This is a genomic window from Kitasatospora aureofaciens (assembly GCF_001188955.3).
Taxonomy (GTDB): domain Bacteria; phylum Actinomycetota; class Actinomycetes; order Streptomycetales; family Streptomycetaceae; genus Kitasatospora; species Kitasatospora aureofaciens.
Genome location: NZ_JPRF03000065.1, coordinates 113,296 through 169,360, shown reverse-complemented (window position 1 = coordinate 169,360; position 56,065 = coordinate 113,296). Strand labels below are relative to the sequence as shown.

The 56,065-nt window shown below is 72.5% G+C and carries 52 protein-coding genes, 4 tRNA genes and 3 pseudogenes (2 of these 59 running past the window's edge); 33 read left to right on the top strand and 26 right to left on the bottom strand.

The features are described 5' to 3' along the window. From HS99_RS33875 to HS99_RS33855, 5 genes are all read left to right on the top strand, one after another. Positions 1 to 125, top strand: partial view of a thiopeptide-type bacteriocin biosynthesis protein gene (locus HS99_RS33875; RefSeq protein ID WP_030288761.1) — the end only. It extends 718 nt beyond the left edge of the window; only the last 125 of its 843 coding nucleotides appear in the window; its start codon lies off the left edge, out of view; it ends in the stop codon at positions 123 to 125. A 170-nt stretch (positions 126 to 295) separates the two neighbouring features. After that, positions 296 to 1,306: an ABC transporter ATP-binding protein gene (locus tag HS99_RS33870; protein ID WP_046385635.1), complete on the top strand. Its 1,011-nt coding sequence runs from the start codon at positions 296 to 298 to the stop codon at positions 1,304 to 1,306. Then, a complete protein-coding gene (locus HS99_RS33865; RefSeq protein WP_197697997.1) occupies positions 1,303 to 2,067 on the top strand; it encodes an ABC transporter permease in 765 nt (254 codons plus the stop codon). Before HS99_RS33870 ends, HS99_RS33865 begins: the two co-directional genes overlap by 4 nt. Before the next feature lie 40 nt (positions 2,068 to 2,107). Beyond that, the gene (locus HS99_RS33860; protein WP_030288764.1) at positions 2,108 to 2,572 is read left to right on the top strand and encodes a hypothetical protein; all 465 of its coding nucleotides are present in this window, start codon (positions 2,108 to 2,110) and stop codon (positions 2,570 to 2,572) included. Continuing rightward, the gene (locus HS99_RS33855; RefSeq protein ID WP_030555513.1) at positions 2,569 to 2,886 is read left to right on the top strand and encodes a winged helix-turn-helix domain-containing protein; all 318 of its coding nucleotides are present in this window, start codon (positions 2,569 to 2,571) and stop codon (positions 2,884 to 2,886) included. The genes HS99_RS33860 and HS99_RS33855 overlap by 4 nt, the downstream gene beginning before the upstream one ends. Before the next feature lie 35 nt (positions 2,887 to 2,921). Here the strand turns inward: HS99_RS33855 and HS99_RS33850 are convergent, their stop codons facing one another. Further along, positions 2,922 to 3,377, bottom strand: a complete 456-nt coding sequence (locus tag HS99_RS33850) for a hypothetical protein (protein ID WP_223886076.1) — start codon at positions 3,375 to 3,377, stop codon at positions 2,922 to 2,924. A gap of 513 nt (positions 3,378 to 3,890) precedes the next feature. Continuing rightward, positions 3,891 to 5,159 (bottom strand): L,D-transpeptidase, encoded by a 1,269-nt coding sequence (locus tag HS99_RS33845; protein ID WP_046385633.1) that lies wholly within the window; start codon positions 5,157 to 5,159, stop codon positions 3,891 to 3,893. An 80-nt stretch (positions 5,160 to 5,239) separates the two neighbouring features. Here HS99_RS33845 and HS99_RS48235 point away from each other — a divergent pair. The 3 genes and pseudogenes from HS99_RS48235 to HS99_RS33835 all read left to right on the top strand — a co-directional run. After that, positions 5,240 to 5,695 (top strand): annotated as a pseudogene (locus tag HS99_RS48235) (helix-turn-helix domain-containing protein); the annotation flags it as partial. Between the two features lie 306 nt (positions 5,696 to 6,001). Then, positions 6,002 to 6,742 carry a hypothetical protein gene (locus tag HS99_RS47265; protein WP_232543046.1) on the top strand — a complete coding sequence of 247 codons (741 nt, stop codon included), beginning with the start codon at positions 6,002 to 6,004 and terminating at the stop codon, positions 6,740 to 6,742. A gap of 185 nt (positions 6,743 to 6,927) precedes the next feature. Further along, positions 6,928 to 7,216 (top strand): annotated as a pseudogene (locus tag HS99_RS33835) (tyrosine-type recombinase/integrase); the annotation flags it as partial. Positions 7,217 to 7,284: 68 nt separating this feature from the next. Here HS99_RS33835 and HS99_RS33830 read toward each other — a convergent pair. Continuing rightward, positions 7,285 to 7,359 (bottom strand) — tRNA-Val (locus HS99_RS33830). A gap of 313 nt (positions 7,360 to 7,672) precedes the next feature. Here HS99_RS33830 and HS99_RS33825 point away from each other — a divergent pair. Together HS99_RS33825 and HS99_RS33820 are read left to right on the top strand one after the other, a co-directional pair. Beyond that, positions 7,673 to 8,881: a coiled-coil domain-containing protein gene (locus HS99_RS33825; RefSeq protein ID WP_232543031.1), complete on the top strand. Its 1,209-nt coding sequence runs from the start codon at positions 7,673 to 7,675 to the stop codon at positions 8,879 to 8,881. Between the two features lie 22 nt (positions 8,882 to 8,903). Beyond that, on the top strand, positions 8,904 to 9,134 hold the full coding sequence (locus HS99_RS33820) for an FmdB family zinc ribbon protein (RefSeq protein ID WP_030288775.1): 231 nt from the start codon (positions 8,904 to 8,906) through the stop codon (positions 9,132 to 9,134). Between the two features lie 54 nt (positions 9,135 to 9,188). On the opposite strand, the gene HS99_RS33815 is transcribed toward HS99_RS33820, so the two are convergent. From HS99_RS33815 to HS99_RS33805, 3 genes are all read right to left on the bottom strand, one after another. Then, entirely contained in the window at positions 9,189 to 10,001 is an 813-nt protein-coding gene (locus tag HS99_RS33815) for a hypothetical protein (RefSeq protein WP_030288777.1), read from the bottom strand. Further along, entirely contained in the window at positions 10,001 to 12,514 is a 2,514-nt protein-coding gene (locus tag HS99_RS33810) for a phosphoribosyltransferase (RefSeq protein ID WP_030288780.1), read from the bottom strand. Before HS99_RS33810 ends, HS99_RS33815 begins: the two co-directional genes overlap by 1 nt. A gap of 138 nt (positions 12,515 to 12,652) precedes the next feature. Next, positions 12,653 to 13,846 carry an HpcH/HpaI aldolase/citrate lyase family protein gene (locus tag HS99_RS33805; protein WP_030555509.1) on the bottom strand — a complete coding sequence of 398 codons (1,194 nt, stop codon included), beginning with the start codon at positions 13,844 to 13,846 and terminating at the stop codon, positions 12,653 to 12,655. A gap of 318 nt (positions 13,847 to 14,164) precedes the next feature. On the opposite strand from HS99_RS33805, the gene HS99_RS33800 reads away from it, so the two are divergent. Then, a complete protein-coding gene (locus HS99_RS33800) occupies positions 14,165 to 15,454 on the top strand; it encodes a TerD family protein (protein WP_063737967.1) in 1,290 nt (429 codons plus the stop codon). Positions 15,455 to 15,505: 51 nt separating this feature from the next. On the opposite strand, the gene HS99_RS33795 is transcribed toward HS99_RS33800, so the two are convergent. Then, positions 15,506 to 16,261, bottom strand: a complete 756-nt coding sequence (locus HS99_RS33795) for a Tellurium resistance (RefSeq protein WP_030287527.1) — start codon at positions 16,259 to 16,261, stop codon at positions 15,506 to 15,508. A gap of 373 nt (positions 16,262 to 16,634) precedes the next feature. Here HS99_RS33795 and HS99_RS33790 point away from each other — a divergent pair, with 373 nt between their 5' ends. After that, positions 16,635 to 17,810 (top strand): DUF2637 domain-containing protein, encoded by a 1,176-nt coding sequence (locus tag HS99_RS33790; protein WP_030287529.1) that lies wholly within the window; start codon positions 16,635 to 16,637, stop codon positions 17,808 to 17,810. An 83-nt stretch (positions 17,811 to 17,893) separates the two neighbouring features. Here the strand turns inward: HS99_RS33790 and HS99_RS33785 are convergent, their stop codons facing one another. From HS99_RS33785 to HS99_RS33765, 5 genes are all read right to left on the bottom strand, one after another. After that, positions 17,894 to 18,988: a DUF475 domain-containing protein gene (locus HS99_RS33785; RefSeq protein WP_030287531.1), complete on the bottom strand. Its 1,095-nt coding sequence runs from the start codon at positions 18,986 to 18,988 to the stop codon at positions 17,894 to 17,896. Positions 18,989 to 19,149: 161 nt separating this feature from the next. After that, on the bottom strand, positions 19,150 to 19,728 hold the full coding sequence (locus HS99_RS33780; protein WP_030287533.1) for a TerD family protein: 579 nt from the start codon (positions 19,726 to 19,728) through the stop codon (positions 19,150 to 19,152). 206 nt (positions 19,729 to 19,934) lie between these two features. Continuing rightward, complete coding sequence (locus tag HS99_RS33775; RefSeq protein WP_030287535.1) at positions 19,935 to 20,510, bottom strand: TerD family protein; 576 nt, start codon at positions 20,508 to 20,510, stop codon at positions 19,935 to 19,937. Between the two features lie 234 nt (positions 20,511 to 20,744). Beyond that, entirely contained in the window at positions 20,745 to 21,203 is a 459-nt protein-coding gene (locus tag HS99_RS33770; RefSeq protein ID WP_030287537.1) for a peroxiredoxin, read from the bottom strand. A gap of 303 nt (positions 21,204 to 21,506) precedes the next feature. Beyond that, positions 21,507 to 21,947 (bottom strand): DUF3052 domain-containing protein, encoded by a 441-nt coding sequence (locus HS99_RS33765; protein WP_030287538.1) that lies wholly within the window; start codon positions 21,945 to 21,947, stop codon positions 21,507 to 21,509. 518 nt (positions 21,948 to 22,465) lie between these two features. Between HS99_RS33765 and aceE the strand changes: the two genes are divergently transcribed. Continuing rightward, complete coding sequence (gene aceE / locus HS99_RS33760; protein ID WP_030553413.1) at positions 22,466 to 25,216, top strand: pyruvate dehydrogenase (acetyl-transferring), homodimeric type; 2,751 nt, start codon at positions 22,466 to 22,468, stop codon at positions 25,214 to 25,216. 77 nt (positions 25,217 to 25,293) lie between these two features. Here aceE and HS99_RS33755 read toward each other — a convergent pair whose 3' ends face one another. Further along, entirely contained in the window at positions 25,294 to 26,898 is a 1,605-nt protein-coding gene (locus HS99_RS33755; protein ID WP_030553415.1) for an MFS transporter, read from the bottom strand. Positions 26,899 to 27,116: 218 nt separating this feature from the next. On the opposite strand from HS99_RS33755, the gene HS99_RS33750 reads away from it, so the two are divergent. The 7 genes from HS99_RS33750 to HS99_RS33720 all read left to right on the top strand — a co-directional run bounded on the left by HS99_RS33750 (position 27,117) and on the right by HS99_RS33720 (position 34,332). Next, the gene (locus HS99_RS33750; protein ID WP_046386995.1) at positions 27,117 to 27,797 is read left to right on the top strand and encodes a TetR/AcrR family transcriptional regulator; all 681 of its coding nucleotides are present in this window, start codon (positions 27,117 to 27,119) and stop codon (positions 27,795 to 27,797) included. 105 nt (positions 27,798 to 27,902) lie between these two features. Then, the gene (locus HS99_RS33745; RefSeq protein WP_046386994.1) at positions 27,903 to 29,225 is read left to right on the top strand and encodes a sensor histidine kinase; all 1,323 of its coding nucleotides are present in this window, start codon (positions 27,903 to 27,905) and stop codon (positions 29,223 to 29,225) included. Beyond that, positions 29,222 to 29,896 carry a response regulator gene (locus tag HS99_RS33740; RefSeq protein ID WP_030553420.1) on the top strand — a complete coding sequence of 225 codons (675 nt, stop codon included), beginning with the start codon at positions 29,222 to 29,224 and terminating at the stop codon, positions 29,894 to 29,896. Before HS99_RS33745 ends, HS99_RS33740 begins: the two co-directional genes overlap by 4 nt. A gap of 143 nt (positions 29,897 to 30,039) precedes the next feature. Further along, positions 30,040 to 31,161 carry an alpha/beta hydrolase gene (locus tag HS99_RS33735; protein WP_030553422.1) on the top strand — a complete coding sequence of 374 codons (1,122 nt, stop codon included), beginning with the start codon at positions 30,040 to 30,042 and terminating at the stop codon, positions 31,159 to 31,161. Between the two features lie 117 nt (positions 31,162 to 31,278). Further along, complete coding sequence (locus tag HS99_RS33730) at positions 31,279 to 32,508, top strand: acyltransferase family protein (RefSeq protein ID WP_030553424.1); 1,230 nt, start codon at positions 31,279 to 31,281, stop codon at positions 32,506 to 32,508. A gap of 75 nt (positions 32,509 to 32,583) precedes the next feature. Next, positions 32,584 to 32,985, top strand: coding sequence for an MmcQ/YjbR family DNA-binding protein (locus HS99_RS33725; RefSeq protein ID WP_046387369.1), 402 nt, complete (start codon positions 32,584 to 32,586; stop codon positions 32,983 to 32,985). Between the two features lie 132 nt (positions 32,986 to 33,117). After that, positions 33,118 to 34,332 (top strand): alpha/beta hydrolase, encoded by a 1,215-nt coding sequence (locus tag HS99_RS33720; RefSeq protein ID WP_030287556.1) that lies wholly within the window; start codon positions 33,118 to 33,120, stop codon positions 34,330 to 34,332. Here the strand turns inward: HS99_RS33720 and HS99_RS33715 are convergent. Then, entirely contained in the window at positions 34,329 to 35,321 is a 993-nt protein-coding gene (locus tag HS99_RS33715; protein WP_030287558.1) for a helix-turn-helix transcriptional regulator, read from the bottom strand. The two genes, HS99_RS33720 and HS99_RS33715, sit on opposite strands and share 4 nt — an antisense overlap. Before the next feature lie 114 nt (positions 35,322 to 35,435). On the opposite strand from HS99_RS33715, the gene HS99_RS33710 reads away from it, so the two are divergent. Beyond that, a complete protein-coding gene (locus tag HS99_RS33710; protein WP_030287560.1) occupies positions 35,436 to 36,014 on the top strand; it encodes a TIGR03086 family metal-binding protein in 579 nt (192 codons plus the stop codon). A 55-nt stretch (positions 36,015 to 36,069) separates the two neighbouring features. Here HS99_RS33710 and HS99_RS33705 read toward each other — a convergent pair whose 3' ends face one another. Next, on the bottom strand, positions 36,070 to 37,083 hold the full coding sequence (locus HS99_RS33705; protein ID WP_030287562.1) for an aldo/keto reductase: 1,014 nt from the start codon (positions 37,081 to 37,083) through the stop codon (positions 36,070 to 36,072). Then, positions 37,080 to 37,583 (bottom strand): MerR family transcriptional regulator, encoded by a 504-nt coding sequence (locus tag HS99_RS33700; protein WP_063737966.1) that lies wholly within the window; start codon positions 37,581 to 37,583, stop codon positions 37,080 to 37,082. Before HS99_RS33700 ends, HS99_RS33705 begins: the two co-directional genes overlap by 4 nt. A gap of 118 nt (positions 37,584 to 37,701) precedes the next feature. Here HS99_RS33700 and HS99_RS33695 point away from each other — a divergent pair, with 118 nt between their 5' ends. Then, positions 37,702 to 38,544, top strand: a complete 843-nt coding sequence (locus tag HS99_RS33695; RefSeq protein WP_030553427.1) for a serine hydrolase domain-containing protein — start codon at positions 37,702 to 37,704, stop codon at positions 38,542 to 38,544. A 4-nt stretch (positions 38,545 to 38,548) separates the two neighbouring features. Here HS99_RS33695 and HS99_RS33690 read toward each other — a convergent pair whose 3' ends face one another. Then, complete coding sequence (locus tag HS99_RS33690) at positions 38,549 to 39,325, bottom strand: pirin family protein (RefSeq protein ID WP_030553429.1); 777 nt, start codon at positions 39,323 to 39,325, stop codon at positions 38,549 to 38,551. A 207-nt stretch (positions 39,326 to 39,532) separates the two neighbouring features. Here HS99_RS33690 and HS99_RS33685 point away from each other — a divergent pair, with 207 nt between their 5' ends. The 5 genes from HS99_RS33685 to fabF all read left to right on the top strand — a co-directional run bounded on the left by HS99_RS33685 (position 39,533) and on the right by fabF (position 44,570). Beyond that, a complete protein-coding gene (locus tag HS99_RS33685) occupies positions 39,533 to 40,741 on the top strand; it encodes a PucR family transcriptional regulator (protein ID WP_046386013.1) in 1,209 nt (402 codons plus the stop codon). 79 nt (positions 40,742 to 40,820) lie between these two features. Continuing rightward, positions 40,821 to 41,771 (top strand): ACP S-malonyltransferase, encoded by a 951-nt coding sequence (locus HS99_RS33680; RefSeq protein WP_030287572.1) that lies wholly within the window; start codon positions 40,821 to 40,823, stop codon positions 41,769 to 41,771. Continuing rightward, entirely contained in the window at positions 41,768 to 42,799 is a 1,032-nt protein-coding gene (locus HS99_RS33675) for a beta-ketoacyl-ACP synthase III (RefSeq protein WP_030287573.1), read from the top strand. The genes HS99_RS33680 and HS99_RS33675 overlap by 4 nt, the downstream gene beginning before the upstream one ends. Positions 42,800 to 42,880: 81 nt before the next feature. Next, positions 42,881 to 43,126: an acyl carrier protein gene (locus HS99_RS33670; protein WP_030287575.1), complete on the top strand. Its 246-nt coding sequence runs from the start codon at positions 42,881 to 42,883 to the stop codon at positions 43,124 to 43,126. A 181-nt stretch (positions 43,127 to 43,307) separates the two neighbouring features. Next, on the top strand, positions 43,308 to 44,570 hold the full coding sequence (gene fabF / locus HS99_RS33665) for a beta-ketoacyl-ACP synthase II (RefSeq protein ID WP_030287577.1): 1,263 nt from the start codon (positions 43,308 to 43,310) through the stop codon (positions 44,568 to 44,570). Positions 44,571 to 44,704: 134 nt separating this feature from the next. On the opposite strand, the gene HS99_RS33660 is transcribed toward fabF, so the two are convergent. Together HS99_RS33660 and HS99_RS33655 are read right to left on the bottom strand one after the other, a co-directional pair. Beyond that, positions 44,705 to 45,199, bottom strand: a complete 495-nt coding sequence (locus HS99_RS33660) for a DUF3145 domain-containing protein (RefSeq protein ID WP_030287579.1) — start codon at positions 45,197 to 45,199, stop codon at positions 44,705 to 44,707. 354 nt (positions 45,200 to 45,553) lie between these two features. Further along, complete coding sequence (locus HS99_RS33655; RefSeq protein ID WP_030553431.1) at positions 45,554 to 46,579, bottom strand: NADP-dependent oxidoreductase; 1,026 nt, start codon at positions 46,577 to 46,579, stop codon at positions 45,554 to 45,556. 106 nt (positions 46,580 to 46,685) lie between these two features. Here HS99_RS33655 and HS99_RS33650 point away from each other — a divergent pair, with 106 nt between their 5' ends. Both HS99_RS33650 and HS99_RS33645 read left to right on the top strand, forming a co-directional pair. Further along, positions 46,686 to 47,150, top strand: coding sequence for a MarR family winged helix-turn-helix transcriptional regulator (locus HS99_RS33650; protein WP_030287583.1), 465 nt, complete (start codon positions 46,686 to 46,688; stop codon positions 47,148 to 47,150). 118 nt (positions 47,151 to 47,268) lie between these two features. Continuing rightward, on the top strand, positions 47,269 to 48,783 hold the full coding sequence (locus HS99_RS33645; RefSeq protein ID WP_030553434.1) for an LCP family protein: 1,515 nt from the start codon (positions 47,269 to 47,271) through the stop codon (positions 48,781 to 48,783). A 6-nt stretch (positions 48,784 to 48,789) separates the two neighbouring features. Here HS99_RS33645 and HS99_RS33640 read toward each other — a convergent pair whose 3' ends face one another. From HS99_RS33640 to HS99_RS33620, 5 genes are all read right to left on the bottom strand, one after another. Then, on the bottom strand, positions 48,790 to 49,698 hold the full coding sequence (locus tag HS99_RS33640) for a 1-aminocyclopropane-1-carboxylate deaminase/D-cysteine desulfhydrase (protein ID WP_030553436.1): 909 nt from the start codon (positions 49,696 to 49,698) through the stop codon (positions 48,790 to 48,792). Between the two features lie 192 nt (positions 49,699 to 49,890). Then, positions 49,891 to 50,559, bottom strand: a complete 669-nt coding sequence (locus HS99_RS33635; protein ID WP_030287588.1) for a GOLPH3/VPS74 family protein — start codon at positions 50,557 to 50,559, stop codon at positions 49,891 to 49,893. A gap of 60 nt (positions 50,560 to 50,619) precedes the next feature. After that, positions 50,620 to 50,847 carry a type II toxin-antitoxin system antitoxin gene (locus HS99_RS33630; RefSeq protein WP_030287590.1) on the bottom strand — a complete coding sequence of 76 codons (228 nt, stop codon included), beginning with the start codon at positions 50,845 to 50,847 and terminating at the stop codon, positions 50,620 to 50,622. 9 nt (positions 50,848 to 50,856) lie between these two features. Further along, complete coding sequence (locus HS99_RS33625; protein WP_197697996.1) at positions 50,857 to 51,804, bottom strand: SPFH domain-containing protein; 948 nt, start codon at positions 51,802 to 51,804, stop codon at positions 50,857 to 50,859. Positions 51,805 to 52,287: 483 nt separating this feature from the next. After that, positions 52,288 to 52,361: transfer RNA gene (locus HS99_RS33620), tRNA-Ile, on the bottom strand. 189 nt (positions 52,362 to 52,550) lie between these two features. On the opposite strand from HS99_RS33620, the gene HS99_RS33615 reads away from it, so the two are divergent. Continuing rightward, positions 52,551 to 53,399 (top strand): trypsin-like serine peptidase, encoded by an 849-nt coding sequence (locus tag HS99_RS33615; RefSeq protein ID WP_107059946.1) that lies wholly within the window; start codon positions 52,551 to 52,553, stop codon positions 53,397 to 53,399. A gap of 128 nt (positions 53,400 to 53,527) precedes the next feature. Continuing rightward, entirely contained in the window at positions 53,528 to 54,277 is a 750-nt protein-coding gene (locus tag HS99_RS33610) for a trypsin-like serine peptidase (RefSeq protein ID WP_050366802.1), read from the top strand. A gap of 125 nt (positions 54,278 to 54,402) precedes the next feature. On the opposite strand, the gene HS99_RS33605 is transcribed toward HS99_RS33610, so the two are convergent. Together HS99_RS33605 and HS99_RS33600 are read right to left on the bottom strand one after the other, a co-directional pair. Then, a tRNA-Asn gene (locus HS99_RS33605) sits at positions 54,403 to 54,475 on the bottom strand. A 63-nt stretch (positions 54,476 to 54,538) separates the two neighbouring features. Continuing rightward, a tRNA-Asn gene (locus HS99_RS33600) sits at positions 54,539 to 54,611 on the bottom strand. Positions 54,612 to 54,851: 240 nt separating this feature from the next. On the opposite strand from HS99_RS33600, the gene HS99_RS33595 reads away from it, so the two are divergent. Continuing rightward, entirely contained in the window at positions 54,852 to 55,148 is a 297-nt protein-coding gene (locus HS99_RS33595) for a hypothetical protein (protein WP_033349027.1), read from the top strand. 107 nt (positions 55,149 to 55,255) lie between these two features. Beyond that, positions 55,256 to 56,065 (top strand): annotated as a pseudogene (locus HS99_RS33590) (FGGY family carbohydrate kinase); it runs 625 nt beyond the window's last position.

Sequence of the window (56,065 nt, the reverse complement as noted above, 5' to 3'; positions counted from 1 at the left end):
ATCCGGTCGACCGTCAGGTACTCCTCCTGCACTACCTGCACATGGATCTCAACCGCTGGGGCTTCGTGCCGGCCGAGGAGAGCCTGCTCGGGATCGTCGCCGCGGCCCGTCGACATTCCAATTGAGGAAGCACTTGCCAAGTTGGCATCCTGATGCCAGTCTGAAACACGCAAGCTGCGGGACTCGACTCAGAAAAGACTCGGCCCAACAAGGCCCGGCCGATCAAGGCCCGGCCCGTCAAGGCCCGACTCAGCAAGGCCCGACTCAGCGAGACGCGACGAGAGGCTGACGCGGAATGCCGGCACACGACCCAGCGATCCTGTTCGAGAACGTCACCAAGCGCTATCCGGGACCACACGGGGAAATCTCCGCCATCCGGGGAATCAGCCTGACCGTCCGTCACAGAGAGGTCTTCGGACTCCTCGGCCCCAACGGTGCCGGGAAGACCACCAGCATCGAGACCTTGGCGGGCTTACGCCACCCGACCGAGGGAAAGGTCCTCGTCCTGGGCTTCGATCCGGTCGGTCAGCGGGACGAAATTCGCAAACACGTGGCCATCCAGCCGCAGCAGGCCGCCCTGTTCGAACAACAGACGGTGGCCGAACTCCTCCGCGTCTGGGCCTCGTTCTATCCCGCCCCGGACACCCCCGACGCCATCATCGCCCGGATGGGCCTCCAGGACTCGCGGAACGTCAGGGTCGCGAAGCTCTCCGGCGGCCAACGGCAGCGACTGCTCGTCGGTACCGCACTGATCTCCCGTCCGCGGGTGCTGGTGCTCGACGAGCCGTCGACCGGCCTCGACCCCAACGCCCGGCAGGACCTGTGGAGCGCCATCCGCGACTTCCGCAAGGCGGGTGGCACGGTCCTGCTCTCCACCCACTCGATGGAGGAGGCCGAAGCGCTCTGCGACCGGGTGGCGATCCTCCACAAGGGTGCGGTCGTGGCCTGCGGAGCGCCCGCGGACCTGATCGCCGAGCACGCCCCCGAACGGGAGTTGCACTTCAGCATCCCGACCGGTGGCGATCTCACCCTCCTGCGGAACCGGGCCGGGATCACGCAGCTCAGTGCACACGACGTCGACGGCCGCACCCAGGTGACGGTCCGCACCACGGATTCCGACGCGGTGGTCGGCCTGCTCGCCGGCCCGATCGGCGCACGTAACATCCAGATCAAGGAGGCCGGGTTGGAAGCGGTCTTCCGCCGGCTCACCGGAACCGACTTCGACGGCAACGACGGCATCCGAGGCACCGACGATGCGGAACGCGTCGGTGCGGAACACGTCGATGCGGAAAGCGTGGCATCGTGACCACCTCCTCCGCCACACGCGAACTGGCCCTCCTGCACGCGCGCGAACTCCTGCGGGACCGCCGGTACTTCTACTTCGCGCTGTTCTTCCCCTTCGGAATGACGGGGATCTTCCTGACCATCGGCGCCATCGCCCCCAAGAGCTCCGGCACGCCGGACTTCATGCAACTGGTGATCCCGATGGCGCTGTTCCTGGCCGTCACCAGCACGGCTCTGACCGTCACCACCGGCCCGCTGGCCAACCTGCGCTCCAAGGGCACGCTCCGACTGCTCGGAACCACCCCCGTCGGCCGGGCGCGACTGGTGTTCACCCACATGTCCGCCCGGATCGTCATGGTCGTCTGCCAGGCGCTCGCTCTGCTCGTCCTCGCGTACGCCATGGGAAAGGTCGAGGCGAGTCGGCTCCCAGCCCTGTTCGGCATCACCCTCCTCGGCCTCGCCATGTTCGGTGGAATCGGCTACCTGATCGGCGGAAGGCTGTCCTCTCCCGACGCCGCCACGAACGTGGGCACCCTCGTCCAGCTCCTGTCACTGTTCCTGAGCGGCCTGGCCTTCCCCCTGCACCTCATGCCCGCGGCCCTCGCCAAGACCCTCAGCGTCCTGCCCACGACGTGCTTCGCGGACCTGATGACGACCCAGATGTCCGCCGGAGAGCCGTACCACCCGGCGTGGCTCTCCGCCTCGGTCGTCGCCGTCACCGCGGTGGCCGTCACGTTCCTGGCCGTCCGCACGTTCAGGTGGGACCAGGGCGAGGCCGGATAGTTCCGGCCGGTCACGGGAACCACCAACCAGTGCGAAAGCCATGAAGGAAGAGAAGGAAGAAGGCGTAACGGTGGACAAGCAGGAAGCGGAGCAGGCGCTCGCCTCGGCCGAAGTGCTGGCCTCGCGGATGCGCAGGGGTGCCCGGTCCCATGTCGTCGGCGTCGTCCTGCTGGGCCTCGCGATGATGGTCTCGACGGCCGTGTACGGGTTACTGATCCAGCCGTCCACCCGGTACTCGATGCCGTTCGGGCTCCTGTTCCCCCTCCTGTTCCTGGGCATCTACACGGCGACGCGCCCGGTCGTACCACGGCACCACCGGGCGCGGTACGCCGTCATCACCTCGGCCGGAGCAGGTATCTACAGCCTCACCGTGCTCATCGGTACCGTAAAATTCTCCGGCGAGCCGCTGTGGTGGCTGCCAGGAGCGGTCCTGTGCGCCCTTCCGTTCTTCCTGGTCGCACTCCTGGACCACAGAGCCAAGCCTGCCGGATCGGGAAACACATGAGCCATCCACGGTGGTCACTCGACACCGTCATACACGCGCCGATCCGGCTCTCGATCACCGCCGCACTGGCCGCAGTCGACGAGGCCGACTTCAAGTCCATCCGCGAGGCGGTCGAGATCACGGACTCGGCGCTGTCCAAGCAGATCGCACTGCTGGAGGAGGCCGGATACGTGCAGGTGCGCAAGACCTTCGTCGGAAAGCGCGGCCGCACCTGGCTCTCCCTCACCAAGGCCGGCCGGACAGCACTGGACCGCCACCTGAACGCCCTCCGGGAGATCGCCGGCTGGGACGCCGAGGACACCCGGCCGCACTGAGCACCCCAAACGGCCGGGGGTCGGTCCCGGCACCGTCAGGAAATGCGCTCTCGTGCTCGGTCGTCCAAGTTCCCCTCCACCCGAAGGACCCTCCGGGCCTCGGCGATGACCTCCGCGTCGATCTCGTCGACCGTGCGACCGGTCACCCGGAGGAGGTCGTACTCGTCGTCGAGCGATGACAGGCCAACAGCCAGCTCCAGGTCATACCCGAACCGCCGCTGGACTTGAGCGGCCAGTTCACGGGGAGTGAGCCGACCATCCAGCATCAGGGAGGCCAGGAGACGAACCCCGGCCTCGGAAGCCTCGTCGCTTCCGAAGGTGTAGTACGTCAAACCCTGCTCTTCGAGAGCGGCCGGCAGCAGGTTCGGAAGCTCTCGGTCTGCCTCCGCCTTCTCGCACGCGGCCAGAGCACGCAAGGCCGGGCCGTCCAAGCCGGTCGCCAGTGCATCGCAGGCCGCGAGAACGACCTCATTGGCGGAGCCCGTGCCCACGCTCCACCGCGCTGCTTGCTCCTGAAGCCGAGCGGCACTCTCTTCCCTGGAAGTCACACACCCATGATCCCCGACGGGTCCCAGCGGCAAAGCCGGCCTCATGTCCGGACGGGCCACGGCAGTACCGCAGTACCCGGGCCCGCGCCGTCTACCAGCACATGACCAGCGACCGGCACCGCGCCATCGCCGACCGTACGGGCCGTCCGCCAGGCCCTCGACGAGCGGAGGGCGGCGCCGGGGGGGGGCATCTGGCACGCCGGTGGCACGGAACGAGTAGAACCTGGAAACGCTCAAGGGCCAGTTCGAGGATCAAGCCTCCGAACCGGCCCTTCGCGCTGGTGGGCGCGGACGGTTTCGAGCCGCCGACATCCCTGGCCTGGTGACCAGGCCCCGGGCCGCCGAGGCCGTTGATCGGTCACGTGATCGATCGATTCATGAGGACCTCGACCGACTGAACGGCCGCCAGGCCGGCCCGGTGCGCCGGGCGGAGGACGGCTGCTCAGCGGGCGGGTGCTACCAGTTGGCCCAGGAGACGTTCCAGCCGCCGAGGCCGTTGTCGGGAGAAACGGTCTTCTCCTTGGTGTTCACCACCGTGACGACGTCGCCGATCAGCGAGCTGTTGAAGAACGACCCGGCGGGGGAAGTGTCGCTGCCGCCCTCCACGTCCTTGAGCGAGACGCAGCCGTGGCTCGTGTTGGCCTTGCCGAACAGGTCGACCTTGTACCAGTAGTTCCCGTGGACGTAGGTGCCGCTCGTCGTCAGCCGCATCGCGTGCGGGGCGTCGGGGATGTCGTACTCGTCGCCCAGGCCGACGGTCTGGGAGTTCATGTGGGTGACCTTCTCCTTGGACATGATGACCATGGTCCCGCCCCAGGAGGGATGCTTGTCGTCGCCGAGGGTGGCGGGCACGGTGGTGGACTTGCCGTCCCGCCTGATCGTCATCTGGTGCGCGGCGGCGTCTGCGGTGGTGACCTGTGACCGGCCGATGGTGAACGGTTCGTCCTTGTCGACGTCGCCCCACACACCGGGGGCGACTTCGACGTTCTTCAGCCGGTAGTGGACGGTGACCTTGGTGTTCGGCTTCCAGTAGTCCGCCGGGCGGAAGTCGATCCGGTTGTCGCCGAACCAGTGGCCCTTCACCTCCGTCCCGTTGTCCGTTTCGAAGGTGATGGCCTTGGCGACGGCGTCCTTGTTCACGATCCCGCTGCTGAACTCCACCTTGACGATCATGCCCACCCCGTAGGTATGGCCGTCAGCGATGTTGTCGTCGGTGGACACCTGCTTGCCGGGCAACGCGGTGGTGAAGGCGCTGGTGGCTGCGGCGATCAGACCCTCGGCGTCCTTGGCCTGGGCGTTCACCGTGTACGCCACGCCGGGGGCGAGCGCGGCGGCGGGCTTCCAGCCGGTACCGTCCGCCGTGATCGAGCCCTGGACGGGCTTGCCGTCCTTGTCGGTCACGTCGACGGCGGTGAGCTTGCCGTGGGACACCGACACCTGGAGCGCGGTCGGTGCGACTCCCCGGGCCCCGTCCTTCGGCTCCACGTCCAGCACTGCGGTCGACGTCTTCGGCGCGGCCGTGGCCGCCGTCCCGCCGGGGGCGCCGGGCGTGGCGGGGGTGGCAGAGGTGACGGGGCCGGCGGCGTCAGCGCCCTTGTCCCGGCCGTCGCCGTCGCCGCAGGCCGCGGACATCAGCAGGACCCCGCCCACCGCCAGCGCCACCACACCGCGGTGGAATCGGTCGTTGGTGCGTATCGCGGCCCGGGCCGCCCGAACAGTGCTCACAGTTGCTCCCTCCAGGTGTTTCGCCGTCAGCTTGTGCGCCGGTTCGTCCCCGCCGCAACGGTGGGCCGGCGATCTGGGACGTGGGGACGCCTCTACCCTGTTTGAGCTGGGAAGACGTAACCTTCCTGGGACGCGCCGGCAGGGGCTCGGGATGGCGCGGCCGGCGCCGCCGGCGACCTTGGGGGAACCGTGAGACGGTCTGCGGCGTGCTTGCCTGCCGGAGCTCACGTCGGGTCGGAGTCCCGGCGATCCGGTTGCCGGCGACGGGCCGGATCACCGCGGCGGTGGCTCCGAGGGGGTTCGCGAACGGGTGGAGGATCAGTGCGGAGGGGACCGGGGAGTTGAGGGAGGCACAGGAGATCGCACGGCTGCTCCAGGAACTGAAGAGCCGTTCGGGTCTCAGTTACGGCGTGCTGGCGAAGCGACTGCACGTGAGCACGTCCGCGTTGCACCGCTACTGCACCGGCGACGTGATGCCGGTGGAATTCGATCCGCTGGAGCGCCTCGCGCGGTTGTGCCGGGCGACCCCGGAGGAGCGCACCGAGCTCTACCGGCTGTGGGTCGTCGCCCACACGTCGCGGGGGAACCGGCAGGCGTCCGCACCCGCCCCCGCGCCGAAGGCCCCGCCAGCGGTTGCGGGGACGGCACCGGAACCGGAACCGGAACCGGAACCGGCACTGGCGTCGGCACCGGCACCGGCACCGGTCGCGTGTCCGGTCCCCGAACCGGAACTGGAAGCACGACCGGCCGCCGAAGGCGTCGTGGAGATCGGGACGGCCGCCCCTGCGCGTACCCCCGCCGTGCCGTCACGGCGGCGAGTACACCGGGGCCTACTCGCCGCCGTGACGGCCACCGCCATCCTCGCCGCCCTCGGGGCCGTCGCCACCGGACTGAAGACTCACCCGAGCGGTGACCCCACGTCCGCTCCGGCCCCGGCGGCGGACGCCGGGGCGACCGGCGCCGTGGACCGGGGTGCGAGTGCCCCGATCACCGTCACGGTCCGCCCGTCCCGCCGGGACGACCCCGAGTGCGACAAGTACGTGATCGACCGCCCACCGTCGGAAGTCCCCCGCCCGCCCGCGGTGGCGGACGCCCCCGCCTGGGCCGCCAAGACCGGTGCGGTCCCCGGCCAGTACCAGTCGATCGAGCTCATCGTGCAGGGCACCGGCAGCGACACCGTCGTGCTGACCGCCCTCAACGTCCGCATCGCCCGGATCGCGGCCCCGCTGCCCTGGAACGCCTACTCCATGGGCGAGGGCTGCGGCGGCGGAGTCGGCGTCCACTCGTACGACCTCGACCTGGACGCGGCCCACCCCCGCCCGGTGGTGTTCGAGGGCAGCACCGGCCTGCCGCTCAAGGTGAGCGAGCGGGACCCGGAGGTCATCGAGGTCAACGCCGCGACCACCTCCCATGACGTCAGCTGGTACCTGGAACTGGAGTGGTCCAGCGGCAACCGGACGGGCACGCTGACCATCGGCCCCGGCGCGGGCACGCCCTTCCGCACCAGCGCGCTCAAGGGCCGGCCGCTGTACAGATACCCGCCCGGCGGGAAGGCCTGGGAACCGAGCCCCTTCCAGGAGTGACGGGACGTCCTCCGCCGACCGGCCGGCGGAGGACGTCAACCCGCGCCTGCCGGGCGTCCGGGCATCGGCGCCGGGGGTGAGGCTGTCCTGCTCCCCGCGCGTCGCGGCGCTCCGCGCCTATCGCCAAGCCGGTTCTCGTGCACGACCGCCACGTACCCCTCGATCCGGCGGACCTGTGGCACGGATTCACCACCCGGACCGGCCGGCCGCTCGAGCCCCGGAACCTCAGCCGGTCCTTCGGAGCGGACCGGTGCAGACACCGGTCTGCCGCGCATCCGCCTCCACGACACGCGGCACGGCTGCGCGACCATCCTGTTCGCCGCCGGCGTCGCCCCGCGGGTGGTGATGGAGATCCTGGGGCACTCCCAGATCGCCGTGACCATGAACGTCTACACGCACGTCTCGGAGGAGACGCAACGCGAGGCCCTCGGGCACATGGACCGCTTGCTCAAGAGGCGCCGCAAGACCGACTGACATCAGCGGTTGCCGTCAATCAGTGCAGTCAAAAGGCCCGCAGCGTGATCGCTGCGGGCCTTTTGTGCTGGTGGGCGCGGACGGTTTCGAACCGCCGACATCTGCTTTGTAAGAGCAGCGCTCTACCACTGAGCTACGCGCCCCCGGTCGTGGCCCGGTGGGCGCACGACGAGAGCTTAGGGTACCTGGTCCGGAGGGGTGGTGTGGTGTGGGGCGGGCCCCGGGGTGCCGCCGGGTGGGGCGGATCGGGGAGAATGGCGCTGGATCAGCGGGTCGAGCAGGGAGCGCGCAGTGGCGGTGGCCGGCGGGAGCGGGCAGCGGGGGCGGCGTCGGGCGGGGAGTGCGCTGGGCGATGCGCTGGTGTTGCCGGTGGTGCTGGCGGGTGCGTTGGGGGCTGTGGGGCTGGCGTCGGCGGGCAGTGGCGGCTGGTGGGGTCGACGCGGGGCCGGGGAGGGCGTGCGGGCGGAGGCCCAGGAGGCCCGGGCCGCGGCGCAGGAGGCGTTCTACGAGCTGGACGAGACGCAGCGCGAGGTGCAGCTCGCGGTGGAGACCGTCCGGGCCGGCGAGGAGGGCGCGGGGGCGCAGCGGCTGCTGGCCGAGTTGCCGGCGATCTCCGGCCGGGTCGAGCAGGTCACGGTGAACTACCTGGCCGCCCTCGACGCCCATGACCTGGACAACGAGGCCCTGGACGCCGGTTCCGCCGCCCAGGCGCGGCGCCTGCTGGAAGACGTGAAGGGCCAGCTGCGCTCCGCCCGCGCGGAGCTGACCGACTTCCTGCGTCGCCTCCAGCCCACCGTCCAGCACGCCGAGCAGCAGCTGATGCGGGTCGCCCCGGCCGTCGAGCAGGCCAAGCGCGCGCTGTTGCAGGCCACCACCACGCTGGACGAGGTCCGCGGCGCCGGGTTGCGGGCCGACGAGCCGGCGGCCCGGCTGGCCGAGCTGGCGCCCGAGTTGGGGCGGCTGAACGAGGGCGCGGCCCGGCACGGCGTGGCCGCCACGCTGCAGCGGGCCGAGGACGTGAGGCGGCGGGCGGAGGCGATCAGCGCGGACGCCGCCCAGCTGCCCGAGCGGGCCCGCGAGCTCGACCGGCGGGTGTCGAGCCTGCGGACCAGGATCCAGGCGCTGGAGACCAAGGCGGCGACCGTCGACCCGGCGCTGAGCGAGCTGCGCCGCCGGTTCAGCACCGCCTGCTGGCAGGACCTCCAGCCGGTGCCGGAGCAGGTCGCCGAGGCCGGCCGGGCCGCGGAGCGCAAGCTCGCCGAGGCCGCCCGGGCCCGGGACGAGCAGCGCTGGGCGGACGCCACGGCCGCGATCGGTACGGTCCGCGCGCTGCTGGACACCGCGGACGGCTCGGTCCAGGCGGTGAACGACCGGCTGCGGCAGCTGAACGAGGTGCAGCACGACCCGAACCGGGAGGTCGAGCGGGCCCGCTTCGCCGTGCGGGACGCCCAGCGCCTGGCGATGGCGGGCCGCAGCGCGCCGGACCCGCGGCACGCCGCGCCGCTGGACGAGGCGGTGGCCCGCCTGGACCGGGCGGTGGCGACGCTCCAGGCGGCCGGCCGGCACCCCGACTACTGGTACTTCCTGACCGAGCTGGCGGCGGTGCGGGAGACGGCGGCGCGGGTGATCGGCCTGATCCGTGGAGACCTGGGCCAGCACCGCTGAGCGAGGTCGGTACCCTGCCGGTATGCCACGCTACGACTTCCGCTGCCGCTCCTGCGGAGCCACCTTCGAGCTCAGCCGCCCGATGGCGCAGGCCAATGACCCCGCCGCCTGCCCGCAGGGCCACCAGGACACCGTGAAGCTGCTGTCCACCGTCGCCGTGACCGGAGCCGCTGCGGGCGGCACGGCTGGCGGCGCGCCGCAGCAGCAGGCCCCGGGCGGGGGCGGGTGCTGCGGCGGCGGGTGCTGCGGCTAGGACCGGAACAGATTCCCGGGCCAGGGCCGGGCAGGCCCTGGCCGACCGCGGCGGCTAGCCGGCCGCAGCGGCCGCGTGGAACCGACGGACGATCTCCTCCCCCGCCGCCACCCCCACCTCCGCGAGGGCGGTGACGCCGGGGGCCGTCCATCCGCAGTCGGCCAGTTCGCCGTGCCCGGGGTGCCATGCGGCGTCGGCGGCGAGCAGCAGGTCGGCGTCCAGCAGCGAGTCCCCGGCCGCCAGCACGGTGCCCGCGCCGCTGCGGTGGAGGACCTCGGCCAGCGCCGCGCTCTTGCACAGCGGCTGCGGCACGGCGTAAACCTTGCGGCCCTGCAGCGAGACCCGCCAGCCGTGTTCGGCGCACCAGCCGGTCAGTTCGGCCAGCCATCCGTCGGGCAGCCGGTCGCGCTCGACGACCAGGTAGGCGAACAGCTCGTCGGCGACCCGCCGCTTGCGGGTCCACTCCGGGTCGGCGCGGAGCGCGAGCTGCCGGACGACCTCCTCCGTCGGCGCCGAGCCGGCCGCGATCCGGGCCGTGATCTCGCGGCGCCAGTCCGGGTCCGGCTCGCCGTGCACCAGCAGCTGTCCGCCGTTCGCGCAGATCGCGTAAGCCGGCTGCGGGCCGGGCAGGTTGACCCGCCGGTACTGCTCGACGGTCCTGGTGGTGGCGGGCACGAAGCCGGCCGTGCGGCCCAGCTCGGTCAGCAGCGCGGCCGCCCGCTCGGTCAGGTAGGACAGCGGCCGCCCGTCCAGCACCTCGACGCAGAGCAGCCGCGGGGCCGCCCGGTCGGGGCCGTCCAGGGCCAGCGCCCGCTCGGAGTAGATCAGCGTACGGTCGAGATCGCTGGCCACCAGCGCACCGCTCATCAGGACTCCCTCCCCCGCACGGCCAGCCCGCCGGCCCCCGTCGCGCCCCGACTGTAGCGGGGGTGGACGAGGCCCACGCAGCTGTACGGCAGCCCGTCCACCTCCTCGACCGGGACTCCGCGCTGCGCGGCGAGAAGGCGTACGTGGTCGAGGTCGGCACCGGCGCCGCGTCGGGCCAGCACCCGCCAGGGGACGCGTCGCAGCAGCACCCGGGTGGTCTCGCCGACCCCGGGCTTCACCAGGTTGACGTCGTCGATCCCGTACTCGGCGCTGATCCGCTCGACGGCGGCCCAGCCGGCCCAGTCGGGGGCGCGGTCCGGGTCGGTGGCCAGCCGCTCGGCGCCTTCGACCGCGGCCGCGCGGACGTCGCCGAAGCACGCGGCCACCGTGGACAGGAAGGCCTCCGACACGTCGCCGCCGGCCAGTTCGGCGTAGTGCTTGGCCCCGTGGAAGTCGTCCGGCCCGATCAGCCCGGCGCGCAGCACGGTGCGCGAAACCAGCCCGGAGACCGTGGAGTTGAGGCAGGCGGAGGGGATCAGGAAGTCGTCCCGGGTGCCGTGGGTGCGCACGCAGCGGCCGGGGTCGGCGAGCACCGCGAGGTCCGGGTCGAAGCCGGTGCCGGCCAGGGCGTCGGCGAGTTCGCGGGTGATCGCACCCTTGCCGGTCCAGCCGTCCACGAACACCACGTCCGCTGCCCGGTGGTGGGCCGCCAGGTAGCGCAGGGCGACCCGGTCGATGCCCCGGCCGCGCACGATCGACACCGCGTAGTGCGGTACGTCCAGGCCGTGGGCGAAGGCCAGCCAGCGGCGCACCAGGATGCCGACCGGCGTCCCGGCCCGGGCCAGCGAGGCCAGCACCAGTCCGGGGCCGCGCTCGCGCAGCAGCGTCTCGGCGACGGTGCCGACGGCGAGCGCGATCCGGCCGGCGGAGCCGCGCAGCGCCCGGTGGAACAGCTCCTGGTACTCGGGGCTGGGGCGGTACTCGACCGGCAGCGACTCGGCGTAGTGCGCGCCGCCGTTCTGGACGGCCTCCTCACGCTCCTCGGTGGGGGCCTCCAGCCGGACGCCGGAGAGGTCCTTGAGCAGCCAGGCCACGTCCTCCGGGCGGTACGAGGAGAACGCCGGGCCGTACAGCGGGCTGGGCAGCGGGCCGGACGGCGAGCTGGACAGCGGGCCGGACGGCGAGCTGAGCAGCGGGCCGGACGGGGCAGCCGGCTGGTGCGACGGCAGTACCGCGAGGACCACCCGGCCGGTGACCTGCCGCAGCTGGCGCAGCAGCGCGTACTCCCCCCGGTACAGGGCCGGGGTGTCGGCCACGTCGTCCACCACCAGCACCACGGCGTCGAAGCGGCGGGCCCCGTCGGCGCCGGGGGCGACGTTGTAGACGTAGCGCTCGCGCGGGGCGCCGTCCTGCGGGTCGTCGTGGGCGGGGAAGGCCAGCCGGGTGCGAATGGCGTAGCCGGGGTCGTCCACGGCGAGGACGGGCGAGCGGGTGGTGGTGGAGTAGCGGACGCGGTCGCCGCCGAGCCGCTGGCCGAGCGCCTCGGCCAGCCGCAGCGGCGCGTACATCAGCTCCTCGAAGCCGAGCACCAGCACCCGCTCCGCCGCGCCGGACTGAGCCTGCGCACCGTCCAGGGCCGTCGCCAACTGCTCGGCCAACGACGGCAGTACGGCGTCCAGCCGCTCGCGGTCGCGGGCGGTGAAGCCGTGCCGGCCGCCGTCCGGCAGCCCGGCGGGCCAGTCCAGTTCGACCCGGACCAGCGGGGCGGGGTCGACGGCCGGGGGCGGGGCGGTCGGGGGCACCGCGGCGATCAGCCGCTCGGCCCGCGCCACGATGTCCTCGGGCAGGTCGACGCCGCCGCTCGCGGTGGCCACCACGTCGAGCCGGGCGCCGAGTTCGGCGGCGGCCGCGGCGAGCCGGCGCCGGTCCTCGGCCGGGCGCAGGTCGACCAGGGCGACCAGCACGTAGTGGTCGCGCGGGTGGCGGCCGTGCAGTTCGCGGATGGTGTTGAGGACGGTCCGCCCGGTCGACAGCTCGTCGTCCACCAGCACCAACGGGCCACCGCCGGCCAGCAGTTCGGGGTCGGCGGGGAGCAGCAGGTGCCCGGTGGCGTGCGAGTGTTCCTCCTCGAAGCCACCGAGCGGGGGGATCCCGGGGACGGCGCGGCGGGTGGAGTGCAGGTAGGGCGCGTCGAGGCCGTCGGCGACGCTGTGGCCGAGGCCGGTGGCCGTCTCCGCGTAGCCCAGCACGACGGCCCGCCCGGCCGCCTCGTCGCCGAGCAGTTCCTTGACCCGGCGGCCGAGTTCGAGCCCGGCGCCGTGCACCACGGCGGGCCGCTGCGGGACGTGCTTGCCGAGCACGCTGGAGACCAGCAGGTGGGCGCGCCTGGGGTTGCCGGAGCGCAGGGCCAGGCCGACGAGTTCGGGCAGGCGCTCCGATCCGGTCAGCGCCACCCCGGCCCGCTCGGCGACCCAGCGCCCGGTCCACGTGGTCTGCTGAATACTGCTCGTCACTGCTGGTCCCGCCTTCGATGGTGCTGATCAGGTCGTGCGTGTCGGTCAGAGGTCAGTCGGTCAGAGGTCAGTCGGTCAGAGGCCAGTCGGACGCCGGTCGGTCGGAGGCCGGTCGGGGCTCGGTCGCTCAGGGGTCGGTCAGCCGCACAGACAGGCCGACAGGAGCTCCGCGAAGCTCACGTCCTCGCGGGCGACCCCGAAGACCTCCGCCCGCAGCAGCACCCGCTCCGCCCAGGCGCGGTGCGGCCGGGCCTCGTTCATCTTGTTCGTGTACGCCGAGCGCAGTACCCCGCCGCCGTCCTGCTCCTGCCGGAGGATGTCGCGGGCGTCGCAGTACTCCTCGTGCGTGACCACGGAGAGCGCGTGCACCGCGGGGACGTGGCTGGGATGGATGCAGGTCTTGCCCAACAGACCGTTGGTGCGGTCGAGTTCGACCTCGCGGATGAGCCCGTCCAGGTCGTGCTCGATGATCCGGCGGCGGACCTCCTCACCGGAGGCCCGGGCCGTCCCGGCGCTCGCCGCGAACGGGGTGCGGCGCAGCTGCGGCTTGAACATCCGCTCCTGCACCGGGAAGTACTCCCAGACCGGTCCGGTCACGGTGTACCCGGTGCCGTCCGCCCGGCCGAGCACGTTGACCACGTCCCCGATCACCGCCGCGACCAGCGCCACGTCGTACGCGGTGAGGTCGGGCGAGCGCCGCAGCCCGTAGGCGGAGCACAGGTCGGTGACGCCGAGCCGGACGGCGAGCACCCGTTCACGGTGGGCGGCGAGCAGCTCGGCGATGCCGAAGAGCTGCTCGCGCCTGGTCTCCAGGTGGGCGAGTTCGGGCGATTCCAGGACGGGCATGGCGAACAGCCGCCGCCCGGTGGCGGCCTCGGCGGCGGCGAGGGCGGCCAGGTAGGCACCGCCGTCCTCGGCCGTGAACTTGGGCAGCACGAAGCCGCTCAGCAGCCCGACGGCGGGGCCGAGTCGTTCGGCCAGGTCGAGGATCTGCGCGGCGGTGCGAACCCTGATGAAGAGAAGTGGATGATCCTGTGTGCAGTCGGTGAAATCACTGACCAGGTCGGCGATCTGTTCGACCAGGTTCCGCTCGCCCGCGTCCACCTCGTGGTCGGCGATCGCGTCCTCCAGGCAGAGCACCATCGAAACCACGCCCCGAGCAGCCAGTTTGCGGATGTCGGCGGCCAGTGCGGGCCTGGTGGCGGGGCTGTAGAGGGTGCCGCCGAGGGCGGTGGCGAGTACCGCGGGCTCGCTCTGCGCGGTGAACGTCCGCGGCTGCTCCAGGAACAGCCGGGCGCGGACGTCGTCGGCGAGGTGGCCGAAATGGCGCAAGGTGGTCTCCTCGGGGATGGACGGCCTCCGGCCCGCGGTTTCACCTGGACGCACCGCCGGCGGACTCCCTTCCGCCGACCCTGCGGGGGCCTGTTCGAACGCCCATCGTACGGACGGATTCCGGCCGTTCCCCACGCCGGGGCACTGAACTCCCGGAACATCGGGCGCCCTCGGCGCCCAGGGGGACGATCATCCGACGGTCGTGGGACCGCGCGCGGCAAACCTCGGCCAACCGCAAGTCTTGGCAAAGTCCGCCCCCGCTGAGGCGCTCCGGGTCACGTTGTCCGAAGCGGTGGCGAACAGGCAGGATGGTCCGCTATGACGCACGTGATGGCCAAGGGCGCCAACATCGCACTGCCGGCGGCGGCGGTCCGCGCCGTGCTGCGCTGGAGCGCCACGCCCGGTGCGCCGGACGTGGACGCGTCCGCGCTGCTGCTCGGCGCCAACGGCAAGGTCCGTTCGGACGCCGACTTCGTCTTCTACAACCAGCCGCGGCACCCCTCCGGGCTGGTGCGACACCTGCCCAAGCAGCACACCTCCGGCGGTGCCGAGATCATCGACACGGTCGAGGTCGAGCTCGCCAAGCTGCCCGTCGAGGTGGACCGGGTGGTGCTGGCCGGCTCCTCCGAGGGCGGCCCGTTCCGCGCCGTCCCCGGGCTGCGGCTGCTGCTGTTCGACGCCGCGAGCGGCGAGGGCGCGGTGCCGCTCGCCGAGTTCGCGATCGAGGACGCCGAGAGCGTCACCGCGCTCGTCGCGGCCGAGCTCTACCGGCGCAACGGCAGCTGGAAGCTCCGGGCGATCGGCCAGGGCTACACCTCCGGCCTGATCGGCCTGGCCACCGACTTCGGCATCACCGTCGACGACGAGGCGGAGGAGGCCGCGGCGGCTGCGGCCCCGGCGCCCGCGTCCACCTCCGGCCCCACCGGCGCCGTCGACCCGCGCGCCACCCCGCTGCGCGACCCCCGCTCGGAGGCCCGCCCTGACGCCCGGCCCGAGCCCGGCACCTTCACCCTGAGCCCGGCCGTCCCGCACCCCCAGTCCCACCCCCAGCCGCCGGCGCAGCCCACGACCGCCCCGGCCCCGGCCAACACCGGCGCCGCCGCCGCGACCGGCCCGACGACCCCGCCGCCCGCCGCTCCGCCGACCCCTCCCCCGCCGCCCACCACCCCGCCGACCATGACGCCCCCGCCGGTGGCCCCGCCCACCGCGCCCCCGAACGTCCCGCCGGCCCCGCCCGCCCCGCCGACCCCCCACCCGGGCGGCTACGGCTACCCCCAGCAGCAGCCGGGCACGGGGTACGGCTACCCGCAGCAGCAGCCATCGACCGGTTACGGCTACCCTCAGCCCGCCCAGCCGTACCCGCCGCAGCCCCAGCCGGGCGCCGGCTACGGCTACCCCCAGCCGAACCCGCCCATTCCCTCGCAGCAGCACCCCGGCAGCTACGGCTACCCGCCCCAGCAGCTGCCCGGCACCGGCCAGCAGCCGCCCGTCCCGCCGCAACCCTCCGTTTCGGCCCAGGCCCCGGCTCAAGCTCCGGCCCCGGCCCCGGCCCCGGCCAGCGAGGAGTTCGCACTGCCCCCGCAGGGCCCGCAGTTCCAGCCCCACTGAGCCAGCCACCCCGACGGGGCCGCCGCAGCACCACAACGGCCCCGCCGGAGCTCAGTCCGCGCGCCCCGGCTGCTGCCCCTTGTACCCGCGCTGCCACTGCATCCCGAAGCCGTACAGCCGGTCGATGTCCGCCTGGAACCCGTTGACGTACCGCACCTCACGGCGCACCATCAGCTGGTTGTCCCCGGCGTTCTCGATCAGCACCACCGCGCAGGAGCGCGCCGCCCGGGCCCGCTCGTCCAGCTTGATCTCGATCCGCGGCCCGCTCTGCGGGACGATCGTTATCACCGCGTGGGTCTGCTCGAAGGCCGGGGTGCCGTCGTAGATGTAGACGAAGATCAGCAGCCGCTTGAACTTCTCCTTCTTCTCCAGGTTGACGTACATCGTCTCGCCGGACGGCGCCCCGTACTGGTCGTCGCCGCTGAGCTTGATGTACGGCGGTTCGCGCAGGTCGCCGAAGAGTTCGCCGAGCGGCTGCACCACGCCCCGGGTGCCGTCGGAGAGTTCGTACATGCAGGCCAGGTCGAGGTCGACGTTCACCTGCTCGTTGCCCCCCGGTGAGTCCGGCTCCAGCGGGCTCAGGATCCGCGGGCTGAAGAAGCGCTTGACGGTGTCCCGGGTGCTCGGCCGTGTCGCGCCCGAGCGCATGGTCCAGTGCAGGTTGACGTAGAGGTAGCCGGTGGTGGCCGCCGAGCCGGTGAGCGCGTGCTGCGGCGCCGACTTGGTGAGCGTGACCTTGTGCTGGGCACCCGGATTGTCGAAGGTGTAGCTCCTGTCCCCGCGCAGGTACTCCCAGATCGAGACCATCCAGTCCTCTCCCCCTGCCACCGTCGGACGAACTGACGAACCGACGACCGATCCGCCGGTCCATGATCGGGCATCGGCCCGGGCGACGGATACCCGGACCTCCCCTTTCCTTACCCCGTACGGCCGTTCACGTCCATCCGTGACGCGAACCGGTGAGTCGATTGGCCCGGGGAAGCCGCCCTCCCGTAACATGCCGCCCCTTCGGACGCGATATCGTCTTGCCGCACAGGTGTCCCGTCCGCCCCCGCGCGGGCGCGGTGGGCACACCGTGCGGTGACGAACGGCCCGTCAGGCGGTTCCCGCTCGGCGGGCCCTGACCGCCTGTGTCGCACTGTGAACCTGTCCCCTGCGGAAACCCGAGGCCCGACCCGCAATGAACCTGACCTCCATACAGCTGGTCTGGACCGTCATCGGCGGCGCAGCCCTGCTGTTCGTCTCCGTCCTGTTGGCGACGCTGCGATTCAAGAACTCGAAGAAGGACGAGTCCGCCGACTCCTGGGAGCGCAGCGAGGACCGCCGCCGCCGCAAGGAGATGATCTACGGCATCTCCTCGTACACCCTGCTGTTCTGCTGCGCCGGTGTCGCGGCCGCGCTGTCGTTCCACGGCCTGGTGGGCTTCGGCATCGAGAACCTCGGCCTGTCCAACGGCTGGGAGTACCTCGTCCCGTTCGGTCTGGACGGCGCCGCGATGTTCTGTTCGGTGCTCGCCGTCCGCGAGGCCAGCCACGGTGACGCCGCGCTCGGTTCCCGCCTGCTGGTCTGGGTGTTCGCGATCGCCTCGGCCTGGTTCAACTGGGTGCACGCCCCGCGCGGTCTGGGCCACGCCGGCGCCCCGCAGTTCTTCTCCGGCATGTCGATCTCGGCGGCGATCCTGTTCGACCGGGCGCTGAAGCAGACCCGCAAGGCCGCGCTGCGCGAGCAGGGCCTGGTGCCGCGTCCGCTGCCGCAGATCCGCATCGTCCGCTGGCTGCGCGCCCCGCGCGAGACCTACGCGGCCTGGTCGCTGATGCTGCTGGAGAACGTCCGCAGCCTGGACGAAGCGGTGGAGGAGGTGCGCGAGGAGCGCCAGGCGAAGATGGACGCCAAGGTGCGCGCCCGTTCCGCCGACCGCCGCGAGCGGGCCGAGCTGAAGGCCATCTCCCGCCAGGGCGGCATGCTCGCCCGGGCCCGCGGCGGGCGTCAGGTGCCCGCGCTCACGGCTGCCGGAGACGGCCCGAGCGCTACGGAGCCTGCCCTAGCCGCCGGGAGCGACCGCGCCACCCCGATCGGCCAGGACCCGTTCGCCCCGATGACCGCGCGCAGCTCGTCCGCCTCGACGAGCCCGCTGGAGCCGACCGCCCTGGACGCCGGCCGCCCCCGCGCCGCCGTGGGTTCGTCCTACTCCTTCTCCTCCTCCGCGAGCGGCTCGACCAGCGGCTCCACGAGCGGCTCGGCCTCGTCCTCCCACCGCTCGACGATCGACCTGACGGTCGACGACGACACCCTGTCGATGCCCAAGCTGGACTCGCTGGAGCGCAAGCTGCGCGCGATCGAGCAGCAGCTGGGCTGACCCGGCACCGCAGAACGAAGCGCGACGGCCGCCCCGGGAGACCCCGGAGGCGGCCGTCGCGTTTCGCCGTGGCCCGGCGCGGGTTACTGCCCGCTGCCGACCAGTTCCTTCTCGTCCTCCGGGGCCTCGCGCCGGTTGCGCATCATCGAGGAGGCCAGGGCCAGTCCGATGAAGGCGACACCGATCAGGCCGGTGACGATCTCCGGGATGTGGTACTTGATCCCGACCAGCAGGATCACCGCCAGCGCGCCGATCGCGTAGTGGGCGCCGTGCTCCAGGTAGACGTAGTCGTCCAGGGTGCCCTTGCGGACCAGGAAGACGGTCAGCGAGCGGATGTACATCGCGCCGATGCCGAGGCCCAGGGTGATCTGGAAGATGTCGTTGGAGATCGCGAAGGCACCGACCACGCCGTCGAAGGAGAACGAGGCGTCCAGCACCTCCAGGTAGAGGAACAGGAAGAAGGCGGCCTTGCCGGCCACCTGGACGACCGACTTGCCGGACTTCTCCGCCTCCTCCTCGCGCTCGGCCTCCTCCTCCAGGCCCGATTCGAAGATGGAGGAGAGGCCGCTGACCGCGAGGTAGGTGATCAGGCCGAGCACACCGGCCAGCAGAACGGTTTCAGCGTGCTCCGCCGCGAAGAAGCGCGAGGCGAGCACCAGCGCGACCAGGGCGACGACGCTGGAGAGGGCGTCCAGCTTGCCGACCTTCTCCAGCGGGCGCTCCAGCCAGCCCAGCCAGTTGTGCTCCTTCTCGTCGAACACGAAGTCCAGGAAGATCATGAGCAGGAAGACGCCGCCGAAGGCCGCGATGGCCGGGTTGGCCGCCTCCAGGTACTGGCCGTAGGTCAGGCCGTCGTGGGTCTTGTCGGAGTGCAGGGCGAGGTCGATGACCGTCGCCGGATTGAGCTTCGCGGTGAGGCCCACGACCAGCAGCGGGAAGACCAGCCGCATCCCGAAGACGGCGATCAGCACACCGACCGTCAGGAAGATCTTCTGCCAGTACGGGTTCATCCGCTTCAACACCGTGGCGTTGACCACTGCGTTGTCGAAGGACAGGGAGATCTCCAGGATGGAGAGGATCAGCACGATGCCGAAGCCTTGGGCTCCCCAGAGCAGTCCGGCCGCGATCAGGCCTACTGCGGTGATCGCGAACGACCAGCCGAATGTGCGGAGGAACACGGGAGTTGGCTACCTTTCGGGTTCTGGCCGTGCCGGGGGCGGCCTGGTCCCGAGACGCCCGACCGGGCCGGGCCCGGTCAGGTCACCCCCGCACTGCCCTCTGTTCTCATGATCGTTGATCGTTGATCGTCGATCGGGTGCGATAAGTCCGATTTACACCCTCACTGTACGTTGACGCCGAAGTCGAGCGCGATCCCGCGCAGGCCGGAGGCGTAGCCCTGGCCCACCGCGCGGAACTTCCACTCACCCGCGTACCGGTACAGCTCGCCGAAGATCATCGCGGTCTCGTTGGACGCGTCCTCGGACAGGTCGTAGCGCGCGATCTCCTGGCCGTCGACGGAGTTGACGACCCGGATGTAGGCGTTGCGGACCTGCCCGAAGTTCTGCAGCCGGGCCTCGGCCTCGTAGATCGAGACCGCGAAGACCACCTTGTCCGCCTGGGCCGGAACCAGCTCCAGGTTGACCAGGACCAGCTCGTCGTCACCCGTGTCGTCGCCGCCCACGAGGTTGTCGCCCTGGTGCTCCACCGAGCCCTCGGGGCTCTTGAGGTTGTTGTAGAAGACGAAGTACTCGTCACCGAGCACCCGTCCGCCACCACAGATCAGGGCGCTCGCGTCGAGGTCGAACGGTGCGCCCGTGGTCGAACGGGCGGACCAGCCGAGGCCGATCTGGACCTGCGTCAGGTTCGGCGCGGCCTTGGTGAGCGAGACGTTCCCGCCCTTGGCGAGCGTGACCACCATGGTGTTCTTCCTCCCTTGCTTCTCCCGGGGCGCCTTACAGGTGTAGTCCCCCGCGGCCCCGGCCGGCCCGCTTCGGCCGGCTGAACTTCCTGAACTCACATACTCGCAGCGCAACAAACCCCGACGAAGTCGGGGCGGCCCCGGACCGCTGGGGTCCGGGGCCGCCCCGGGGGATCCGGCGCAAAACCCTTGCGCCGCAGGGGGACTCAGACGTTGACGCCGAAGTCCTGGGCGATGCCGCGCAGGCCGGAGGCGTAGCCCTGGCCGATGGCGCGGAACTTCCACTCACCGCCGTTGCGGTACAGCTCGCCGAAGACCATCGCGGTCTCGGTGGAGGCGTCCTCGGAGAGGTCGTAGCGCGCCAGCTCCGCGTTGTTCTCCTGGTTCACCACGCGGATGAACGCGTTGCGCACCTGGCCGAAGTTCTGGCCCCGGTTCTCGGCGTCGTAGATCGACACCGGGAAGACGATCTTCTGCACGTCCGCCGGGACGCCGGCCAGGTTGACCTTGATCGCCTCGTCGTCGCCCTCGCCCTCACCCGTCCGGTTGTCACCGGTGTGCTCCACGGAGCCGTCCGGGCTCTTCAGGTTGTTGAAGAACACGAAGTTGCCGTCCGAACCGACCTTGCCCTGCTCGTTGCAGAGCAGCGCGCTGGCGTCCAGGTCGAAGTCCGTCCCGGTGGTGGTCCGGACGTCCCAGCCCAGGCCGACCACGACGGCCTGGAGCCCGGGGGCCTCCTTGGTGAGCGAGACGTTTCCGCCCTTGCTGAGGCTGACTCCCACTTGTCCTCCAAGAATCAGGAGGCACCGGCCGGTGCCCCCGGTGGTGCGGTTCGAGGCGCCGACCGCCGAAAACGGACGTACGCCCCACTCCGCCAACGGCCCGAGCGTAGTACCGGGTTCCCGCACGCACGGCCGAACGGGCGACGCGGACGCGTCGCGCGGGCCGTACGGGGCCGGTCGGCGGGCCGCACGCAGCGGGCGCACGGACCGGACGCGCGTCGGGCCGGACGGCCCTCAGAGGCCGGCCAGGACCTTCAGGTACTCCTGCTCGTCCCGCGCGTCCGGGAGGCCGTTCACGACGCTCCAGCGCACCGTCCCGGCCCTGTCGATCACGAAGGTGCCGCGCAGCGGGCAGCCCTTCTCCTCGTCCAGGACGCCGTACGCGCGGGCGACCTCGCCGTGCGGCCAGAAGTCGGCCAGCAGCGGGAACTCCAGGCCCTCCCGGTCGGCGAACACGCGCTGGCCGAACTGCGAGTCGCAGGAGACGCCGAGCACCTGGACGTCGTCGTTCTGCAGCCCGGCCAGCTCACGCTGGATCGCGCCCAGCTCGCCGGTGCACACGCCGGTGAAGGCGAACGGGTAGAAGACCAGGACGACGTGCTTGCGGCCGCGGAAGTCGGCCAGCCGGACGGTCTCCCCGTGCTGGGTGCGGAGCTCGAAGTCCGGAGCCGGGGTGCCGACCTCGATGGCCATGAGCGGGACCTTTCTGATCTGACGCGAGCGGGCCGCGCGACGGGCGCGGCAGGCGCCATCCTCGCATCCGTTCACCCGCGTTCCGCCGAACGGATGACCCGCTCCGCCGGGAGGCCCGTCCTTCCGCCCTGAGCGAACGCGCGAGCGGGGCCGTGGAAACGCGCCCCGGGGACGCGCCCCGGGAAACGCACCCGGGGGAAACGCGCTCCGGGAACCGTGCCCGGGGGCCAGACCCCGGGAAACGCACCGGGCCCCGCCGGAGGAGGTCTCCGGCGGGGCCCGGCACGGGGCTCAGGGGTCCGCTCAGCGCTGCTTGGGCTGCTTCGCCGTGGACTTGGTCGCCAGACGGGTGGCCGCCCAGTCCTTGGCGATCGCGATCGAGCTGGTCTGCGAGAGACCGGCGGTCTTCGCCGCGTCAGCGATGTCGGAGGCCTCGATGTGGCCGTCCCGCCCGGTCTTGGGCGTCAGCAGCCAGATCAGACCGCCCTCGGCCAGGTATTCCAGGGCGTCGACGAGGGCGTCGGTGAGGTCCCCGTCGTCGTCGCGGTGCCACAGCAGGACGGCGTCCGCGACGTCGTCGTAGTCCTCGTCGACGAGATCCGTCCCGGTGATCTCCTCGATGCCCTCGCGGAGATCCTGGTCAGTGTCGTCGTCGTACCCCAGCTCCTGGACGATCTGGCCCTCTTCGAAGCCGAGACGGGTCGCCGGGTTGGACTTGTCCGCGGGGTCCGCGGTCGCGCTCACGGGAATAACCTCCAGTATTCGGCTCGGCATCCATGCCGAGGCTGTGGCCGTAGTCCACACGGGCGCGGCGGTTCGCGCAAGTACCCGACCGCCGATCCCCTCCAAAGGTTGACGTGTCACAGCGGGACACGCCGGTCGACGTGTCGGGAATCACACCGATTTGCCCTTCTCTGCGTGGGACAAGGATGCTTCGGGTGGTCCCGGCCCACAGGCCGTACGCGTGCCCGAGATGCGAACGGCATTCGGGGTCCGCGTGTGCGCGGGCGTAGAGTCTCCTGTTGGCCCTCACCCCGGCCGCCCGCCATCGGGCGGACGGGACACCAGGTCGGACCACCTCTGTTCGTAACACCCGGGGGTGTTCGGAGCGGACGAAGACGCCCGCGACGCACGCCACCAAGCCGCTCCGCCCACCAGGCGGAACGGTTACCGATCGGTAGAGATGACGGATCTCCGAGCGCGGTAGCACGATGGAGGCGGCGCGACACACCTCTAGTTTCGACCGACAGTGAAGGAACAGCGTGGCTTCCGGATCCGATCGCAACCCGATCATCATTGGCGGCCTTCCGAGTCAGGTCCCGGACTTCGATCCCGAGGAGACCGCGGAATGGCTGGAGTCGCTCGATGCGGCTATCGACGAGCGGGGGCGTGAGCGTGCCCGTTACCTGATGCTGCGGCTGATCGAGCGCGCCCGCGAGAAGCGTGTCGCCGTGCCCGAGATGCGCAGCACGGACTACGTCAACACCATCGCGACCAAGGACGAGCCCTTCTTCCCCGGCAACGAGGAGATCGAGCGCAAGATCCTCAACGCGACCCGCTGGAACGCGGCCGTGATGGTCTCCCGGGCGCAGCGCCCGGGCATCGGCGTCGGTGGCCACATCGCCACCTTCGCCTCCTCCGCGTCGCTGTACGACGTGGGCTTCAACTACTTCTTCCGCGGCAAGGACGCCGAGGGCGAGTCCGGCGACCAGGTCTTCTTCCAGGGCCACGCCTCCCCCGGCATCTACGCCCGCGCCTTCCTGCTGGACCGACTCACCGAGCAGCAGCTCGACGCGTTCCGCCAGGAGAAGTCGAAGGCCCCGTACGGCCTGTCCAGCTACCCGCACCCGCGGCTGATGCCGGACTTCTGGGAGTTCCCGACCGTCTCGATGGGCCTCGGCCCCCTCGGCGCGATCTACCAGGCCCGGATGAACCGCTACCTGGAGCACCGGGGCATCAAGGACACCTCCGACTCGCACGTCTACGCCTTCCTCGGCGACGGCGAGATGGACGAGCCCGAGTCGCTCGGCCAGCTGTCGCTGGCCGCCCGCGAGGGCCTGGACAACCTGACCTTCGTGGTCAACTGCAACCTGCAGCGCCTGGACGGCCCGGTCCGCGGCAACGGCAAGATCATCCAGGAGCTGGAGTCCCAGTTCCGGGGCGCCGGCTGGAACGTGATCAAGCTCATCTGGGACCGCAGCTGGGACCCGCTGCTCGCGCAGGACCGCGACGGCGTCCTGGTGAACAAGATGAACACCACGCCGGACGGCCAGTTCCAGACCTACGCCACCGAGACCGGCGACTACATCCGCGAGCACTTCTTCGGCGGCGACCTGCGCCTGCGCGCCATGGTCGAGAACATGACCGACCAGCAGATCCAGCACCTGGGTCGCGGCGGCCACGACCACAAGAAGATCTACGCGGCGTTCAAGGCGGCCCGTGAGCACAAGGGCCAGCCGACGGTCATCCTGGCCCAGACGGTCAAGGGCTGGACGCTGGGCCCCAACTTCGAGGGCCGCAACGCCACCCACCAGATGAAGAAGCTGACGGTCGACGACCTGAAGCGCTTCCGCGACCGGCTGCACCTGCCGATCACCGACAAGCAGCTGGACGAGGGCTACCCGCCGTACTACCACCCGGGTCGCAACTCGGAGGAGATCCAGTACATGCACGACCGCCGCCAGGGCCTCGGCGGCTTCGTGCCCACCCGCAAGGTGCGCCCGCGCCAGCTCACGCTGCCCGGCGACGACGCGTACAAGGCGGTCAAGAAGGGTTCCGGCAACCAGACCATCGCCACCACCATGGCGTTCGTCCGGCTGCTCAAGGACCTGATGCGGGACAAGGGCATCGGCAACCGCTTCGTGCCGATCGCTCCGGACGAGTACCGCACCTTCGGCATGGACTCGCTGTTCCCGTCGGCGAAGATCTACAACCCGATGGGCCAGACCTACGAGTCGGTCGACCGTGACCTGCTGCTGGCCTACAAGGAGTCGCCGACCGGCCAGATGCTGCACGACGGCATCTCCGAAGCCGGCTGCACCGCCTCGCTGATCGCCGCCGGTTCGTCCTACGCGACCCACGGCGAGCCGCTGATCCCGGTGTACGTCTTCTACTCGATGTTCGGCTTCCAGCGCACCGGCGACCAGTTCTGGCAGATGGCCGACCAGCTGGCCCGCGGCTTCGTGCTCGGCGCCACCGCCGGTCGCACCACCCTGACCGGTGAGGGCCTGCAGCACGCCGACGGCCACTCGCACCTGCTGGCCTCGACCAACCCCGGCGTCGTCGCGTACGACCCGGCGTACGGCTTCGAGATCGCGCACATCGTCCAGGACGGTCTGCGCCGGATGTACGGCTCCACGGCCGAGCACCCGCACGGCGAGGACGTGTTCTACTACCTCACCGTCTACAACGAGCCGATCAAGATGCCGGCCGAGCCCGAGAACGTGGACGTCGAGGGCATCCTCAAGGGTCTGCACAAGTACGCGCCGGGCACCGCCGGCCAGATCCCGGCCCAGATCCTCGCCTCCGGCGTGGCCGTGCCGTGGGCCCTGGAGGCCCAGCGCATCCTCGCCGAGGAGTGGAACGTCAGGGCCGACGTCTGGTCCGCGACCTCCTGGAACGAGCTGCGCCGCGACGCGGTGGAGGCCGAGGAGTTCAACCTGCTGCACCCCGAGGAGCAGCAGCGCGTGCCGTACGTCACCCAGAAGCTCCAGGGCGCCGAGGGCCCGGTCGTCGCCGTGTCCGACTGGATGCGCGCCGTTCCGGACCAGATCGCCCGCTGGGTGCCGGGCCAGTACCAGTCGCTGGGCGCCGACGGCTTCGGCTTCGCCGACACCCGTGGCGCGGCCCGTCGCTTCTTCCACATCGACGCCCAGTCGGTCGTGCTGGGGGTGCTCACCGAGCTCGCCAAGCAGGGCAAGGTGGAGCGCTCGGTGCTGAAGGACGCGATCGACCGCTACCAGCTGCTGGACGTGGCCGCGGCCGACCCGGGTGCCGTCGGCGGCGACGCCTGATCACCCGCTAGTGCCCGAAAGGGCCGGACCCCTCGTGCTGGGGGTCCGGCCCTTTCGGTTTCCTCCGCCGAGGCGGGTCAGATGTGCACGGCCGGGCCCGCGTCGTTGCTGCCGCGACGGGTCAGCAGGGCGAGCAGGGCGGCGGCGAAGGCCACCGCGGCGGCCACCACGAAGGCCAGCGACATGCCGCTGACGAAGGACTGGTGCACGGCGCCGGCCATCGCGTCCACCGCCTGCTGCGGCATACCGGGCTGGGCGGGCGGGGCGATGCCCAGTTGGGCGCCCTGCTTGAGCAGTTCGGCCTGCTGCGGGTCGGCGACCGGCGGCAGGCCCGGCTTCGCCCAGTTGCCGGGCAGCACGTCACCGACCTTGGCGGCCATCAGGGCGCCCAGCACGGCGGTGCCCAGGCTCCCGCCGACCTGCATCGCGGCCTGCTGGAGCCCGCCGGCCACGCCGGACAGCTCCAGCGGGGCGTTGCCGACGATGACCTCGGTGGCGCCGACGATGACCGGGCTGATGCCGAGGCCCATCAGGACGAACCAGAGCGACATCACGCCGGTGCCCGAGCCGGTGTCCAGGGTGGACATGCCGACCATGGCGCCGGTGGTGAGCAGCATTCCGACCATGATCGGGATCCGCGGGCCGACCTTGCCGATCGCGATGCCGGCCAGCGGCGAGCCGACGATCATCATGCCGGTCATCGGCAGCAGGTGGACGCCGGCGTCGACCGGCCTCATGCCGTGCACGTTCTGCAGGTAGAAGGTCACGAAGAAGATCGCGCCGAAGAACGCGAAGGCCATCAGGACCATCAGCAGGACGCCCGCCGACAGCGGCACCGAGCGGAACAGGCTGAGCGGGATCAGCGGCTCCTTCGCCCGGCCCTGCCAGAGCGCGAAGAGCACCATCAGCAGCACGGCGCCGCCCAGGAACAGCAGCGTCCGGCTGTCGCCCCAGCCCCACTCGGGGGCCTTGATGATGCCGAAGACCAGGGCGAACATGCCGACCGAGAGCAGGCCGATGCCCGGCAGGTCGAAGGACCTGGCGGCGTTCTCGGCCCGTACGTCGCGCAGGACCCACAGGCCGAGGGCCAGCGCGATCAGGCCGACCGGGATGTTGATGAAGAAGACCGACTCCCAGCTGACGTGCTCGACCAGCAGGCCGCCGACGATCGGGCCGGCCGCGGTGGAGGCGCCGATCACGCCGCCCCAGATGCCGATCGCCATGTTGAGCCGCTCGGCCGGGAAGGCCCCGCGCAGCAGGCCGAGCGCGGCCGGCTGGAGCAGCGCGCCGAACAGGCCCTGGAGCACCCGGAAGGCGATCACGGTCTGGATGTTCCCCGCGAAGCCGATCGCGGCGGAGGTGGCGGCGAAGCCGACCGCGCCGACCAGGAAGGTGCTCTTGTGGCCGAAGCGGTCGCCGATCTTGCCGGCCGTGATCAGGAAGACGGCGAGCGCCAGCAGGTAGCCGCTGGTGACCCACTGGATCTCGGAGGGCGCGGCGCCCAGCTTCTCCTGGATCACCGGGTTGGCGATGGCGACGATGGTGCCGTCCAGGGCGACCATCATGACGCCGACCGCGACGGTCAACAGGGTCAGCCAGGGGTGCCCCTTGAGCCCCCCGGACGACGGGTTCGGTGGCGGCGGTGCGTCCGCCTCGGAGTTCTTGACGACGAACTGACTCATCTTGGCCCTCCGTGGGCGTGGCAGAGACCGGGACATGACGGTGGCGCTGCGACGACCCACCCGTCCCCACGAGTGCCCGGCCGACGAGCGCCACTCCGGCAGATTATGTCAGTCACTGACATTCGGCAAACGATGACTACTGACCTGAACTGACATTTGTCAGGCGGCTAAGGTTGTCCTCCCACCCCTCGCCCCAGCGCCCCCGGAAGGCCCCCTCCATGGCCGCTCGCACCTCTCACCCCGTCGGCACCCCGGAGGACCTCGGCCGGGCACCCGGCCTGCGGGAGCGCAAGAAGCAGCAGACCCGGGACGCCCTGGTGCAGGCCGCCCACGCGCTCTTCCTCGGGCAGGGCTTCGCCCGGACCACCGTCGACGAGATCGCCTCCGCCGTCGACGTCTCCCAGCGCACCTTCTTCCGCTACTTCGCCAACAAGGACGAGGTCGCCCTCGCCGTGATGGCCGAGGCCGAGGACTACTTCATCCACTGCCTGCGCCACCGCCCCGCCGAGGAGCCCCCGCTCCAGGCCCTGCGCGCCTCGATCGTCAAGGCCTGGCGCGACCTCGGGAACGCCCGGACCTCCGGACCCGGCTCGATCAGCAGCGCCCTCGAACTGCTGCGGATCATCGAGGAGACGCCCGCACTGCTCGCCGCCCACCTGCGCCGGGTCACCGAGCAGGAGCGCCTGGTCGTCCAGGTGCTCGCCGAGCGCGAGGGGCTGGACCCGGCCCGGGACCTGCGCCCGGTCGTGCTCGCAGCCGTCTTCGGCAGCCTGCTGCGCGCCGCCCACCTGTCCTGGACCGCCGAGCAGGAACCGGCCGGACCCGAGGGCATGGTCGCGATCATCGAGCGGTACTTCGACCAGCTCGGCCCCGCCCTGGCGGGGCACTGGCGGCCGTAGTCCCCGCTGTCATACCGGAGTATCACCCCGTACCCCGCCAGCCCCCGGAAGTTCGGGCTCCAGTCCGACGCCCCGCACCGGCCCACGCTCCTAGGCTGGCCGGCGATGAAGACGCTCACCACCGCCGACGCCCGCGGGTTCGCCATGCGCCAACTGCGCACCCTGCGGCACCACCTGACCACTCCGAGCGATGACCACACCCCGCTGCTCGGGGACTCCCGCAGGCCCTGGGTCCGCCGACTCCCCTACATCGTCGTGGTCATCCTCCAGGCCGTGCTGATCCCCACCGGAATCGCCAACCTGGTCAACTTCTACGGCCTCGTCCTGCCGGTCGCCGCCGCACTCACCGTCAGCCAGACCATCCCGCTGTTCCTGGCCATCACCCGGCCGCTGGCCGCCTGGTGGATCAGCGCCGCCACGCTGGTCACCACCGCCGCCATCACCGCCCGGCACCACCAGGTCGAGGGCAGCTGGCCGTGGACGGCGCCGATGATCCTGTCCTATCTCTTCCTGCTGCTCGCCCTCGGGCTGCGCGAGCGCCGGGCCACCGTGATCGCGGTCTGGGTGGCCACCTTCCTGCTCACCGTGCTCACCACCACCCTCGGCCTGCCCCGAGCCGGTGACGGCACCACCGTGCTGCTGATCGCGCTCAGCGGCGCCGTCCTCCTGCTCGGCTGGGCCGTCCGGGATCGCACGGTCGCCCGGCGGCTGCTCACCGAGCAGGAGCAGATCAGCGAGGTGGAGCGCGAGCGGCGCACCCTGCTGGAGGAACGCGCCCGGATCGCACGGGAGTTGCACGACGTGGTGGCCCACCACATGTCGGTGATCGCGGTGCAGGCCGCCAGCGCGCCGTACCGGATCGAGGGCGTCCCGGCCGCTGCCGCCGAGGAGTTCACCGCGATCGCCGGCACCGCGCGCGAGTCCCTGGCCGAGATGCGCCGGCTGCTCGGCGTGCTGCGCAGCGAGGAGTCCGCCGGGGAGACCGCCCCGCAGCCGGGGGTCGGGCAACTCGCCCAGCTCGTCGAGACGGTGGGGCGGGCCGGCGTGCCCGCCGAACTGACCGTGGACGAGGGACTGACCGAACGGGTGCCGCAGGCCGTCGGCCTCTCCGCGTACCGGATCGTCCAGGAGGCGCTGGCCAACGTGGTCCGGCACGCCCCCGGCGCGCGGACCTGGGTGTCGCTGTCGGCGGACGGCCCCGAACTGCGGCTCACCGTGGTCAACGCGGCCCCGCCGCAGCGCACCGAGTCGCTGGAGGCTTCGGTCGAGGGCACCGGGCACGGTCTGGTCGGAATGCGGGAACGCGTGCGGCTGGTCGATGGCAGGCTGGACACCGGTCCGCTGCCGGACGGCGGCTTCAAGGTCGCCGCCGTCCTGCCGCTCGACCCGTCCGACCGACCAGGAACCCCGGGGGAGAAGCCCGCATGACCATCCGCGTGATCATCGTCGACGACCAGGCCATGGTGCGGGCCGGGTTCGCCGCCCTGCTCAACGCCCAGAGCGACATCGACGTGGTGGGGGACGCGGCGGACGGCGCCCAGGCCCTGGAGGTCACCGGCCGCACCCACCCGGACGTGGTGCTGATGGACGTCCGGATGCCCGTCATGGACGGCCTGGAGGCCGCCCGGAAGCTGCTCGACCCCGCCGTCCCGGGGGCGCACCGGCCCAGGGTGCTGATGCTGACCACCTTCGACGTGGACGACTACGTGTACGAGGCGCTGCGCGCCGGGGCCAGTGGCTTCCTGCTCAAGGACGCCCCGCCCGCCGACCTGATCGCCGCGGTCCGGGTGGTCGCGGCCGGCGAGGCGCTGCTCGCCCCCTCCGTCACTCGGCGGCTGATCGCGGACTTCGCCCGCAACCGGCCCGCCAAGCGCCGCGACCCCAGGCTGCGGCTCAACGGCCTGACCCCGCGCGAGACCGAGGTGCTGGAGCTGATCGCCCGCGGCCTGTCCAACCAGGAGATCGCCGCCCGACTGGTGCTCGCCGAACAGACCGTCAAGACCCACATCGGGCGCATCCTCGGCAAGCTCGACCTGCGTGACCGCGCCCAGGCGGTGGTGCTGGCGTACGAGTCGGGCCTGGTGACCCCCGGCGAATGAGGGGGGACATCCCCCTCATACCCGGGTAGCACCCGGGAGTTGGCCCCGCGGTGTGACGTCCGCGGGGCCGTCGCATTCCTACCTTCCTCCCCGTCGGCAACCGAATCCGGTCGCCGGCCCAACGGGCGAGGGAGAGCAGGGACATGCGCAGGTTCCGGACCAGGCGGGCGATCGCCGCCACCGCGGTGGCACTGGCGGCCGCACTCGGCGCGGGCGGCTGGGCCGCCGACACCCAGAGCGCCGTCACCGGCCCGCCGCCCGGCAGCGCCGCCTGGACCGCCGACACCGCGCTCGGCCTCCAACCGCCCGATCCGGCCACCAGCACCCCGGCCCAGGTCGCGTCGTTCTTCGCCGGGTTGACGCCCGCACAGCAGGACGCCCTGGCCGCCCGGCACCCCCTGGTGGTCGGCAACCTGGACGGCGCCCCGGCCCGGCTCCGGTACCGCGCCAACACCCTGGCCCTCACCGCCGAACGCACCCGGGAACTCGCCCGGGCCACCGACCCGGCCCTCACCCCGCAGGACCAGCAGGCCGCCCGCACCCGCGCCGAGCGCTACCGCACCCTGCTGAACGGCGACCGGCAGATCCTCGCCTTCGACCCGCGCGGCCGCGGCCAGGTCGCCGAGGTGTTCGGCGACCTCGCCACCGCCGCCCGCACGGCCGTGATCGTCCCCGGCTCGGACATCGACCTGCTGACCTTCGACCGCGCCACCGACCCGTACGGCACCCCCGCCGGCATGGCCCGCGCCCTGCGGCAGGCCACCGACGGGGGAACGGCCGTGATCGCCTGGGCCGGCTACACCACCCCGGTCGGTGTCGGTGTCGACGCCGCCACCGAGGACCTCGCCCGGGCCGGCGCCACCCGCCTCACCCGGCTGCTCGACGGACTCGCCGTCAGCACCCACCCGCAGGCCCCGCCCACGGTGTTCTGCCACAGCTACGGCTCGGTGGTCTGCGGCCTGGCCCACCCCACCCGGGCCCGCGCCTCCGCCCTGGTGGTGCTCGGCTCGCCCGGCATGGGCGTCGACTCGGCCGCCGACCTCGACCCGGACGTCCCGCTCTGGGCCACCACCCGCAACGGCTCCGACTGGATCGGCAACGTGCCCAACGTCCGGCTGTTCGGTCTCGGCCACGGCGCCGACCCGACCGGTCCCGGCTTCGGCGCCCGCCCGCTGCCCTCCACCGGATCCCACGGCCACACCGGCTACTTCGCCCCCGGCACCGCCTCGCTCGCCGCCTACGCCGCGATCGCCCTCGGGCACTGAGGGCTCTGCGAGATCCGCACCGCCCTCCGAGATCCGCCCCGCACCGCCCTCCGAGATCCGCCCCGCACCGCCCTCCCACACCGCCCTCCGACACCTCGCACCGGAAGGAGCACCACCATGGCCCACCCGCTCACCGCCCTGCGCCGCGCCGCCGAGAAGGTCGACGCGAAGACCCCCGCCACCCGCGACCGCGCCCTGGACGGGCTGCGCGCCCTCGCCCTGCTCTCCGTCCCGATCGGCCACTGGATGCTCGGCGGCCTGACCCTCTCCCCCGACGGCGCCCTGCACAACGCCAGCCCGCTCTCCTCGCTCGGCTTCTTCGCCCCGGCCAGCTGGGTGCTCCAGATGCTGGGGGTGTTCTTCCTGGTCGGCGGCCACTCCTCGGTCCGCTCGCTCGAGCGGGCCCGGGAGAAGGGCCTGCCGTACGGGAGTTGGCTGCGTGCCAGGACCGTCCGGCTGCTGCGGCCGGTGCTCGGGGTGACGGCGGTGTGGGCGCTGCTGATCCCGCTGCTGCCCCGGCTCGGCGTGCCCGCGGACACCCTGCGCACCGGCGCGACCCTGGTGGTGCAGCCGCTCTGGTACATCGGGGTGTACCTGGCGCTGACCGCGCTCACTCCGCTCTGCGCGGCCTTCGGGCGGCGGCTCGGCCTCTGGTCGGCGGGCCTGCTGGTGGCCGCGGTCGCCGTGGTCGACCTGCTGCGGTACGGGCCGTGGGCCGAGGCGGTGCCGTCCTGGGTCGGGCTGCTGAACCTGCTGCCGGGCTGGATGTTCGGCTACCAGCTGGGCGTGCTGTGGGCGCAGGGCCGGCTCGGCCGTCCGGCGGCCCGGGCGCTGCTGCTCGGTGGCGGCGCGCTGTTCGCCGCGCTGCTGGTCGTGTTCCACTACCCGGCCAGCATGGTGGGTGTACCGGGCGCCGAGCGGACCAACTCGCACCCGCCGTCCCTGCTGGTGCTCGCCCTGGCGGCGGTTCAGTGCGGCGCCGCGGTGCTGCTGCGGGAGCGGCTGGGACGGCTGCTGAGCCGCCGTCCGCTTCTCTGGCTGCCGGTGGTGGTGGTCAACCTGTCGGCGATGACGATCTTCTGCTGGCACCAGAGCGCGATGCTCGCCGTGGCGGTGCCCGGTGCGGCCGGCCTCGGCGCCCTGCCCGGTCTGACCACCGCGCCGGACTCGCTCGGCTGGGTGGCCGCCCGACTGGCCCTGCTCCCGCTGTTCGGCGCCGCCCTGGTGGCGATCGGGTGGTTCGCCCGGCGTTTCGACGGCCCCTGGACGGCCTTCTCCCGGATCGGCAAGGCGCTGGCCGGCGCCGCGGCGGCGCTCTTCGCCGCGTACGCGCTGGGGATGGTGTGACGCACGCCGTCGACCACGGCACGCGCGGGGCGCGGACCGGCGCGCGCTGTCGGCGCCCTGCTCTAACCTCCCCCCATGGTGACGTTCGACGAGTTCCGCGCGATGGCCCTGACCCTGCCGGAGGCCGCCCAGGAGCCGACCTGGGGCATCGAGACGCTGCGGGTCCGCGGCAAGGTCTTCGCGATGGGCTCGCCCGACGGCGACAGCGTCACCGTCAAGGCCTCGCGCGAGGACCAGGCCGAGCTGATCGCCGCCGAGCCCGAGGTGTTCTCCTTCGCCCGGTACGTCGGGCGGCACGGCTGGGTGAGCGTCCGGCTGGACCTGGTCGACCCGGAGGAGCTGCAGGACCTGGTCACCGAGGCCTGGCGGCGGACGGCACCCAAGCGGCTGGTCGGCGAGCTCGACGCCCGGAACTCCGCTCAGCACCCTTCGAAGGGCCCCACAAGGACGCCGGAAGGACACGCACGGTTCATGTGATCCATCCCACAGTTTAGGCGCGCCCGTCACCGTCTCGTGACCTCTACGCTTGCGCAGGGAAGTCAGCAGTCCATATCGCACCCTCCGGGCACCGCCCGAGAATCGGTGACGGGCCCCGAGGGAGTTGGTGCGGTGCGCAAGCCCCGACGCTGGAAGCGGGTACTGATCGGGGCGTTCGCGGGTTGTGCCGTGCTCGCCGACGCGGGTGCCTCGGCCGCCGCGGCCGCGGTCTCCTCCGAGCAGCTGGCGATCTCCACGCCCCCGGCCGGCAGCTCCGCCTGGGTGCAGGACCACTCCTTCGGCCGCTCCCTGCCCGACCCGGCCACCACCAGCCCGGCCGACGCCGCCGCCTTCTTCGCCTCGCTCGCCCCCACCGAGCTGGACCGGCTGGTCAAGCAGTACCCGCTGGTCGTCGGCAACTACGACGGCGCCCCGCTGGACCTGCGCTACCGCGCCAACCGGATCGCGCTCGCCGACGAGCGCGACGCCGCCCGGGTCCGCGCGGCCGACAAGAAGCTGGACGCCGACACCCGGGCACTGGCCGTCTCCCGCGCCAACGACGTCGACCGCCTGCTCGCCCCCGGCCGGCAGATCCTCGCCTTCGACCCGCGCGGCCGGGGCCTGGTCACCGAGGTCTGGGGCGACCTCGCCGACGCCGAGCGGGTCTCCGTGGTCGTCCCCGGCTCGGACGCCGACCTGGGCCATTTCGACCAGTCGGCCGAGCCGCTGCGCGGCGCGGCCGGCATGGCCCGCGCCCTGTACGCCGAGGAGCAGCGCCAGGCCCCGAAGACCCGTACCGCCGTGATCGCCTGGACCGGGTACGTCACCCCCTCCGGCCTCGGCCCGGACGCGGCCACCTCCCGGCTCGCCGACGTCGCCGCTCCCAGGCTGCAGCGCCTGCTGGCCGGCCTCAAGGAGACCACCCGGCCGGACGCTCCCCCGGCGCTGCTCTGCCACTCCTACGGCTCGGTGGTCTGCGGCACCGCCGCCCCGAAGATCCCGCGCGCGGCCGCCTCGCCGTCCGACACCTCGGGCATCACCGACATGATGGTGTTCGGCAGCCCCGGCATGGGCGTCCAGTCCGCCGGCGAACTCGGCGGCGGCGTGCACGTGTGGGCCACCCGCAACCCCAGCGACTGGATCGGCAACGTCCCGTTCCTGGAGGTCGGCAAGCTCGGCCACGGCGCCGACCCGACCGGCAACGGCTTCGGCGCCGAGCAGATCTCCTCCGCCCGCGCCGCCGGCCACAACGGCTACCTCACCGACGGCACCGACAGCCTGCACAACTTCGCGGCCATCTCCCTCGGGGACTACCGCGACGTGGTCCGGGCGCAGCCCAACACCTAGGTTCCGTCTTCGTCCCGGTAGAGCCGCAGGGCCTCCGCCGCCGCCCGGGCCAGCTCGCGCCGGGCGGCCGGCGGAGCCAGCACCTCGACGTCCGCGCCGAACGCCAGCAGCGCGCGGACGGCCGCCGCGGCCGGGAAGGCCAGCGCCAGCTCCACCCACTCCTCGGCCGGACCGGCCCCGGACTCCGGCGGCGGAGCCGTGACCCGGCCGCCGTGGAGGCGCAGGAACAGGTCCAGCCGCCCGCGCCGGACCCGCACCCGGGCCGGTACGTCCTTGGGCAGTCGCTCCACCTGCTCGCGCAGCGCCGCCCACACCTCGCCGAGCGCCACCCCGGCCCGGCGGCGGACCGTCTCCTCGGTGGTCTCGGCGCTCAGCACCCGATCGGCCCGGAACAGCCGCGGCTCGCCGTGCAGATCGGCCACCAGGTACCAGACCGTGGCCTTGTTCACCAGGCCGTACGGGTCGACGGTGTACTCCACCGGTGCGGGCGTGCCGCTGTGCCGGTAGCGCAGCCGCAGCCGCCGGTCGGCGAACACGGCGTACTGCAGCTCGCCCAGGTCCGGCAGCCCGGCGGCGCCCGGCTGGGAGTTCTGCATCCAGCGGGCCGGGTCGACCAGGATGCGCTCGCTGACCCGCTCGGCGGCCGGGCGGTGCGGGGCGGGCAGCGCCGCCATCACCTTGCGCAGCGCCGAGCCGAGCGCGCCGTCCAGTCCGAGGTCGCTGTGCGCGCCCTGGGTGGAGAGCACGAACAGGGCCCGGGCCTCGTCGGCGGTCAGCCCGGTGACGTCCGTGCGGTAGCCGGGCAGCAGGTTGATGCCGCCGTGCCGGCCGCGTTCGGTGAACACCGGCACCCCGGCGGCGGAGAGGGACTCGACGTCCCGGTAGATGGTGCGGACGGACACCTCCAGCCGTTCGGCCAGTTCGGTGGCGGGCACCCGGCCGCGGGTCTGGAGCAGCAGCAGGATCGAGAGCAGGCGGTCGGCCTTCATGACGCCAGGATCCCAAAAATCCTGACGGCCGTTGTCAGGTTTTACTGGCAGATTGCGTTCCGAGCCCGCGAGGGCCGCCCGAACCACCCGACCCCACAAGGGAGCTGACCACAGATGAGCGCCGTCCAGGACGCCCGCCCGCAGTACCTCACCGCCCTCGCCCAGCTGGACCGGCTGTTCGCCACCATCACCCCCGCCGACCTCGACCGGCCCACTCCCTGCGAGGAGTACACGCTGCGTCAGCTGCTGAACCACGTGATCGGCGGCATCCACCGCTTCGCGTACATGGGCGAGGGCGGTCACGCCCAGGACGTCGTGGCCGCCATCGAGGACCCCTCGGACGACGGCTGGACGGCCGTGCTGGACCGGGCCCGCGCCCGGGTGACCGCCGCCTGGGCGGACGACAGCAAGCTGGGCCGCCCGACCGTCGCCCCCTGGGGCGAGGTGCCCGGAGCGGTCGCGGTCGGCGGCTACGTGATGGAACTCGGCACCCACTGTTGGGACATCGCGACCGCCCTCGACAACGGCTTCGTGCTGGACGACGAGGTGGCCGGCACCGCGCTGGCCGTCGCCCAGCTGATCCTGCCGCCGGAGAGCCGGGTCGAGGGCGTCCCGTTCGGGGCGGTGCGGCCGGCCGCCGAGGACGCCGACGTCCACACCCGGCTGGCCGCCTGGCTGGGCCGCAAGGCCTGAGTGCCTCGGGACCCGGGGGTCCGGGGAGTCGCCGATCCCCGGACCCCGCGGGCACTTACTCCCGTCCGACCGAGGTGTTGCGCATGTCCGCGTAGCGGTCCCCCGCCACCTGGCCGGCCAGCGGCTCCAGCAGCGCCAGCTCCTCCGCGCTCAGCCGCAGGGTCGCCGCCGCGGTGTTCTCCGCCAGTCGGCTGCGCTTGCGGGTGCCCGGGATCGGCACGACGGTCAGCCCGTGCACCTCGGCCCGCTGGTGCACCCAGGCCAGCGCGACCTGGGCGAGCGTCGCCTCGTGGGCCTCGGCGATCTTCCGCATCGGGCTGAGCAGTTCGGCGTTGGCGACGGCGTTCTCACCGGTGTACCGCGGGTGGGTGCGGCGGAAGTCGTCCGCCGCCAGCGTCGCGGCGTCCTGGAAGGCGCCGGTCAGGAAGCCGCGTCCGAGCGGCGAGTACGGCACGAAGGCGACGCCCAGCTCGGCCGCGGCCGGCACCGCCGAGCGCTCGACGTCACGGGCGAACACCGACCACTCGGACTGCACCGCGGCGATCGGGTGGACGGCGTGCGCCTCGCGCAGCTCGGCCCCGGTCACCTCGGACAGGCCCAGCCGGCGCACCTTGCCGGCCTGGACCAACTCGGCCATGGCGCCGACCGATTCGGCCAGCGGCACCTCCGGGTTGCGGCGGTGCATGTAGTACAGGTCGATCACGTCCACGCCGAGGCGGCGCAGCGAGCCCTCCACGGCGGTACGGATGTACGCCGGGTCGTTGCGGATGGCGCGCTTGGTCGGGTCTGCCGGGTCGCGCTCGATGGCGAACTTGGTGGCGAGCACCACCTTGTCCCGGTTGGCCCGGACGAACGGGCCGATGAACTCCTCGTTGCGGCCGGAACCGTACATGTCCGCGGTGTCGAACAGCGTGACACCCAGCTCCAGGGCGGCGTCCAGCGTGGCGAGCGCCTCGTCGGAGTCGGTCGGGCCGTAGAACTCGCTCATGCCCATGCAGCCGAGGCCCTGGACGCCCACCAGCGGGCCGTCGGTGCCGAGGGGGGCGGTGGGAAGGAGGGGGTGAGTCATGCGCTCTGCTCTTCCTCTGCTCGGTAGTACTGGCACTGGGCCGGGGCGCCGGCGGCGTCGGCGATCATCCCGGCGTAGAGATCGATCTTGTGGTCCAGGACGGCCAGGGTGGCCTGGAGGTCGACGATCCGCTGCCGGACCTCCTCGCGCTGCGCCTCCAGCAGATGTCGGCGCTCCACGTAGGTCTGTTCGCCGCGGCGGACCATGTCGACGTACTTGAGCATGTCCGCCACCGACATCCCGGTCAGCCGCAGCCGGCCCAGGAAGGCCAGCCGGTGCAGGTCGCCGTCGCTGTAGCGGCGCTGGCCGCCGACCGCGCGGTCGACCGGGTCGAGCAGGCCGATCCGTTCGTACCAGCGCAGGGTGTGGGCGGTCAGCCCGCTGGCCGCCGCGACCTCGCTGATGGTGTGCCGCGCGGTCCGGTCCGCGTCGCCGACGGGGTGGTTGAACACCTCCGCACAGCTGCGCAGACCGGCCTGGGCACGCACGGGTGTGGCCATGATCGATTCCCCCTGTCCTGTGACGACCACGACGCTACCGAGTTGGAGTGCACTCCAAGCAAGCCATCCACCCGGGTGGCCCCACCACCCGGCTCCGGCCCCGGCTAGAGTCGACCGCATGAAGAGCCTGCGGATGATCGAGAACTGGCCCGTGCCCCACGCCGCCGCTGCGGTCGTCCGGGGATCGGACGGCGCGGTGCTGGGCACCCACGGGCCCCAGCAGCACCTCTTCCCGCTGGCCTCGGTGACCAAGCTGCTCACCTCCTACGCGGCACTGGTCGCCCTGGAGGAGGGCGTGTTCGAGCTGGACGACCCGGCCGGCCCGCCCGGCTCGACCGTCCGCCACCTGCTCGCCCACACCTCCGGCCTCGGCTTCGACGAGAACCGGGTGTTCGCCGAGCCCGGCAACCGCCGGCTCTACTCCAACGCCGGTTTCGACGTGCTCGCCCTGACCCTGGCCGAGGCCGCCGGGATCGCCTTCCACCAGTACGCCGCCGAGGCCGTGTTCGAGCCGCTGGGCATGCGCGACACCGTGATCAACACGGCGAGCAAGTCCCCGGCCGGCGCCGGCGGCCTGTCCACGGTGGCCGACCTCGCCCGGTTCGCCGCCGAGCTCCAGTCCCCGAAGCTGCTCGACCCGTCCACCGTCCGCCGGGCCACCCGCGAGGTCGCCTTCCCGGGCACCAGCGGCGTGCTGCCCGGCTACGGCCACCGCCGCCCCAACGACTGGGGCCTCGGCTTCGAGATCCGCGACGGCAAGAGCCAGCACTGGACCGGCACCGCCAACTCCCCCGAGACCTTCGGCCACTTCGGCCAGTCCGGCACCTTCCTCTGGGTCGATCCGCAGGCCGGCGTGGCCTGCGTCGCGCTCACCGACCAGGACTTCGGCCCCTGGTCGGTCGACGCCTGGCCGCAGCTGTCCGACGCCGTCCTGGCCGAGCTCGCCCAGCTGGACAGCTGAGGGGCTAGCCGTACGAGACCGGCGAGTGCATCTCCCAGAGCAGGAGTTCGGCGCCGGTCCCGCCCGCCGCCGGGTCGGCGAAGGCCTCGCCGGTGATCCGCACGCTGTCGCCGGGCTCCATCGAACGGCCGCCGCCCTTGGGCCCCGGAATCGTCCGGTACCCCAGCGAGCCGGCCGTCAGGTGCGCGTACCGCCAGGGCGCCGCCGGCAGCTGGGGCAGCGGCTGCCACGGGCCGGCGGTGGCCAGCCAGAGCGCGGCGTCGCGGCGGCGCAGCCGCAGGGCGTCCGTTCCGGCGTCCCGCTCCATCCCGGAGGCCAGCAGCGTCAACCCGCCGTCCGCCGGTTCCACCCTGCGCAGCCCGTACCCGGGGGTGGCGTCGAGCTCGTCCGGCTGCAGCCACATCTGGACGAAGCGCACCGGCCCGGTGGCGCCGCCGAGGTTGCGCTCGGTGTGGGTGACCCCGGAGCCCGCGCTGAGGTGCTGGATCATGCCCGGGCGCACCACGCCGCTGTGACCGCGCGAGTCCCGGTGGGCCAGCGCGCCCTCCAGCACCCAGGTGAGGATCTCGGTGTCCCGGTGCTTGTGCTCCTCGAACCCGGCGCCGGGCGCGAGGAGTTCCTCGTTGCACGCCAGCAGCGCGCCGAAGTGGGTGTTCTTCGGGTCGTAGTGGCCGGAGAAGGAGAACGCGTGTCGGGTCTCGATGCCCTCGGCGGGGGTGGAGCGGTAGCGCTCGGCGGTGCGGCGCAGGTCGGCGCGGGGGCGTTCAGGTGCGTCGGTCACGCTCCTCACCGTAGCCGGTGCGACCGCGGCCACCGCGCCCCTGCGCCGGGGGGTGTGCACGAGCAGCCACTCGCGTGAGGCAGTCTTGTCCTTGTGCCAGCCGCTTCCGCGAACTCCAAGAGCGAACCCAGTCCCACGACCGAACCCTCCGGGAAGAGCCCCGCTCCCCGGGCCGGCCGCGACCGCCCCGGCCGCCCGGCGCCCCGCCTGACGGCGCAGGAGCGCAGAAACGCCGCCGAGCGCGCCGAGCGCCGGGCGGCGACGCTCAAGCGGCTGGAGAAGTCCTCGGGCAAGCTGGCCACCGCCGCGATCGCGCGGATGGACGACCAGCTCGGCTGGTACCGGCGGATGCCGCCGGAGCACCGCTCCTGGATCGGCCTGGTCGCCCAGGCCGGCATCGCCGCCTTCACCGAGTGGTACCGCCATCCCGAGGCCGCCCGGGCGATCTCCACCGACGTCTTCGGCACCGCCCCGCGCGAACTGACCAGGGCGATCACCCTGCGCCAGACCGTCGAGCTGATCCGCACCACGATCGAGGTGATGGAGGAGGCCATCGAGGAGGTGGCCGCCCCGGGCGACGAGGCGGACATGCGCGAGTCCGTGCTGGTCTACGCCCGGGAGATCGCCTTCGCCACCGCCCAGGTGTACGCCCAGGCCGCCGAGGCGCGCGGCGCCTGGGACGCCCGGCTGGAAGCGCTGGTGGTCAACTCCCTGCTGTCCGGCGACGCCGACGAGGGCGTGCTGTCCCGCGCCGCCGCCCTCGGCTGGGGGCAGCCCAGCCAGGTGCGGGTGGTGATGGGCAGCGCCCCGGACGGCGACAGCGAGCTCGTGGTCGAGGCGATCCGGCGGGCCGCCCGGTACGCCAAGCTGAACGTGCTGACCGGGGTGCTGGGCAAGCGCCTGGTGGTCGTGGTCGGCGGCGACAAGGAGCCGGTGCACGCCGCCCGGGCGCTGATCGGCCAGTTCGCGCCGGGCCCGGTGGTGATCGGCCCGACCGTGCCGGACCTGCTCTCGGCGACCCGCTCGGCGCACGCCGCCGCGGCCGGTCTGCGCGCCTGTGCCGCCTGGCCGGACGCCCCGCGCCCGGTGCTCGCCGACGACCTGCTGCCCGAACGGGCGCTGGCCGGCGACCAGGCCGCCCGCCGTCAGTTGGTGGAGGAGATCTACACACCGCTGGACGAGGCCGGCTCCGCCCTGCTGGAGACGCTGAGCGTCTACCTGGAGCAGGCGTCCTCGCTGGAAGGCGCGGCCCGGATGCTCTTCGTGCACCCCAACACGGTGCGCTACCGGCTACGACGTGTGACCGACGTCACGGGGTACGCGCCCTCCGACGTACGTTCGGCCTTCACCCTGCGGATCGCACTGGCCCTCGGCCGACTGACCTCCGCCGCGGAGCCGGGCCGGGCCGGGGTGTAGGGACCATACAATCCCGGATGGTTTTCTTCGTTACCGTCGCCTACCCGCCCCTGGGCGCCTGGCGAGAGAGGGTTGAACCGTGCTCGTAATCGTCGCCCCTGGACAGGGTGCCCAGTCCCCCGGTTTCCTCAGCTCCTGGCTGGAGCTCGACGGTGTCGCCGACCGCCTGCGCGGCTGGTCGGAGGTCGCCGGTCTCGACCTGGTGCACGCCGGCACCGAGGCGTCCGCCGAGGAGATCAAGGACACCGCCGTCGCCCAGCCGCTGCTGGTCGCGGCCGGTCTGGTGACCGCCCGTGAGCTGTTCCCGGACGAGGCGGACGCCCGCAAGCTGGTCGGCGCCGTCGCCGGCCACAGCGTCGGCGAGATCACCGCCGCGGCCGGTGCCGGGGTGCTCAGCGCCCACGACGCGCTGGCCTTCGTCCGCGAGCGCGGCCGGGCCATGGCCGAGGCCGCCGCCGTCACCGAGACCGGCATGACCGCCGTGCTCGGCGGCGACGCGGAGGAGGTCGCGAAGAAGCTGGCCGAGCACGGGCTGACCGCTGCCAACAACAACGGCGGCGGCCAGATCGTCGCGGCCGGCACGCTGGCCCAGCTGGAGGCGCTGAAGGCGGACCCGCCGGCCGGCGCCAAGCTGATCGCGCTCAAGGTGGCCGGCGCCTTCCACACCGAGCACATGGCCCCCGGCGTCGAGCGGCTGGCCGCGCTGGCCCCGAGCCTGACCGTGGCCGACCCGCAGGTCCGCTACGTCTCCAACAAGGACGGCGGCGTCGTCGACTCCGGCGCCGAGGTGCTGGCGCGCCTGGTGTCGCAGGTCTCCAACCCGGTCCGCTGGGACCTCTGCATGGAGACCCTCGGCCGGCTGGGCGCGACCGCCGTGATCGAGCTGTCCCCCGCGGGCACGCTCACCGCGCTGCTCAAGCGCAACCTCAAGGGGGTGGCCACGCTCGCCCTGAAGACCCCGGCCGATCTGGACAAGGCGCGCGAGCTCGTCGCCGAGCACGGCGGTCAGGACCAGGAGGAGCAGGCATGACCAAGCCGCAGATCCGTCCCGCCACCGGCGCGCAGTACTCCCGCATCCACGGTGTCGGCGGCTACCGCCCGGTCCGGGTCATCCCCAACTCCGAGGTGCTGGAGTGGATCGACTCCTCGGACGAGTGGATCCGCACCCGCAGCGGGATCGCCGAGCGCCGCTGGGCGGGCCCGGAGGAGAGCGTCGCCGAGATGTCGGTGCAGGCCGCCGGCAAGGCCATCGCGCAGGCGGGCATCACCCCCGAGCAGATCGGCGGCGTGATCGTCTCGACCGTCTCGCACCTCAAGCAGACCCCCGCGATCGCCACCGAGATCGCCCAGCGGCTCGGCTGCGGCACCGCCCCGGCCTTCGACATCTCGGCCGCCTGTGCCGGCTTCGGGTACGGCCTGGGCCTGGCCGACGGCATGGTCCGCGGTGGCAACGCCGAGTACGTGCTGGTGATCGGCGTCGAGCGGCTCAGCGACCTGACCGACAAGTCGGACCGCTCGACCGCCTTCATCTTCGGTGACGGCGCCGGCGCCGCGATCGTCGGCCCGTCGAACACGCCCGGCATCGGCAAGCTGATCTGGGGCTCGGACGGCTCGCAGGCCGACGTCATCAGCCAGACCCAGGCCTGGGACACCGCCTTCGCCAAGCCCGACGCGATCAACGGCCAGGGCGAGGAGCAGAAGTGGCCGGCCCTGCGGATGGACGGCCAGCCGGTCTTCCGCTGGGCGGTCTGGGAGATGGCCAAGGTGGCCCAGCAGGCGCTGGACGCCGCCGGGATCACCGCCGACCAGCTCGGCGCCTTCATCCCGCACCAGGCCAACATGCGGATCACCGACGCCATGATCAAGGCGCTCAAGCTGCCGGCGTCGGTGCCGGTCGCCCGTGACATCGCCGAGACCGGCAACACCTCCGCCGCCTCCATCCCGCTGGCGATGGAACGCATGCTGGAGTCCGGCGAGGCCCACAGCGGCGACCTCGCGCTGATCATCGGGTTCGGGGCGGGTCTCGTCTACGCCGCGGCAGTCGTTACGCTCCCCTAGGCGCGTTTCGCCCCCATCCATCCACAAGCCCGTGTTCGGCCGACGGTCGGACACGTTCAACACCGAAGAGGAGCAGCCAGTATGGCTACGCAGAACGAGGTCCAGGAAGGTCTCGCCGAGATCGTCAACGAGATCGCCGGCATCCCGGTCGAGGACGTCCAGCTGGACAAGTCCTTCACCGACGACCTGGACGTCGACTCGCTGTCCATGGTCGAGGTCGTCGTGGCCGCCGAGGAGCGCTTCGACGTCAAGATCCCGGACGACGAGGTCAAGAACCTGAAGACCGTCGGCGACGCGGTGAACTACATCCTCACCAACGCCGCCTGAGCGATCGACTCGTTCGAATCGCCCAGCCCGTCCGGCGTGAGCCACGCCTCGGACGGCTGACCCGTCGGTCCGGCTCCCCGAGCCAGACCGACCCGCCGGCCGGGACGCCCCACCGGGCGCCCGGCCGGGCCCTTCTTCGGCTCGCCGCCGACCCCGCACGAACGTGAAAGAAGACAAACCAGTGACCGCTGAGAACCGAGCCGTGGTCGTCACGGGTATCGGCGCCTTCACGCCGCTGGGCGGCGACGCCGCCACGACCTGGGAGAACCTGGTCGCCGGGCGCTCCGGCGTGGCGGCCCTGACCGAGGAGTGGGCCGAGGACCTGCCGGTCCGGATCGCCGCGCGCGTCGCGGTCGAGCCGGGCGAGATCCTGCCCCGCCCGCTGGCCCGGAAGCTGGACCGCTCGGCCCAGTTCGCGCTGATCGCCGCCCGCGAGGCCTGGTCTGACGCCGGCTTCGAGACCCCGGCCACCGACGAGTCCTCCAAGCTCGCCCCCGAGCGCCTGGGCGCCGTGATCGCCTCCGGCATCGGCGGCGTCACCACCCTCCTCGACCAGTACGACGTACTGAAGGACAAGGGCGCCCGCAAGGTCTCCCCGCACACCGTCCCGATGCTGATGCCCAACTCCCCGGCGGCCAACGTCGGTCTGGAGGTCGGCGCCCGCGCGGGTGTGCACACCCCCGTCTCCGCCTGCGCCTCCGGCGCCGAGGCGATCGGCTACGCGATCGAGATGATCCGCAGCGGCCGCGCCGACGTGGTGGTGGCCGGCGGCACCGAGGCGGCGATCCACCCGCTGCCGATCGCCGCGTTCGCCAACATGATGGCGATGTCCAAGAACAACGACGCCCCCGAGCGCGCCTCGCGTCCGTACGACAAGGCCCGCGACGGCTTCGTGCTGGGCGAGGGCGCCGGCGTGGTCGTGCTGGAGTCGCTGGAGCACGCGGAGGCCCGTGGCGCCCGGATCTACTGCGAGGCGGTCGGCCAGGGCCTGTCCTCGGACGCCCACCACATCGCCCAGCCCGAGCCGACCGGCGCCGGCGTGGCCCGCGCGCTGGCCGACCTGTTCGAGCGCAACCCGCTGGACAAGTCCGAGATCGTGCACGTCAACGCGCACGCCACGTCGACCCCGCAGGGCGACACCGCGGAGCTGAAGGCGCTGCGCAAGGAACTGGGCGAGGACCTCGACCACATCCTGGTCTCGGCCACCAAGTCGATGACCGGTCACCTGCTGGGCGGCGCCGGCGGCATCGAGACCGTCGCCACCGTGCAGGCGCTGTACCACCGGGTCGCCCCGCCGACCATCAACGTCGAGGAGCTCGACGACGAGGTGGACGCGAAGATCGTCACCGAGGCCACCCCGCTGCCCGAGGGCCGGATCGCCGCGCTGAACAACTCGTTCGGCTTCGGCGGCCACAACGTGGTGCTGGCCTTCCGCACCCGCTGACGCCCGACGTCAACACACGAAGGGGCCGGCGCTCTCCGTGAGCGCCGGCCCCTTCGGCGTACCCGTCGGCCGTGCGGACACCAGGTATGCGGACACCGGGTGTGCGGGCCGGCCGGCCTCGGACCGTCCGCCTGTCAGACCACCTGGTGCAGCCAGCGCACCGGTGCGCCCTCGCCCGCGTACCGGAAGGGCTCCAGCTCGTCGTCCCAGGGCTTGCCCAGCAGCCGGGCGATCTCGGCCTCCAGGTCCGCGCCCTCGCTGCGGGCGCGCAGCAGGACGGCCCGCAGCCGGTCCTCGGGGATCAGGATGTCGCCGTGGATGCCGGTGACGGCGTGGAAGATGCCGAGTGAGGGCGTGCTGCTGTAGCGCTCCCCCTCCGCCGTGGCGCAGGGCTCGCTGGTCACCTCGTACCGCATGAGCTGCCAGCCGCGCAGCGCGGAGGCGAGCTTCGAGGCGGTGCCGGGCTCCCCCTGCCAGGAGAGCTCGGCGCGCCAGTGCCCAGGTGCGGCCGGCTGGCGGATCCAGTCCAGGCCCACCCGCACACCGAGCACCCCCGCGACGGCCCACTCGACGTGCGGGCACAGCGCGCGGGGCGCGGAGTGGATGTACAGAACTCCACGTGTCGTCACCGGGACCTCCAGGCTGTGGACGAGGGTCGCCTTCCCCAGCTGCCTCGTGCCTGCAGTTGATCCGCAGTTACTCACGTTAGCCGACATTAAGCTACTAAATTGAGCAAAACGGACAGGCTTTCGCTCAATGCTAGTCGAATCCTCAACGAGGTCTACCCCTCGGCCGGATCTCTCCCCCGAACGGCCCCATCGCCGGGCGGGACCACCGTACCGCGCGGCGCCGCGCGATGGATGACACACTTTCGGATCCGGCCGGAATGGGGTAGTGCGGCCGGATCCTCTGCGCCGTGCACGCGAGCCGCCCCGCGCGCCCCGGTCGGGGCGGCGGGGCGGTCGTCGACTCCTGACGAGGGGTCAGCCGTCCAGGCGGACGACCATCTTGCCGGTGTTGACGCCGCGCAGCAGGTCGATGAAGGCCTGGGCGGCGTTCTCGAAGCCGTCCACCACGGTCTCCTCGGTGCGCAGCTCGCCGGACCTCAGCCAGCCGGCCACCTCGGTGACGAACTGCGGCTGCAGGGCGGCGTGGTCGCGCACCAGCATGCCCTCCAGGCGCAGCCGCTTGCCGATCGCCATCGCCAGGTTGCGCGGGGCGGCGGGCGCGGTGGTCTCGTTGTACTGGGCGATCGCGCCGCAGAGCACCGCGCGGCCGTGCACGCCGAGGGCGCCGATCGCGGCCTCCAGGTGGTCGCCGCCGACGTTGTCGAAGTAGAGGTCGATGCCCTCCGGGGCGGCCTTGGCGAGCTGCTCGGCGACCGGGGCGTCCTTGTAGTTGAACGCGGCGTCGAAGCCGTACTCGTCCACCAGCTTGGCGACCTTCTCCGCCGAGCCGGCCGAACCGACCACCAGCGAGGCGCCCTTGAGCTTCGCGATCTGGCCGACCAGCGAACCCACCGCGCCGGCCGCGCCGGAGACGAAGACCTTGTCGCCCTCCTTGAGGCCGCCGACGGCGAGCAGCCCGGCGTAGGCGGTCAGGCCGGGCATGCCGAGCACGCCGAGGTAGGCGGAGAGCGGGGCGGCCTCCGGGTCGACCTTGACCGCGTGCTTCGCGTCCAGGGTGGCGTACTCGCGCCAGCCGAGCCCGTGCAGCACGGCGTCGCCCGGCGCGAAGCCCTCCGCCTCGGAGGCGACCACGTAGCCGACGGCGCCGCCGTCCATGGCCCGGCCGAGCTGGAACGGGGGCACGTACGACTTCACGTCGTTCATCCGGCCGCGCATGTACGGGTCCACCGAGAGGTGGGTGTTGCGGACCAGGATCTCGCCCGGGCCCGGGGTCCGGACCGGGGCCTCGACCAGGGCGAAGTCGGCGGGCACCGGCCAGCCCTGGGGGCGGGCGGCGAGGTGCCATTCACGGGCGGTGGCGGGGGCGGCCTGTTCTGCCATGGAGGTGCTCCTTGGAGGGGGTTGCGGAGGTGAAAGGTTGAGCAACTGAAGTAACGATGGGCATGAAAGGTTCACCTTGTCAACTTTTCAGGTTAGACTCTGGGCCATGGACACTCAGCCGACCGAGGTCGCCACGCCGCAGTCCGACGAGATCACCCGCGAGGTCGTCGACCTGATGGCCAACCTCGTCGCGCTCTTCCACCGCGAGTACGAGGAGGCCGCCGCCGCCCGCTCGCTCACCGGCGCCCAGGCCAAGGTGCTCGCCCTGCTGCGGCGCGGCCCGCTGCCGATGCGGCACATCGCCCAGACGCTCAGCTGCGAGCCCTCCAACATCACCGGCATCGTCGACCGGCTGGAGGCACGCGGCTTCGTCACCCGCGAGGCCGACCGGCAGGACCGCCGGGTCAAGCTGGTCGCCGCCACCGAGACCGGCTCGGCCGCCTCCGAGGAGCTGCGCGAGTCGCTCAACTTCGCCCGCGAGCCGCTCGCCGCGCTCGGCCCGGAGGAGCGGACGATGCTGCGCGACCTGCTCCGACGGATGCTCACCGGCGCCTCCGGTCCGGGGGCGTGACCAGCATCACAGCCCCGCAGGTCGATTCCCCTCCCCTCCGGAGGTAACCGAACAGCCTTCCGGAACGTCTAACGTTCGAACATCGAACGCTGGAAACTGAAGACGGGGGGCACGGAGGATGAGCAGCAGCACGCGCCGTCGCCGCTACCTGCGGACCGCCATCGGCCTGGCCGCCGTTCTGGTGCTGTCGGTGGTGGGGGCCGGAGCCTGGTTCTACCACCGGCTGGACAGCAACATCACGACCTTCTCCGCGGCCGGCGTCGCAACCGAGCGCCCGCCGGCGCCCGTCCCGGCCAGCCCCGGCGCCCAGGTACCGGTCAACGTGCTGCTGCTGGGCTCCGACACCCGGGACGACGGCAACAACTCGCTGGGCGGCGGCGACGAGGGCGTCGGCAACTCGGACACCGCGATCCTGGTGCACGTCTACGCCGACCACAAGCACGCCGTCGGCGTCTCCATCCCCCGCGACACCCTGGTCACCATTCCGTCCTGCAAGCTGGCGGACGGCACCTGGAGCAAGCCGCGCAACGACCAGATGTTCAACTCGGCGTTCAGCCTCGGCGAGCTCCCCAAGGGCAACCCGGCCTGCACCCAGAACACCGTGGAGAAGCTCACCGGGCTGCGCGTCGACCACACCATCGTCGTCGACTTCAAGGGCGCCGCCGCGATGACCGACGCCATCGGCGGCGTGCAGGCCTGCGTGCCCAACGACGTCAACGAGTACGGCATACAGCTCAAGAAGGGGCTGCAGAACCTCTCCGGGAAGTCCGCGGTGGACTACCTGCGGGCGCGCCACGGCATCGGCGACAACTCCGACATAGGCCGGATGAAGCGCCAGCAGGCCTTCCTCTCCTCGATGATCAAGAAGGTCCAGGACCAGGGCTTCTCGCTGCCCACCCTGCTGCCGCTGGCCGACGCCGCCACCAAGTCGCTCACCGTGGACGAGGGGCTCGGCACCGCGATGAAGCTGGTCGACTTCGCCCGTTCCCTGGAGGACATCAAGCTCTCGGACGTCACCTTCGTGACCGCCCCCTGGCGCTTCGCCGGGGACCGGGTGCGGCTGGTCCAGCCGGACGCCGACGACCTGTGGAAGCTGCTGCGCGAGGACCGCACCCTGGACGGGCACAGCACCGCCGGCACCGGCGCGGCCACCGCCTCCGCGTCCGCCTCCGCCTCGCCCAGCGCGAACGCACCGCTCACCCCCGACCAGGCCGCGGCCCCGATCACGGTGGTCAACGGCGTCGGCACCGCCGGACTGGCCGGCTCCGGCGCCGAGACCCTCAAGGGACGCGGCTTCCAGAACGTCGTGCTGGGCGCCAACCAGCCGGGCAAGCAGCACACCGAGGTCTCCTACGACCCGGCCCTGAAGGCCACCGCCGACCAGGTCGCGGCGCTCTTCCCCGGCGCCCGCACGGTCGAGGAAGCCGGCTCGGGCGCCGTCACCGTCACCCTCGGCGCCGACTACCAGGCCGCCGGCACCCAGCTGAACTCGGTCTCCTCCCCCTCGGCGACCCCCGGCGGCGCGCCGACCGCCGCACCGAGCACCGCGCCCAGCGGGGTCCCGACCGGCATAGCGGAGAACACCCGGGGCGCCGACACCGACCCGTGCGCCGACCTGACCTTCGGGTCGTAGCGAGCCCTACTCCGGGTCCGGCAGGCCGGTGACCACGGCCGTCAGGCGGGTGCCGCGCGGGAAGGCGCCCGCCCCGGCCAGGTCGGCCAGTGCGGCGAGCAGTTTGGCGACGTACCGGCGCTCCACCGGGATGCCGTGGCGTCGCTCGAACTCCCCTGCGAAGGCGGCCAGTTCGGGCGGGACCTTGCCGTAACCGCCGCCGTGGTGGCCGTGGTCGATCCGCCAGTTGGCGAACTCGCGCCCGAAGCCGGCCCGGTGCAGCCGGGCGACCTCCGCCTCCAGGTAGCCCTCGCCGCCGCGCAGCACGGCCACCCCGAGCGCCCGCGCGCCCGGCGGCAGGCCCGCCGCGATGCCGGCCAGGGTGCCGCCGGTGCCGACCGGGCAGCAGACCACGTCGCGCCGGTCCAGGTCCGGCAGTTCGGCCGGGATCGCGGCCGCGCCGACCGCCGCCAGGGCGTTGGAGCCGCCCTCCGGGAGCACCAGGCACGGGCCCCAGCGGCGCTGTACTTCCGCACCGTCGCCGTCGCCGGCCCGGCCGGTGGCCTCCCGGTAGGCGGCCCGGGTGAGGAACTCCAGCCGCATCCCGGACTCCTCGGCGGCCCGCAGCGACCAGTTCCGCGGCCGGTCGGCCAGCTCCTCGCCGCGCACCAGCCCGACGCTCTCCAGCCCGAGCGCCCCGGCGGCCGCCGCGACCGCCCGCAGGTGGGTGGAGTAGGCCCCGCCGAAGGTGAGCAGCCGGGTGTGGCCATGCTCGACGGCGACGGCCAGGTTGGGCGCCAGCTTGCGCCACTTGTTGCCCGGGACGCTCGGGTGCAGCAGGTCGTCCCGCTTGAGCCGCAGCTCCACCCCGGCCCGGGCGAAGGCCTCGTCGGTGCAGTCCACCAGCGGGGTCGGCAGCAGGGCGGGTTCGAGCATCCGACCAGCTTAGGGGCCCTGGCTTGTGGCCCTGACCGATGGTCCCGGCCCGTGGCCCTCGCCCGCGGCCCCGGCCCGCGGTCCTGGCCTGCGGCTCTGATGCCTGGCCCCGGACAGCCGGGGGCCCGGCCGCCTGTCCGGCGACCGGGCTCCGCTACCCCGGGACGGGCCGTCACCCCCGTGGACGGCCCGTCACCCCGCGGCCGCACTCTGCGCCGCGTGGCCCGCCATCTGCCAGGCCAGCGCCCTGCCGAGGGCGCGCGGGACCGGCCCGGCGGCGGGAGCCAGCTTCGCGATCCGGGCCCGGTGCTCGCGGCGCTGCCGGGCGCTCAGGACGGAGCGCAGCCGCCCGGCCGCGACCAGGGCGGTCAGCGCCGCGTCGGCCGGGTCGACCCGGCTCAGCGGGCCCTTCAGTGCCCCGGCGACGGCGGCCGCCAGGGCCTCGCGCGCCCCGGGATCGTCCAGGGTGACCAGGGTCACCGGGAACAGCCCGGCCACCCGGTGCGGCCGCAGGGTGATCCGGCCCGCGTCCGCCAGGCCGTCCCGGACCCAGCGGATGGGCTGGTCGCGCCCGGTGCTCCTGGCGCGGCCGACCCAGGTGCTCCAGCTGTGCGGCCGGGACTCCCTGATCCGGCCCAACAGCCGTGCGCTGTACGGGTCGAGGCCGTCCTCGGCGGCCCCGCCGCGGACCCGGGCGACGGCCTTGCGGCCCTCCTCGTAGAGCAGGCCCCGGCGCAGCAGTTCGGTCAGTGCCGCCGCCTGGAGCAGCAGGTTGAGCGAGGAGTGCTGGGTGGTCCGCCCGCGGCGCGGGTCGTGGGCGAGCAGGTAGAGCTTCTCGGGCAGATTGACGGGCAGGTCCATCTCGGTCTCCGAAAGATCTTGACGATCCGGCAGATCTGTTGGGTGGCCCGGCAGGTGCGGTCAGTCCTCTTCGGAACCGCTGCTCCCCCGGTCCTCCTTGGGCGGTCGGCCGCGCCGGGGAAGCCCGGCCGCGCCGCTGGGCATGCGGCCCGCGTCGGTGAGGGCGCGTCGGAGCACGAACTCGATCTGCGCGTTGGTGCTGCGCAGTTCGTCCGAGGCCCACCGGGCCAGCGCGTCGTGAACTGAAGGGTCCAGTCGCAGCAGGAGCTTCTTCCGTTCCGTCGCCAACGCACGCCCTTACTGGTAGAGGGAGCCCGTGTTCACGACGGGCTGGGTGCCCCGGTCGCCGCAGAGCACCACCAGGAGGTTGCTCACCATGGCGGCCTTGCGCTCCTCGTCCAACTCCACCACGTCCCGCTCGGCGAGCCGGTCCAGCGCCTCCTCGACCATACCGACGGCACCCTCGACGATCAGCCGCCGGGCGGCCACCACTGCCCCGGCCTGCTGCCGCTGGAGCATCACCTGGGCGACCTCGGGAGCGTAGGCGAGCCGGGTGATCCGGGACTCGATGACCCGTACGCCCGCCGATGCGACCCGGGCGGCGATCTCGGCGGAGAGCTTGCGGGCGATCTCGTCGGCACCGTCGCGCAGCGACAACTGCCCCTCGTGGTGGGCGTCGTACGGGTAGCTGGTGGCGATGTGCCGTACGGCCGTCTCGGTCTGGATGGCGACGAAGTCGACGTAGTCGTCCACCTCGAACACCGCCATCGCGGTGTCCTCGACCTGCCACACCACCACGGCGGCCATCTCGATCGGGTTGCCGTCCGCGTCGTTGACCTTGGTGGTCTCGGTCTCATGGTTGCGGATCCGGGTGGAGATCCGCCGGCGACTGGTGAACGGGTTCACCCAGGTCAGGCCGGCGGCGCGGATGGTGCCGCGGTAGCGGCCGAGCAGCTGGACCACCCGGGCCTGGCCGGGCGAGATGACCGTCAGCCCGCACAGCAGCAGCAGCGAGCCGAGCACCACCAGCGGCCCGACGACCACCAGCGGAATCCCCACCCCCTTGCTGCCGCCGCTGATCTGGACCCCTCCGGCGATCAGCGCGCCGAACCCGGCGAGCAGGCCGAGCAGCGCGGCGCCGAGCACCGGCAGGCCGGCGGCGCCGGTGATGACCCGCTCGGTGATCTTCGGGGCCGGCAGGTCGATGTCAGGGCCGTCCTCGACGGCGATGTGCGGTGCGGTCACGGGACCGACTCCCCCCAGTGCGATGGATGCCGCGGGTGTGCTTGCGGCTGCTGTCAAAGTGATATCACTTTTTCGCGGCAACGCAACAGGAGGAGCATCGACCGACTCCGCCAACACCGTGGCGACACCGGCGGAGTCGGCGGGCCGTCAGCCGTCCTTCGCGCCGTTCGACGGGGCTTCCGGTTGTCCGGTCCGGCGCGAATGGCGCGGGTGTGCTGCGAGAGGATCCCGGTGGGCCCGTCATCGCCGTCCAGCGGGAAGGCCACATCCACATCTCGACCGCGGCGTCCACGGCGACCCGGGCCGCCACAAGTCGCGCGGTGCGTTCCCGAAGGCTGCGAGCGCCCCGTGCGGTCCCGGTGAATTCCTCAACGCGGGTGAACTTCGGCGCGTCATCGCCACGCAGCGTGCCGGCGCGCGTACAGTCTGTTCTCACCGCGCCGCAAGAACCCGTCGGCCTCAGGGCCGAACGGGGATCAGAAGTGGGGCGGGTGGGACTCGAACCCACGACCAAGGGATTATGAGTCCCCTGCTCTAACCGGCTGAGCTACCGCCCCGGTTGGCCGCGCGCGCCGGTTCCCGGCCACGGCAGCAGCAGACGGCCCCGCGAGGCCGTCCCGGGCAGCATAGCCGGTCGATCACCCGTGGTGCGCGCCGGGGGCGCAGCTGGGTGCCGACTGCGCGCGCCTCTCCGGGCGGCTGGCCCCGGGTGGCGGGCGAGGGGCCGGACAGGGCAGCCTGGGCTGATGACGATGCGTGGGACGGGAGCGGCGGCCGCGGCCCTGGTGCTGGCGCTCGCGGCGGCAAGTTGCACCACCGCGGCGCAGCCCGGCAGCATCGCCCCGACGGTCACCTCGGCACCGCCGACCGACACCGCGAACGGCCACGGCTGGACCAAGAAGCGCTTCCGGGGGGCGGCCGGCCGGCACACCGGGGTCACCCGCACCGCCAAGCCCACCGTGCTCAACGGCCTGGTCGGCGCGGTGTTCACCCGCAACGCCGGCGGCGACCACTTCTGCACCGCCAGCGTGGTGGACAGCGCGGGGCTCAACCTCATCGTCACCGCCGCCCACTGCGTCTGGGACCCGAAGATCGGCCGGCGCAGCGACCTGGTCTTCGTCCCCGGCTACCGCAACGGCGACACCCCGAGCGGCGTGTGGCCGCTGGTGTCCGTCACGGTGGACGACGGTTGGAAGGACCACGCCGACCCGGACGTGGACGTCGCCTTCGCGGTCGTCCAGGCCCAGAACGGGCAGCAGGTGCAGCAGGTGCTCGGTGCCAACAAGCTCGGCGTCAACCGCGGTTACCAGCTCCCGGTGCGGATCACCGGCTACCCGGGCAGCAGTGACGTCCCGATCACCTGCTCCAACACCACCACCGAGCAGAGCGCCACCCAGCTGCGGATCGACTGCCCCGACTACACCGGCGGCACCAGCGGCAGCCCGTGGGTCACCGACTTCGACCCGAGCACCAGGACCGGCACCGTGGTCGGTGTGATCGGCGGCTACCAGGAGGGCGGCGACAGCCCGAACACCTCGTACAGCAGCTACTTCGGCGACCGGGTCCAGGCCCTCTACGACCGGGCCACCGGCTGACGGGGACGGGACGGGCCCCGGTCGAACAGCCGGCGGTGGCGCTGCCGGGCACGGCCTGGTAGATCTTCCTCTCGAACGGCGGAACGCACGGCCCGGATGCCCGCCCCGAGGAACGAGACGGAGCGCCGATGGCCCCCCGCCCGGTGCCGCCCCCGCGTGCGGCCGGAGCGACCGCGCTGGCCGCCCTGCTGCTGGCCTCCGGCACCGCGTGCGGCGGCGGCGCGGACGCGTCGCCGAACGCCGAGGTCGCCCAGCAGAGCCCGGCCCGCGACCGGATCGGCACCCTGTCCGTCCACGGCCCGCAGGGCTCCCGGGCCTGCACCGCGAGCGTGGTGCACAGCCCCGGGCACAACCTGCTGGTCACCGCCGCGCACTGCGTGCAGAACCAGCGGGTCGGCCTGCTGGACGGCCTGGTGTTCACCCCCGGCTACCGCAACGGGTACTCCCCGTACGGGAGTTGGGAGGTGGAGTCGATCACCGTCGATCCGCGCTGGGCCTCGGACGACGACCCCGACTACGACGTGGCCTTCGTCACCGTCCGCCCGGTCGACGGCCGACAGGTCGAGGACGCGGTCGGCGGCAACCCGCTCGGCACCGGCCGGGGCGTCGGACTGGCGGTCTCCGTGACCGGCTACCCCAACGAGAGCGACGAGCCGATCACCTGCTCGGTCCGCACCAAGTCGCAGAGCGCCACCCAGGAACGCTTCGACTGCGGCGGCTACACCGACGGCACCAGCGGCAGCCCGTGGGTGACCGCCGACGGCGCGGTGGTCGGCGTGATCGGCGGCTACCAGGAGGGCGGAGAGACCCCGGGCACCTCGTACAGCGTCGCCTTCGACCAGCGGGTCTCCGACCTCTACCGGAGGGCGACCACCTGAACCCGCGGGCCCCGGGGCGGCGCGCCCCGGAGTGACGCACGCGACACCCTCCCGGGCAACACGAAGGCCCCCCGGTCGTCCGAGGGGCCTTCGCTCTGAGCAGTCACCGGGCGGACCCGGTGCAGCTCCCGCAATTGGACTCGAACCAATAACCTGCCGGTTAACAGCCGGCTGCTCTGCCAATTGAGCTATGCGGGATCGCGGTACTCAACTTCCGTACCACGCACAGGAATCGGGCTCCCGAAGAGCGCTCCTCCTGAGCTCCCCCAATTGGACTCGAACCAATAACCTGCCGATTAACAGTCGGCTGCTCTGCCAATTGAGCTATGGGGGATCGGCTTCCGCCTCGGCCCCCGTCTCCCGGGCTCCTCGGCGCTCGCTGCGGGACATACATTAGCGCACTCGGGGGGGTGGTCCGCCAATCGCTTTCCCCGGCCGCCCCGGACCGCCGGTCCGGCGTGCCCCGCGCGCGCCCCCGACGACACCCGGGGATGCTGGGGAAGGCGGACGGTTCACCGTCCCGAGCAACGGGTAGGGCAATGCGGCAGAAGGCCGCCAGGAGAGGGTGGGTCCGATCATGTGGAAGCTGTCGTTGGCTGTGGGTTTCGCGGCCGGCTACGTCCTCGGCTCGCGGGCCGGGCGCCAGCGCTACGAACAGATCAGCAAGGTCACCCGGCAGATCGCCCGGAACCCCGCGGTCCAGGGAGCGGCCGACCGGGCGCGGCAGCAGGCCGGCGCGGTGGCCGGGAAGGCGGCCGGCGCCGTCGCGGACCGGGTCGGGGACCGACTGCCGAACGCGGTCACCGACCGGGTGCCGTACTTCAGCCGGTCCCGGACGGAGGACGACGGCTGGGGTACCTTCCGCCCGTGACGGGGCGGTGAGGCCAGAGCAAAGGAGACCCCAACGCGGGGTCCCGAACCGGCAACGGCTCACCCGGCCCGGACGCGTACCGGGCCGGGCTGAGGCATGATCTCGACATGGCCATCGTCGCGGGGATAGACAGCTCGACCAACCGCACCAGGATCGTCGCGTGCGACACCGACACCGGCGCCGTCCTCCGCTCCGGCAAGGCGCCGCACCCCGTCCCCGAGGACCAGGGCCTCCGCCCCGGCGAGACCGACCCGCAGGTCTGGCTGCACTCGCTCGGCGACGCCGCGGCCGGCGGCCTGCTGGAGGGCGTCCGGGCGATCGGCGTCAGCGCGCAGCAGCACGGCATGATCGGCCTCGACGCGGGCGGGGTGCTGGTCCGGCCCGCGATCCTGTGGAACGACCCGCGCTCCGGCGGCGCCGCCGCCAAGCTGCTGGACGCCCTCGGCGGACCGGCCGCCTGGACCGCCGCGATCGGCGCGGTGCCCAGCCCGACGTACACCATCGCCAAGCTGCGCTGGCTGGCCGAGTTCGAGCCCGTCAACGCCCGCCGGGTCGCCGAGGTGCTGCTGCCGCACGACTGGCTGGTGTGGCAGCTGCTCGGCCACCCCAAGCGCCGCACCACCGACCGCGGTGACGCCTCCGGCACCGGCTACTGGTCCCCGATCACCGGCGAGTACCGGCAGGACCTGGTCGAGCTTGCGCTCGGCCACGAGCTCAGGCTGCCGGACGTGCTCGGCCCCGCCGAACCCGCCGGGCACACCCCCGAAGGCCTGCTGATCTCGGCCGGCACCGGCGACAACATGGCCGCCGCCCTGGGCCTCGGCCTCCGCCCGGGCGACGCGGTGGTCTCGCTTGGCAGCGCCGGGACGATCTTCGCGGTGCACGAGAAGGCCGTGGTGGACGCCTCCGGCCTGGTC

Bases quoted from the DNA above. Each gene is read 5' to 3' on its own strand.
- HS99_RS33870 (WP_046385635.1), top strand. From the start codon at position 296: ATGCCGGCACACGACCCAGCGATCCTGTTCGAGAACGTCACCAAGCGC.
- HS99_RS33860 (WP_030288764.1), top strand. From the start codon at position 2,108: ATGAAGGAAGAGAAGGAAGAAGGCGTAACGGTGGACAAGCAGGAAGCG.
- HS99_RS33855 (WP_030555513.1), top strand. From the start codon at position 2,569: ATGAGCCATCCACGGTGGTCACTCGACACCGTCATACACGCGCCGATC.
- HS99_RS33820 (WP_030288775.1), top strand. From the start codon at position 8,904: ATGCCACGCTACGACTTCCGCTGCCGCTCCTGCGGAGCCACCTTCGAG.
- HS99_RS33815 (WP_030288777.1), bottom strand. From the start codon at position 10,001: ATGAGCGGTGCGCTGGTGGCCAGCGATCTCGACCGTACGCTGATCTAC.
- HS99_RS33800 (WP_063737967.1), top strand. From the start codon at position 14,165: ATGACGCACGTGATGGCCAAGGGCGCCAACATCGCACTGCCGGCGGCG.
- HS99_RS33795 (WP_030287527.1), bottom strand. From the start codon at position 16,261: ATGGTCTCGATCTGGGAGTACCTGCGCGGGGACAGGAGCTACACCTTC.
- HS99_RS33790 (WP_030287529.1), top strand. From the start codon at position 16,635: ATGAACCTGACCTCCATACAGCTGGTCTGGACCGTCATCGGCGGCGCA.
- HS99_RS33780 (WP_030287533.1), bottom strand. From the start codon at position 19,728: ATGGTGGTCACGCTCGCCAAGGGCGGGAACGTCTCGCTCACCAAGGCC.
- HS99_RS33770 (WP_030287537.1), bottom strand. From the start codon at position 21,203: ATGGCCATCGAGGTCGGCACCCCGGCTCCGGACTTCGAGCTCCGCACC.
- HS99_RS33755 (WP_030553415.1), bottom strand. From the start codon at position 26,898: ATGAGTCAGTTCGTCGTCAAGAACTCCGAGGCGGACGCACCGCCGCCA.
- HS99_RS33750 (WP_046386995.1), top strand. From the start codon at position 27,117: ATGGCCGCTCGCACCTCTCACCCCGTCGGCACCCCGGAGGACCTCGGC.
- HS99_RS33745 (WP_046386994.1), top strand. From the start codon at position 27,903: ATGAAGACGCTCACCACCGCCGACGCCCGCGGGTTCGCCATGCGCCAA.
- HS99_RS33740 (WP_030553420.1), top strand. From the start codon at position 29,222: ATGACCATCCGCGTGATCATCGTCGACGACCAGGCCATGGTGCGGGCC.
- HS99_RS33735 (WP_030553422.1), top strand. From the start codon at position 30,040: ATGCGCAGGTTCCGGACCAGGCGGGCGATCGCCGCCACCGCGGTGGCA.
- HS99_RS33730 (WP_030553424.1), top strand. From the start codon at position 31,279: ATGGCCCACCCGCTCACCGCCCTGCGCCGCGCCGCCGAGAAGGTCGAC.
- HS99_RS33725 (WP_046387369.1), top strand. From the start codon at position 32,584: ATGGTGACGTTCGACGAGTTCCGCGCGATGGCCCTGACCCTGCCGGAG.
- HS99_RS33715 (WP_030287558.1), bottom strand. From the start codon at position 35,321: ATGAAGGCCGACCGCCTGCTCTCGATCCTGCTGCTGCTCCAGACCCGC.
- HS99_RS33710 (WP_030287560.1), top strand. From the start codon at position 35,436: ATGAGCGCCGTCCAGGACGCCCGCCCGCAGTACCTCACCGCCCTCGCC.
- HS99_RS33705 (WP_030287562.1), bottom strand. From the start codon at position 37,083: ATGACTCACCCCCTCCTTCCCACCGCCCCCCTCGGCACCGACGGCCCG.
- HS99_RS33700 (WP_063737966.1), bottom strand. From the start codon at position 37,583: ATGGCCACACCCGTGCGTGCCCAGGCCGGTCTGCGCAGCTGTGCGGAG.
- HS99_RS33695 (WP_030553427.1), top strand. From the start codon at position 37,702: ATGAAGAGCCTGCGGATGATCGAGAACTGGCCCGTGCCCCACGCCGCC.
- HS99_RS33675 (WP_030287573.1), top strand. From the start codon at position 41,768: ATGACCAAGCCGCAGATCCGTCCCGCCACCGGCGCGCAGTACTCCCGC.
- HS99_RS33670 (WP_030287575.1), top strand. From the start codon at position 42,881: ATGGCTACGCAGAACGAGGTCCAGGAAGGTCTCGCCGAGATCGTCAAC.
- HS99_RS33655 (WP_030553431.1), bottom strand. From the start codon at position 46,579: ATGGCAGAACAGGCCGCCCCCGCCACCGCCCGTGAATGGCACCTCGCC.
- HS99_RS33650 (WP_030287583.1), top strand. From the start codon at position 46,686: ATGGACACTCAGCCGACCGAGGTCGCCACGCCGCAGTCCGACGAGATC.
- HS99_RS33645 (WP_030553434.1), top strand. From the start codon at position 47,269: ATGAGCAGCAGCACGCGCCGTCGCCGCTACCTGCGGACCGCCATCGGC.
- HS99_RS33640 (WP_030553436.1), bottom strand. From the start codon at position 49,698: ATGCTCGAACCCGCCCTGCTGCCGACCCCGCTGGTGGACTGCACCGAC.
- HS99_RS33635 (WP_030287588.1), bottom strand. From the start codon at position 50,559: ATGGACCTGCCCGTCAATCTGCCCGAGAAGCTCTACCTGCTCGCCCAC.
- HS99_RS33615 (WP_107059946.1), top strand. From the start codon at position 52,551: ATGACGATGCGTGGGACGGGAGCGGCGGCCGCGGCCCTGGTGCTGGCG.
- HS99_RS33610 (WP_050366802.1), top strand. From the start codon at position 53,528: ATGGCCCCCCGCCCGGTGCCGCCCCCGCGTGCGGCCGGAGCGACCGCG.